A 57,671-nucleotide genomic window follows, 5' to 3' on the forward strand; every position below is an offset into this window, starting at 1 on the left:
CGCAAAGTCATCAAGATGATTTTGCCAGCATCGAAAGATGCGACGTAGAAGAACCGGTGGAGCGGTAGTTCAGTTGGTTAGAATACCTGCCTGTCACGCAGGGGGTCGCGGGTTCGAGCCCCGTCCGTTCCGCCACTTATTTAAATTATGCCTGCTAATCTTAGCAGGCATAATGTTAAGCGTCATTTAGGGGCGTAGCTCAGTTGGTAGAGCACCGGTCTCCAAAACCGGGTGTCGCGAGTTCGAGTCTCTCCGCCCCTGCCATATTAGAAACCCTTTGCGAAAGCGAAGGGTTTTTTTTGCTTTCTACTTTCTGCATATCACCCTCTCTCAAGTTGGTCTGTACAAAATTCCCGCCGAAATCGTTCCCAAATTAGGCTTTTCCAGCTGTATCTATGTACAAAATGGTTGTAATCCCGCGCTGTGATATCGCTCATCATTCTTCCCTGCATTTGAACTACACCTTATAAGCCCTATGAGGTTTTTTTGGGCAAACTCCATTACAGCGAATATACCCACAGCCATCTCTGTCTGAGCGGATCGGGCAGGGCGAGGAGAAAAACATGGTTAAGCGTTTACTGTTAGCGGCCGCCGTAAGCGGCGTGTTGATGGGAGCGGTGCAGGCTGCCCCCTTGGTTGTCGGCTTCTCTCAGATTGGTTCTGAATCAGGGTGGCGCTCGGCAGAAACCAAAGTGGCGAAGCAGGAGGCGGAAAAACGCGGTATTACGCTGAAAATCGCCGATGCGCAGCAAAAACAGGAGAATCAGATCAAGGCGGTGAGATCCTTTATTGCCCAGGGCGTTGATGCCATTTTCATTGCGCCAGTGGTCGCAACCGGTTGGACCCCGGTATTACAGGAAGCGAAAGAGGCTAAAATCCCGGTATTTCTGCTGGATCGCATGATCGAAGTAAACGATCCCTCGCTGTATACCGCAGCCGTTGCTTCTGACAGCGTTCACGAAGGGAAGGTTGCAGGGGAATGGTTGGTGAAAGAAGTCGCAGGCAAGCCCTGCAACGTGGTTGAACTGCAAGGCACCGTCGGATCCAGCGTGGCGATTAACCGTAAGAAAGGCTTTGCGGATGGTATTTCCTCTGCCGATAACGTCAAAATCATCCGTTCGCAGTCCGGCGACTTTACTCGCAGCAAGGGTAAAGAAGTGATGGAAAGCTTTATCAAGGCCGAGCAGAACGGTAAAAACATCTGTGCCGTGTATGCACATAACGATGATATGGCCATTGGCGCCATTCAGGCGATTAAAGAAGCTGGCCTCAAACCGGGCTCGCAGATCAAGATAGTCTCCATCGACGGCGTGCCGGATATCTTTAAAGCCATGATGAACGGTGAAGCCAACGCCACGGTTGAACTGACGCCAAACATGGCAGGCCCCGCATTTGATGCCCTGATTGCCTTGAAAAAAGACGGCACTCAGCCACAGAAATTTATTCAGACCGAGTCGAAACTGCTACAGCCCGATACCGCAAAGCAGGAGTTTGAGATGAAGAAAAGTATGGGCTATTGATCGTTAACGGGCGGAGCAGATGATGGCCACACCTCAGACAGCATTGTTGGCGATAAGCGGGTTATCCGTTGAGTTTCCAGGTGTAAAAGCGCTGGAGCAGGTTGATTTCACACTACAGCGCGGTGAGGTGGTGGCGCTTCTCGGGGAAAATGGCGCGGGCAAGTCCACGCTGATCAAGGCATTGACCGGCGTTTATCAGCGGTCCGCTGGTGAGATTTGGTTAGAAGGCACCGCGATTGCGCCGCAGAATACGGCCCAGGCGCAATCGCTGGGTATTGGTACCGTCTATCAGGAAGTTAACCTGCTGCCTAATATCTCGGTGGCTGCCAATCTGTTTATCGGTCGCGAGCCGACACGCTTTGGTCTTATCGATCAAAAAACCATGTTGCATAATGCCCGTAAGTTGCTGGAAGGCTATGGTTTACCGCTGGATGTCAGCCAGCCGCTGGGCAATTACTCGATCGCCATCCAGCAAATTGTCGCGATTGCTCGCGCCGTCGATCTCTCCGCCAAGGTGCTGATCCTGGATGAACCTACCGCCAGCCTGGATGCCAAGGAAGTCACCATGCTGCTGGATATTCTCAGCCAATTGCGATCGCAGGGCATGGGGATGATTTTTGTCACCCACTTTCTTGAGCAGGTTTACCGCATCAGCGATCGTATTACCGTGCTGCGCAATGGCAAGCTGGTTGGGACTCGGGTCACTGCCGAACTGCCGCGTCTGGAGTTGGTGCAGATGATGCTTGGCCACAGCTTTGATGAAACGCTGCTCAAGCGTAGCGAACATCAGGCCGTACAGGCTCCGCCATTGGTGGAGTTTAGCGGTTATGGCCGACGCGGTATGGTTGAGCCCTTTGATCTGGCGCTGCGGCCTGGGGAAATTGTCGGTCTGGCCGGTTTATTAGGTTCGGGGCGTACCGAGACTGCGCAGCTGATCTTCGGCATCAAGGCTCACGATAAAGGCACCGCCAAGGTTGAGGGCAAAGCGGTGGCGATCCCAACCCCCCGTAAAGCGGCCAGCTTGGGGTTTGGCTATTGCCCGGAAGATCGCAAAACCGACGGTATCGTCGGCGCGGCCACGGTAAGGGAAAACATCATTCTGGCATTGCAGGCACAGCGCGGTTGGTTGCGGCCAATCCCGCTGCGTGAGCAAACCCGCATTGCCGAAGAGTTTATCAAACTGCTGGGGATCCGCACGCCAGGGCCAGAGCAGCAAATCCAGTATCTGTCTGGCGGCAATCAACAGAAGGTGCTGCTTTCGCGTTGGCTGGCGACCAAACCCCGCTTCCTGATCCTGGATGAGCCAACCCGCGGCATTGACATGGGCGCCCATGCGGAGATTATCCGTTTGATTGAACGACTCTGTGATGAAGGATTGGCACTGCTGGTGATCTCCTCCGAACTGGAAGAACTGGCAGGCTATGCCGATCGTATCGTGGTATTACGCGATAGAAAACACGTGGCGCAGCTTGAACATGATGCCATTACGGTTCCCGCCATCATGCAGGCCATTGCCGTGCAGCAGGGGGCAGCATGAACCACAGGAGTTTTTCCATGACCGGTGGACCACGAAAAGTCAGGTGGGTAATGCCCGCCGGGGCGACACAGCTGGGGGCGCTGGCGGTTATTTTGCTTATCGATAGCCTGGTCGCTCCCCATTTCTTCTCCATCCATATTCAGGATGGCCGACTGTTCGGCAGCGTGATTGATATTTTTAACCGTGGTGCTCCCGTCGCATTGCTTGCTTTGGGTATGACGCTCGTTATCGCCACCGGTGGGATCGATCTCTCAGTCGGTGCGGTGATGGCGATTGCCGGGGCGACCGCCGCCACTATGACCAGCGCAGGCTACCCATTGGTTTACATATTGGGAGCTGCGTTAGCCGTGGGGGCATTGTGTGGCCTGTGGAACGGTTTCCTGGTCGCGGTGCTACAAATCCAACCTATCGTTGCCACCCTGATGTTGATGGTGGCCGGGCGGGGTATTGCGCAATTGATTACCGAGGGGCAAATCGTCACCTTTGAGAATGAAGGGCTAGCCAAGCTCGGCAGCGGCGCGCTGATGTATCTGCCGATGCCGGTGATCATTGCCGCCATCATGCTGCTGCTGATTTGGTTACTGACGCGCAAAACCGCATTGGGGCTGTTTATTGAAGCGGTCGGCATCAATTTGCGTTCGGCACGTAATGCCGGCGTCAGCACGCGCTGGGTGATCATTGCGGTGTATATCATTTGCGGCCTGTGCGCAGCGGTGGCAGGGGTTATTGTCACGGCGGATATCCGCGGTGCCGATGCCAACAATGCGGGCCTGTGGCTCGAACTGGATGCGATCCTGGCCGTGGTGATTGGCGGAGGGTCACTGCTAGGCGGGCGTTTTAATCTGCTGCTCTCCGTCGTTGGTGCGTTAATTATTCAGGGAATGAATACTGGGATCTTGCTCTCGGGCTATAAACCGGAATTTAACCTGGTACTGAAAGCGGTGGTGGTATTAGCCGTGTTGCTGGTGCAATCCCCGAGTGTTTCGATACACCGGCTGTGGCGGAGGCGCAAACCATGATGAAACGTAACCTGCCCTTGTTGATCACTATCGCGGTTTTCCTGCTGGGCTATGCCTTTTGCCTTAGCCAATTTCCCAGCTTTGCTTCTACCCGCGTCTGGTGCGATCTGCTGACCGACAACGCCTTTCTCGGTATTGTGGCGGTGGGCATGACTTTTGTGATCCTCTCCGGAGGAATCGATCTTTCTGTCGGGTCGGTGATCGCCTTTACCGGCGTACTGTTGGCCAAGCTGATTGGCACTTATGGTATTGCTCCTGGTTATGCATTTGTCATTGCCTTGTTGATGGGGGCCTCGTTTGGCGCGCTGATGGGGTGGATCATTGATGTGCTGAAATTGCCCGCATTTATCATCACTCTGGCGGGGATGTTCTTCGTGCGTGGCATGAGCTTTATCGTGTCAGAAGAGTCGCTGCCGATCGACCACCCGCTGTATGCCACGCTGGCAAACTATGCCTGGAAAGTCCCGGGTGGCGGGCGCTTTACTTTGCTGGCATTGGTGATGCTGTTGGTCGTAGCGATAGGTATGATCCTGGCGCACCGAACCCGTTTTGGCCATAACGTCTATGCCATCGGCGGCAATCCGGTCTCCGCTGCGTTGATGGGCGTGCCGGTGCGGCGCACCACCATCCAGATTTACATGCTTTCCAGCACGCTGGCGGCCCTCTCCGGTATTATTTTCTCCCTCTACACTTCCGCCGGTTACGCGCTGGCTGCCAGCGGTGTCGAACTGGATGCCATTGCGGCGGTGGTCATTGGGGGAACCTTGCTGACCGGCGGTGTCGGCACCATCTTGGGGACTCTGTTTGGCGTGCTGATCCAGGGCTTAATCCAGAGTTACATCACTTTTGATGGTTCCCTCAGCTCCTGGTGGACCAAAATCGTCATCGGCATCCTGCTGTTCTGCTTTATCGGCCTCCAGAAGGCGATGAGCGCCTTTTGGCAGACCAGACGGGACAAACCCCGCCATCCACGCCTGAAGCCGTCATAGCGGCTCAGGTTGCGGTATTTAAAGGTATTTTCAGCAGTTGGCGAATTAGCGGCTGCTGGTCGCTGTTTTGCAGCCAGACGGCGTAAAGCGGGCGAATAATCGGCTGGATGTCTGCAACGGCGATCAACTGAGGGAACTCTTTCTCCCACTGGCTTGGGAGAAAGGCACAGCCTCCGGTCGTTTCGAGCAATTGGCGAGTCAGATGGGCCGACGTAGTGGTCAGCACGGGCATGCTGTCGCCCTCGAGCATACGGGCTTCCTGTTGGTGAAAATCCGCCCCCCATTCCAGTTTGATGTAAGGCATTGGGGCTGGTTTGTCGCGTGATGCTGAGGAAAACAGGCGTAGCGAGAAGTTACCCAACAGCTGGCTGGCCAGCTCATCCATCTTTGGCGGTTCGGTGGTGATTAGCAAATCGAGCTGTCTTTCATGTAGCTGTTTCACCAACGAATGACGCAGTGCTACCCGGGCTTCGAGCTGCAATGCTTCCCGCTGTTGGTAGAGCGATTGCAGCCAGGGCGTCAGGTAAGCCTCCCACAACGAGGCGGTAGCACCGATGGAAAGTTCGCTGTGCTGTAGCGATCTCACCACCTCTTTTTTTGCCAGTTGCCAGGTGTTCATCAGGCTTTCGGCATAGGGCAGCAGCCGCTCTCCTGCGGGAGTCAGGCGGATGTTGTTGCGGTGGCGGGTGAATAAATTCGCCCCTAATTGGGTTTCCAGCTGGCGGATGCGAAAACTCACCGCAGACTGCGTTAAGTACAGGGATTCCGCTGCGCGGCCAAAGTGTCGCGTTCTACTGACCTCCAAAAAGGTTTTCAGTAATTCGGTGTCCACACCTATCTCCAAAATTTTTTATCGTTAAGATTTAAATGTTTTGTTTTACACGATGTCAAGCCTATCTAATACTCCGCGCCATAAACAGCACGGCCATGAGAGAATTAGGAGCGTGTCAGATGGCGGATAGCTTCACCACCAATAGTCGTTTTTTTGATAATAAAAACTATCCTCGCGGGTTCTCCCGTCACGGCGATTTCACCATTAAAGAAGCGCAATTGCTAGAGCGTTTCGGCTATGCCTTCAACGAGTTGGATGCCGGCAAACGCCAGCCAGCCACTGAAGAAGAACAGCTGTTCGTTGCAGTGTGCCGCGGTGAACGTGAACCGGTGACCGAGCAAGAAAAAGTATGGTCTAAATATCTGGCGCGCACCCGCCGCCCGAAAAAATTCCATACGCTGTCAGGCGGCAAGCCGCAGGCTGATGCGGTAGAAGACTACACTGAAAGCGACGATTGATCATCATGGGGCCGTTCGGCCCCATTTAGATTGCTGACAAAGTCCGCTGTGGTTAAAAGTCCCTTTTTCAGGGCTACGAAATACCAGGGATCCTGTCTTTTGGACTTACCCAAACACCCGAAAACCACGTTTTTCGGGTGTTTGTCACCGGTCTAATGGGGCCGTCCGGCCCCATTTTCTATTCCAGGCTGCGGTGTAACTGTAGCAGTAAGCGATCCATACTGCGGTAGCTGAGCGCTTCGCTGAGATGGTGTTTCCCGATCTGTTCTTCCCCTGCCAAATCGGCCAGCGTGCGTGCCACTTTCAGGATGCGATGCCAGGCTCGAACCGATAATCCCAGCTTACTCAGCGTTTTTTCCAAAAAATCCGCCTCTGCCGCAGGCAAGTGACAATCCCGATCGACTTCACGGTTACTCAACAACGCATTCACCTTGCCTGCCCGCGCTAGCTGCCGTTCACGCGCCTCCAGCACCCGTTGCCGTACCTGTTGGCTGCTTTCCCCTGCATGGTGCTGCTTGGCCAGCACGCCCGGTGGCAACAGCGGCACCTCAATCGACAAATCAAATCGATCGAGAAACGGACCGGAGAGTCTGCCGAGGTAGCGCAAGATTTGCTGAGGTGGCGTGCGGTTGTGTATTCCCTGATAGTGCCCGGTCGGGCTGGGGTTCATCGCCGCAATCAGTTGCACCCGGGCAGGAAAGCGCACCTTGGCGCTGGCGCGTGAGATGACGATTTCCCCAGACTCCAGTGGCTCACGCAGCGCATCCAACACTCGCCGTTCAAATTCGGGTAACTCATCAAGAAACAGCACACCGTTGTGCGCCATGGAGATTTCCCCTGGCCGTGGCAAGGAACCACCCCCGACCAGGGCGGCCATCGAAGCGCTGTGGTGCGGGGCGCGAAAGGGCCGCTGCCGCCAGGGCAGGGTCTCATCAGGGTGATGCAGTAAGCTGGCAACGGCGACGCTTTCCAACGCTTCTTGATCGCTCAACGGCGGCAACAAGCCATTGAGGCGGCTGGCCAGCATGGTTTTACCGGTTCCCGGCGGGCCAAGCAGCAGCAGGTTATGGCCCCCGGCTGCGGCGATCTCCAACGCGCGTTTTGCCTGCTCCTGGCCGATAACTTCCTGCAGATCGGCGGTTTCCGTTGCAGCGCCAGCAGCGGGTGGTGCTACAGCGATCGACAGCTCCCCTTTGCCCTGCAAAAAGGCACAAACCTCCAGCAAATGTTCCGCGACCCGGGTTGTGCTGTGGGGCAGCAGCCCCGCTTCCTTACCATTGGCCGCCGCCAGGATCAGCTCACGCTTGGCCTCGGCTGCCGCGATTGCCGCCGGAATGGCACCATGTACCGCTCTTAACGTGCCGGAAAGCGCCAGCTCGCCAAGAAACTCATAGTGAGCCAGCTTATCTGCGGGCAGTTGTTCCGAGGCTGCCAGAATGGCCAGTGCGATGGGTAAATCGTAGCGCCCTCCTTCTTTAGGCAGGTCGGCCGGGGCCAGATTAACGGTGATACGTTTGGCCGGAAAAGTGAAGCCGTTGTTGATCAGTGCGCTGCGTACCCGGTCACGGGCTTCTTTCACCGTCGTTTCAGGCAGGCCGACCAGCGTAAGGCCGGGTAATCCGTTGCTGATATGGACTTCAACCATGACCGAGGGTGCCTGCACGCCGATTGTGGCACGGGTATAGATTACCGCCAGTGACATATTGCTCTCCTTGCTGAAGGCCACATGATGCGGGATGTGCCTGATAACTGCGCTCGCCAGCCGCTTAACTTGCGTAGTGCTATGAAATTAAAATTAATCTATTTCATAAGGTTAAGTTCACTTTTCGAGCTGGCGCGCAATTTGTTGCAATACTCATTAACAATTACGGCAAGGTTGAAACAAATTAGCAAGCTAAGTAATTTGCATGCGCAGGGCTAATGGGTGTATTTAACAATTGTTTAAAATAAAAAATCACTTCCTTAACAAAGCCCCGACCGCTACCGCACCCGCTGCGGCCGCCGCTAAATCTTATGACCTTATACTCTACGGTAGGGATGACACTATGTTTGGTTGGACTCCGCTGCAACGCAATGCGGCAATTGCCAGTTTTTCAAGCTGGACGCTCGACGCTTTTGATTTCTTTGTGCTGGTCTTCCTGCTCAGCGATATTGCTCAGGCTTTTCAGGTGGGGATGGAAGAAGTCACCCTGGCGATCCTGCTGACTCTGGCGGTTCGCCCGATTGGCGCGCTGATCTTTGGCCGGGCGGCGGAAAAATATGGCCGTAAGCCGATCCTGATGTTGAATATCGTGTTTTTCTCGGTCTTTGAGCTGTTGTCTGCGGCGGCCCCTTCCTTGACGGTATTCCTGCTGTTGCGAGTGCTTTATGGCGTGGCGATGGGGGGCATCTGGGGCGTGGCTTCATCGCTGGCGATGGAGAGCATCCCGGACCGTTCGCGCGGTCTGATGTCCGGGATCTTCCAGGCGGGATATCCGTTTGGCTATCTGTTGGCGGCGGTGGCTTATGGCCTGCTGTTCGAAGTGGTCGGCTGGCGCGGCATGTTTGTCATCGGGGCAGCGCCGATCCTGTTACTGCCCTTTATCTACTTCTGCGTGGAAGAGTCGCCGGTGTGGCTGGCGGCGCGGGCACGTAAAGAAAGCTCGGCGCTACTGCCGGTGCTGAAGAGCCACTGGAAGCTGTGCCTCTATCTGGTGCTGCTGATGGCGGCGTTTAATTTCTTCTCCCACGGTACGCAGGATATGTACCCGGCCTTCCTGAAGATCCAGCATGGTTTCGATCCTAAAACCGTCAGTATCATCGCCATTAGCTACAATATCGCGTCCATTATCGGCGGTATCTTCTTTGGTGCTCTGTCGGAAAAAATTGGCCGCAAGAAAGCCATTATCATTGCGGCGCTGCTGGCATTGCCGGTGATCCCGCTGTGGGCCTTCGCCAGCGGCTCGCTGATGCTGGGGTTGGGGGCGTTCATGATGCAATTCATGGTGCAGGGTGCTTGGGGGGTGATCCCGACCTATCTCAACGAACTGGTGCCAGCCAATACGCGTGCAGTGTTGCCGGGGTTTGTTTATCAGTTGGGTAACCTGATTGCGTCGGTGAATGCCACTTTGCAGGCCACGATTGCTGAACATCATGGGCAAAACTACGGCCTGGCAATGGCGATTATCGCCGGGACGGTGGCGATAGTGATCGCGGTGCTGGTGTATTTTGGCAAGGATACGCGCGGTAAAACGATTGCGGTGGCAAGCAAAGCACCCAGTGCTCACGTTAATGTTTGAATTTAGTGCGATTTGTTGCAGGTATGACCAGCTGGTGACGAATAATAACGCAAAAAAAGTGTTGTCATGTCACCGGCTGCTATGGTAACTCTGTAGGCATTAGTTCGAAACGAGCACAGTGAACAACCCTATTATGAAAGCCCTAGCCCAAGTGATTAGCCTAGTCGTGATTAGCGTGGTGGTGATTATTATCCCACCGTGCGGGGCTGCACTTGGACGAAGAAAGGCTTAGAAAACAAGCCGGAATCGCAAGATAACCCCCGCACCCAAAAGGTCCGGGGGTTTTTTTATGCCAAGAAAAAGTGAACAAGGAGCAGAGAATGACCAACAGAATAAAATCCTGCACTTCCCGCAGCAAGGCGGGGAAATAAACCATGAATGGTGCTCAATGGGTGGTTCAAGCGTTACGTGCGCAGGGGGTAGATACGGTATTCGGCTATCCCGGTGGCGCGATCATGCCGGTTTACGATGCGCTGTATGACGGTGGGGTAGAACATCTGCTGTGCCGTCATGAGCAGGGTGCGGCAATTGCGGCCATTGGCTATGCCCGTTCCAGCGGCAAGGTTGGCGTCTGTATCGCCACTTCTGGCCCTGGCGCGACCAACCTGATCACCGGGTTGGCGGATGCGTTGCTGGACTCGGTGCCGGTGGTCGCGATCACCGGTCAGGTAGGCTCTGCGCTTATCGGTACCGATGCTTTTCAGGAGATCGATGTTCTGGGCCTGTCTCTGGCCTGTACCAAACACAGTTTCCTGGTGGAGTCGCTGGAAGCGCTGCCAGGGATCATGGCCGAGGCTTTTGCCATCGCCACCAGCGGCCGCCCAGGCCCGGTACTGATTGATATCCCGAAAGACATCCAACTGGCGCAAGGCGATCTACCCCCTCATCTGATGCCGGTAGAAGACCAGTTTGAACATCCTACCGCAGAGTTGGCGATGGCAGCGCAGCTGCTGGCGCAAGCGAAAAAGCCGATGCTGTACGTCGGTGGTGGCGTGGGGATGGCGCAGGCAGTCCCGGCATTACGGGAATTTGTCGAAGTGACGCAGATCCCAACCGTAGCGACCTTGAAGGGATTGGGCGCACCGGATGCCGAGCATCTGTATTATCTCGGCATGCTGGGTATGCACGGCACCAAAGCCGCCAATTACGCGGTGCAGGAGTGCGATTTGCTGATCGCCGTGGGCGCGCGTTTTGACGACCGGGTAACCGGCAAGCTGAACGCTTTTGCGCCGCAGGCCAAGGTGATCCACATGGATATCGATCCTGCGGAAATGAACAAGCTGCGTCAGACGCACGTTGCCCTGCAAGGCGATCTGAAAACGTTGCTGCCAGCGCTGCAACAGCCGATGCAGATCGCCCCTTGGCTGCAACGGGTGGCAGAGCTGAAGGAAACTCACCCTTGGCGTTACGACCATCCAGGCCAACCGATCTATGCGCCGCTGTTGCTCAAGCAACTGTCGGAACGCAAGCCGGCCAATACCGTAGTCACCACCGACGTGGGCCAGCACCAGATGTGGACCGCGCAGCACATGAGCTTTGAACGTCCGGAGAACTTCATCACCTCCAGCGGGCTGGGGACGATGGGTTTTGGTGTTCCCGCCGCGGTAGGGGCACAGATGGCGCGTCCGGAGGACATGGTGATCTGCGTATCCGGGGATGGTTCCTTCATGATGAACGTGCAGGAACTGGGCACCATCAAACGTAAACAGTTACCGCTGAAGATCGTCTTACTGGATAACCAGCGTTTAGGGATGGTTCGCCAGTGGCAACAACTGTTCTTTGACGGTCGTTACAGCGAAACCAACCTCTCCGATAACCCCGATTTCCTGATATTGGCCAGCGCCTTCGGCATCCCCGGCCAACGTATTACCCGCAAAGACCAGGTTGCAGACGCGCTCGATACCTTGCTCAACAGCGAAGGGCCTTATCTGCTGCAGGTTTCCATTGATGAACTCGAGAACGTCTGGCCGCTGGTGCCGCCGGGCGCAGGCAACGAAACCATGTTGGAGAAAGTATCATGATGCAGCATCAACTCTCGATCCAGGCCCGCTTCCGCCCTGAAATGTTAGAGCGCGTATTGCGCGTTGTCCGCCACCGTGGCTTCCAGGTCTGTGCTATGAATATGGCTTCGGGCAGCAATGCCGACGATATTAATATTGAATTGACCGTTGCCAGCCAGCGCCCTGTGGATTTACTGTCATCCCAGTTAAGCAAACTGATGGATGTCTCCAGCGTTGAGATCCAGCAACAATCATCACAACAAATCAGCGCCTGATGGCGCACAAGGATTAGCACAATGACGAAGAAAGCCGATTATATTTGGTTCAATGGTGAAATGGTTCCTTGGGCCGATGCCAAAGTTCACGTGATGTCGCATGCGCTGCACTACGGGACTTCGGTATTTGAGGGAGTTCGTTGCTATGACTCCCATAAAGGCCCGGTGGTCTTCCGCCACCGTGAACATATGCAGCGTCTGCATGACTCGGCCAAAATCTACCGCATGCCGGTGACGCAAAGCGTCGATGAGCTGATGGAAGCCTGCCGAGCCACGCTGCGTAAAAACAACCTGGTCAGCGCTTATATTCGTCCTCTGGTATTTGTTGGTGATGTTGGCATGGGCGTTAACCCACCGGCTGGCTATAAAACCGACGTGATTATCGCGGCGTTTCCTTGGGGCGCGTATCTCGGTGAAGAAGCGCTGGATCAAGGTATCGATGCGATGGTCTCTTCCTGGCACCGTGTGGCACCGAACACCATTCCTACCGCGGCGAAAGCCGGTGGTAACTATCTTTCCTCCCTGCTGGTGGGCAGCGAAGCACGCCGCCACGGCTACCAGGAAGGTATTGCACTGGACGTGCATGGCTATATCTCCGAAGGCGCAGGCGAGAACCTGTTTGAAGTGAAAGACGGCGTATTGTTCACCCCACCGTTCACCTCCTCCGCCCTGCCGGGCATCACGCGCGACGCGATCATCAAGCTGGCAAAAGACATGGGCTTCGAAGTGCGCGAGCAGGTGCTTTCCCGTGAATCGCTATACCTGGCGGACGAAGTGTTTATGTCCGGTACCGCGGCGGAAATCACGCCGGTGCGCAGCGTGGATGGCATTCAGGTGGGGATCGGCAAGTGCGGCCCAATCACCAAGCAGATCCAACAGGCATTCTTTGGCCTGTTCAGCGGCAAGACCGAAGACAAGTATGGGTGGCTGGATCCGGTTAATCCATAAATAACAGCGACAGACAAGACTAAACGGGCGGTTCGTTCGCCGTCCGTAATATGACAATTTTTGGAGTGAAGAGCATGCCTAAGTACCGTTCCGCTACCACCACCCACGGCCGTAACATGGCGGGTGCCCGCGCATTATGGCGCGCGACCGGGATGACCGACGACGATTTCGGCAAACCGATTATTGCGGTGGTCAACTCATTCACCCAGTTTGTGCCGGGCCATGTGCATCTGCGCGACCTGGGTAAGCTGGTTGCAGAACAGATCGAAGCCTCCGGCGGCGTAGCCAAAGAGTTCAACACCATCGCGGTGGATGACGGCATCGCCATGGGCCACGGCGGCATGCTCTATTCTCTGCCGTCGCGCGAACTGATCGCCGACTCGGTGGAATACATGGTGAATGCCCACTGCGCGGATGCGATGGTGTGTATCTCCAACTGCGACAAGATCACCCCAGGGATGCTGATGGCGTCCCTGCGGCTGAATATTCCGGTGATCTTCGTTTCCGGCGGCCCGATGGAAGCCGGTAAAACCAAGCTTTCCGACAAAATCATCAAGCTGGACCTGATCGACGCGATGATCCAGGGTGCCAACCCGAACGTCAGCGACGCCGACAGCGCGCAGATCGAACGTTCCGCCTGCCCAACCTGTGGTTCTTGTTCCGGGATGTTTACCGCCAACTCCATGAACTGTCTGACCGAAGCGTTGGGCCTGTCCCAGCCGGGCAACGGCTCGCTGCTGGCGACCCACGCCGATCGTAAAGACCTGTTCCTGAACGCCGGTAAGCGCATTGTCGAACTGACCAAACGTTACTATGAGCAGGATGATGAGAGCGCACTGCCACGCAGCATCGCCAACAAGGCGGCGTTCGAAAACGCCATGACGTTGGATATCGCGATGGGCGGCTCCACCAATACCGTACTGCACCTGTTGGCGGCAGCGCAGGAAGGCGAGATCGACTTCGCCATGGCAGATATCGATCGCCTGTCCCGCAAGGTGCCACATCTGTGCAAAGTGGCACCAAGCACCCAGAAATACCATATGGAAGACGTACACCGTGCCGGTGGCGTCCTGGCCATTCTTGGCGAGCTGGATCGCGCCGGGCTGATGAACCGCGATGTGGATAACATCCTGGGGATGAAGCTGCCAGAGACCCTGGAAAAATACGACATCATGCTGACCCAGGATGAAGCCGTGAAGAAAATGTTCCGCGCAGGCCCGGCAGGCATTCGCACCACGCAAGCCTTCTCGCAGGACTGCCGTTGGGACACGCTGGACAACGATCGCGCTGATGGCTGTATCCGCTCATTGGAAAACGCCTTCAGCCTGGAAGGTGGCCTGGCGGTGCTGTATGGCAACATGGCGGAAGACGGCAGCATCGTTAAAACCGCCGGTGTGGATAAAGACAACCTGACCTTCCGTGGGCCAGCCAAAGTTTATGAGAGCCAGGATACGGCGGTTGAAGCGATCCTGGGTGGCAAGGTAGTGGCAGGCGACGTCGTGGTGATCCGTTACGAAGGGCCAAAAGGCGGGCCGGGCATGCAGGAAATGCTCTACCCAACCACCTACCTGAAATCCATGGGGCTGGGTAAAGCCTGTGCGTTGATCACCGATGGTCGCTTCTCTGGCGGCACGTCTGGTTTGTCGATTGGTCACGTTTCTCCGGAAGCGGCCAGCGGTGGCCTGATTGCGCTGGTGGAAGAAGGGGACATGATCGATATCGATATCCCGCAACGCAGCATGGTGCTGGACGTACCGGAAAGCGTACTGGCAGCCCGCCGCGAAGCGGAACTGGCGCGCGGTGACGCAGCCTGGACACCGAAAGCGCGTGAGCGTCAGGTCTCTTATGCGTTACGTGCCTACGCCACGCTGGCCACCAGTGCCGACAAAGGCGCAGTGCGGGACAAGAGCAAGCTGGGAGGCTAACCACCATGGCAGTATCACAACCCCTACCCGACGCCCCCTGCGGCGCGGAATATTTGCGAGCGGTGCTCCGCTCGCCGGTTTACGAGGTGGCTCAGGTCACCCCGTTACAGGCCATGGACAAGATTTCTGCGCGCCTCGGCAATACCATTCTGGTGAAGCGTGAAGATCGCCAGCCGGTGCACAGCTTCAAGCTGCGTGGGGCTTACGCGATGATCGCCAGCCTGGATGAAGAACAGCGGGCGCGTGGCGTGGTGACGGCCTCTGCGGGCAACCATGCGCAGGGCGTCGCCTTCTCCGGCAACCGTTTGGGGATCAAAACCCTGATCGTGATGCCGGTGTCGACCGCGGATATCAAGGTTGATGCGGTGCGCGGCTTCGGCGGTGAAGTGTTACTGCACGGTGCCAACTTTGACGAAGCCAAGGTCAAGGCGATTGAGCTTTCGCAGCAGCAGGGCATGACCTTTGTGCCCCCGTTCGATCACCCGGCGGTGATTGCCGGGCAAGGCACTTTGGCGATGGAACTGTTGCAGCAGGACGCACACCTGGACCGGGTATTTGTCCCGGTTGGCGGCGGTGGTCTGGCTGCCGGTGTCGCGGTGCTGATCAAGCAGTTGATGCCACAAATCAAGGTGATTGGCGTGGAGGCTGAGGATTCAGCCTGCCTGCGTGCGGCGCTGGACGCTGGGCAACCGGTCGATCTGGCACGCGTCGGGCTGTTTGCCGAAGGCGTGGCGGTGAAGCGCATTGGTGATGAAACCTTCCGTCTGTGCCGTGAATATCTGGACGATGTGATCACCGTAGACAGCGATGCAATCTGCGCTGCGGTGAAAGATCTGTTCGAAGACGTGCGGGCGATCGCCGAACCTTCTGGTGCACTGGCGCTGGCGGGGCTGAAAAAATACGTGCAGCAGCACAATATTCAGGGCGAGCGACTGGCCCACGTGCTGTCCGGTGCCAACGTGAATTTCCACGGTCTGCGCTACGTTTCCGAACGCTGCGAACTGGGCGAACAACGCGAAGCGCTGCTGGCGGTGACCATTCCAGAGCAGAAGGGCAGCTTCCTGAAGTTTTGCCAACTGTTGGGTGGCCGTGCGGTCACCGAATTCAACTACCGCTATGCCGATGCCGACAACGCATGCATCTTCGTCGGTGTCCGCCTGACCCGAGGTCATGCCGAGCGGTTGGAAATCATCGATGAGCTGAACCGCGATGGCTATCAGGTGGTGGATCTGTCCGACGATGAGATGGCGAAGTTGCACGTACGCTACATGGTTGGCGGGCGGCCTTCGAAGCCGCTGCGTGAGCGTTTGTACAGCTTTGAGTTCCCAGAGTCACCGGGCGCACTGCTGAAGTTCCTGCAAACGCTGGGCACCCACTGGAATATTTCGCTGTTCCACTATCGCAGCCACGGCACTGACTTTGGTCGCGTACTGGCAGGGTTTGAGCTTTCACAAACCGAGCCAGAGTTCGAACAACACTTGCAGGCGTTGGGTTATGATTGTCATGACGAAACCGATAACCCGGCCTTCCGGTTCTTCCTGCAAGGCTAAGATCGACGACTAAGGACAGCGTATGACCCATGAGTTCACCGGATTCAGCCAGCAGGGGCTGGATTTCCTGCAACAGGTGCGGATCGAGAACGACAAAGAGTGGTTTGACGCCAATCGCGGCGTGTATGACCGTGAGCTGTTAACGCCGTTCCGTTCGCTGGTGGATGCGCTGAGTCCCGCGATGCTGATGATTGACCCGCAGTTCGAAACGCGCCCGGCCATTGGCAAAACGCTGTCGCGTATTCATCGCGACACGCGTTTTTCTCATGATAAATCCCGCTACCGTAGCCGCATGTGGCTGACCTTCAAGCGGCCAAGCAAAGACTGGAAGCTGGCACCGGTGTATTTCTTCGAACTGGGGCCGGACATGCTGCGTTATGGCCTGGGTTATTACAGCGCCGACAAAGCGACGATGGATCTGTTTCGCCATACCTTGCTGCGCAGGCCACAACCGTTTCTGGAAGTGGCCGAGTGTTGCCGTGCGCCGTTCGAGCTGGTGGGGGAAAGCTATAAGCGCCCGTTGGTGAAGGAGCAGGCGGCGGAGATTGCCACTTGGTACAACCGCAAATCCTTTGCGGTGATGGTCACGGACAATCAGGTAGAAAAGCTGTTCAGCGCCGATCTGGTCGCCACTCTGGCACAGGGTTTCCAGCAGTTGGAACCGCTGTACCAGTGGCTGATGCAGGTAGAAGCGATGAAGCAGATCGACCCCGCAGACCTATGACAGCAAGCGCCAGAACGCCTCAATCAGCGGTTCGTTGAGGCGTTTTTTCGGCACGCAGACGCCCAGCTCAAACGGTTCGACCATCGAGATATGGTCTAGCTGAGAAATACGGTTACGCACCGGCTCCGGGCTATTGTCCACCACCACGCTGGGGATCAACGCGATACCGCAGCCTAAGGCCACCATCGATACAATCGCCTCATGCCCGCCAACGGTGGCATAGATCAGCGGATTGGTGATGTGCTGGCGGCGGAACCACAGCTCGATACGTTTTCGCGACGGGCCATGTTCCGGCAGGATAAACGGCATATTGGCCCAGTCTGGCTGCTCGGCAAAGGCTTGCGTACGCACCGCACAAGGCAGAGCAGGAGCAATCAGGACCAGCGGGATTTCACCGATTTGGGTAAAAGCGACGCTGGTGGGCAGTGTTTCTGGCCGCCCGGCGATACCGAGATCGGCTTCGTTAGACTGCACCTTGTCCACCGCATCGGCGGCATCGCCGGTGGTCAGCTTGATTTCCACCAAGGGATGCTGAGCACGAAAGCGGTCGAGGATCGGCGGCAGATGGCTGTAAGCGGCGGTGACCGAACAGAACAACCGCAGTTCGCCACTCAGCGAAGGGCCGTGCTGGCCAAGCGCATGCTTCAACTGCTGGTATTGCAGCAGCGTTTGCTGGGCAAACACTTTTAGCTGCTCGCCGGCGTCGGTCAACTGTACGGTGCGGTTATCACGCAGAAACAGCGGCTGCCCAAGCGTTTCTTCCAGCCGCTGGATCTGGCGGGAAAGCGTGGAGGGGCTGACGTGCATCGCCTTGGCAGAGCGGCCAAAGTGATGGCTTTCAGCCAGGTGCAGGAACAGCTTGAGATCACGTAAATCCATATTCAGTACGCTCGCAGCGGGGTGTTGCAGAAATTGCAACGTCACGTTCGTAATATATCAATTTAAGCAATGCAATTCCTGTTATACATTGGTTTCAACGGATCCCGTACCGACAGGGCGGGGATGAAAATAATAGTGCAACACAACATCTGACTGGAGTACCACCATGGCTAACTATTTCAACACATTGAACCTGCGTCAGCAGTTGGCGCAATTGGGTAAGTGCCGTTTCATGGCGCGTGACGAATTTGCCGATGAAGCTGGCTACCTGAAAGGGAAAAAAGTGGTGATTGTCGGCTGTGGTGCTCAGGGCCTGAACCAGGGTCTGAACATGCGCGATTCCGGCCTGGACGTGGCTTATGCGCTGCGTAAAGAAGCGATTGCAGAGAAGCGTGCTTCATGGCGTAAAGCCACCGAGAACGGCTTCAAGGTAGGCACCTACGAAGATCTGATCCCACAAGCGGATCTGGTGGTTAACCTGACTCCAGACAAGCAACACACCTCCGTAGTGCGCGCAGTACAGCCGCTGATGAAAGACGGTGCAGCACTGGGCTACTCCCACGGCTTCAACATCGTTGAAGTGGGCGAGCAGGTGCGTAAAGACATCACCGTAGTCATGGTTGCACCTAAGTGCCCAGGTACCGAAGTCCGCGAAGAATACAAACGTGGTTTCGGTGTGCCAACGCTGATCGCGGTTCACCCGGAAAACGATCCAAAAGGCGAAGGCATGGCGATTGCCAAGGCATGGGCGGCAGCGACCGGCGGCCACCGTGCAGGCGTGCTGGAATCTTCCTTCGTAGCAGAAGTGAAATCCGACCTGATGGGCGAGCAGACTATCCTGTGTGGGATGTTGCAGGCGGGCTCTCTGCTGTGCTTCGACAAGCTGGTGTCTGAAGGTACCGACGCGGCTTACGCAGAAAAACTGATCCAGTTCGGCTGGGAAACCATCACCGAAGCACTGAAGCAGGGCGGCATCACCCTGATGATGGATCGTCTGTCCAACCCGGCGAAACTGCGTGCCTATGCGCTGTCTGAGCAGTTGAAAGGCATCATGGCTCCACTGTTCCAGAAACACATGGACGACATCATCTCTGGCGAATTCTCCAGCGGCATGATGGCCGACTGGGCCGCCGACGATGTGAAACTGCTGACCTGGCGTGAAGAGACCGGCAAAACCGCTTTCGAAACCGCTCCGCAGTTTGAAGGTAAAATCAGCGAGCAGGAATACTTCGACAATGGCGTACTGATGGTCGCGATGGTGAAAGCGGGCGTTGAGCTGGCCTTCGAAACCATGGTGGATTCAGGCATCATCGAAGAGTCTGCCTACTACGAATCTCTGCACGAGCTGCCACTGATCGCCAACACCATCGCCCGTAAGCGTCTGTATGAAATGAACGTGGTGATCTCGGATACGGCGGAATACGGTAACTACCTGTTCTCCTATGCGGCAGTGCCATTGCTGAAAGAGTTCATGACCACTCTGCAGGCGGGCGATTTGGGTAAATCCGTTGCTGGCACCACCGTTGATAACGCGCAGCTGCGTGACGTAAACGAAGCGGTGCGCAACCACCCGATCGAATCCGTTGGCCGCAAACTGCGTGGCTATATGACCGATATGAAACGTATCGCGGTAGCAGGCTAAATACCCATAGTCTTGAAGGGGCGCTGCACGCTGCGCCCGATCCGTACCCATTAAAAAGGCCAGCTTCGTTGCTGGCCTTTCGCATTTCTGGCGATCAGGAATTACTGTGGCATTGCCTCGCGTGGAATAATGGCCCCGCGATACTGGATTACCGTGCTGGCGGTCAGGTGACCACGCTTGGCCGCGCTAACCGCATCACCACCGGTCAGGCGCACTGCCAGATAGCCCGCACTGAAGGAATCCCCGGCGGCGGTGGTATCAATCACTTTCTCTTTTGGCAGTTTGACCGCCGGTACGTCGTGGGTTTCCCCATCGGCGCTGAACACCAGGCAGGAGTCTGCGCCACGCTTGATCACAATCTCGTTCACGCCAAAGTCACGCGTGCGGCTTACCACCTGCTCAACCGGCTGTTTACCCCACAGTAAGTCTTCATCATCCAGCGTCAGGAAGGCGATATCGGTACAGGCCAGGACCTCGCGATAGGCCTGCTGGGTTTCTTGCTGGCTTTGCCACAGCCGTGGCCGGTAGTTGTTATCGAAGATCACTTTGCCGCCGTTGGCCCGGCATTGACGCAGCAAGGCTAGCAATTTTTCGCGGCTGGCCGGATTGAGGATCGCCACGCTGATGCCGCTAAGATACAGATAATCAAACTGTGCCAACTGCACACACAGGCTTTCTGCCTGCGGGCCATCCAGCCAGTAGCGGGCTGCCGCATCGTTACGCCAGTAATAGAAGGTACGCTCGCCGCTATCGTCGGTTTCGATCACGTACAGCCCCGGCAGCTTGTTGTCCAATTGCTGGATCAGGTCGGTCTTCACCTGTTCCTGCTGCCAGGTTTGCAGCATTTCCCGGCTGAAGCTGTCGGTGCCCAGTGCGGTGACATAATGCACGTTCAGTGCCTGCTGCGGCACCTGACGGGCGATATAGACGGCGGTGTTGAGGGTGTCGCCGCCAAATCCACGGCTGAGATCTGCGCCTTTCTGCGACAGTTCGATCATGCATTCGCCGATCACGGCGAGATTTTTGCTGTTCATGAGGATCCCTGGCTTGATATTGAGTCTGGTTGCTGCGAATAGGTCCAGTCTCAACGCAAGGGCCAAGCGAGTCAATAGGAATAAAACAGCGTTTTAATTAGTTTATGATCGCGATCGGGAAACGCGAGGTTTCCCGTCGTTGAGGAAGGAAAACTACTTGGCTGCTGCGCGCAGATCGGTGACGCTTTGGCCGCCAATCCCCCAGTTGTCTGTCTCCACTTCATCGATCACCACCACGGTGGTGGCCGGATTTTTGCCGAGCGTATCGACCAACAGTTGAGTCACACCGGCGATGAGCTGTTTTTTCTGTTCAGCGGTTGCCCCCTCGCGGGTAATTTTGATATTTACATAAGGCAATTTATTTTCCTCTTGTTAAGGATCCGTTGCAGGTAGGTACGGGTTTAATGTAGAGCGCTTTGGCAAAGGCTTAAAGTTTTATTGTGCGCCGCCGATAACAAAATGGATGAATTACCGGCAACGTGATCGTTCCCATTCCCTAATGGCGAAAGTACCGATGATAATCAACATGATCTCTGGTCTACTGGCGCCATTGTTGGCCGCCTGGCAGCGTGCCAAGGTATTCCGTTACTGGCGGCAGTGTCGGCGTTTGTATACTTTCCAGCCCATTTACCGCACCAGTGGCAAACTGCTGGCGGTAGAACTGCTTACGGCGGTGCATCATCCGGCTGCACCAGGCAAGCCTGTGTCTCCAGAACACTATTTTGCCGCGCTTGGGCTACGCCAGCGCCTGGCGGTCATTCAGGAACAGCTCAATTTACTGCAACAATGGCAGGCCATGTTTACCCGCCATGCGCTGATGGTTTCCATCAATATTGACGGTAAGGCCTTACAGGCACTACAACGGAACTCGGCGATGCAGCGGCAAATCAGTATCATGCCTTACCTGCGCTTTGAGCTGGTGGAACAGGCGGACAGGGCGATGAATGGTCCGCTGCAGCAGATCTCCGGGGCGGAGCGCCTGTGGCTGGATGACTTTGGCAGCGGCCTGGCGAATTTCTCTGCGGTCAGCAGTTGGCGTTATCAGCATATCAAGGTGGCGCGCGAGCTGTTTATGCTGCTCAAGCAAAGCGACGAGGGTATCCAGCTGTTTTTCACGCTGGTGCGCCTGATGAGCCAGCACAGCGACGGGGTGATTGTCGAAGGGGTTGAAACCGAGCAGGAATGGCTGCTGGTAAAGCGCTCTGGCGCGCTGGCGGCCCAAGGGTATTACCTTAGCCGCCCTGCACATTTTGACCAGCTGAAAACGCTGCCTACGCGGTTTATTGCCCCCACAACCTGATCCATTAACCCGAAAGCGTGAACTCTGGCTTATCCTCGACTAGGCTTTTAGCAAGGCTGCTTATCAATTTGGTCAGCCAGCTATCGCTACAAGGGAGCCGTAATGACGAGAACAGGCAAAGCTTTCAGCTGGGTTGGCGGCATCGTGCTGCTCATCATCGTGGTGTTGGTGGTATTTATTACTACCTTCGATTGGAACCGTCTCAAGCCCACCATCAATAGCAAAGTCTCTGCCGAACTGCAGCGGCCTTTTGCTATTCGTGGCGATCTGGGAGTTAACTGGGAACGCCACAAAGAGGAGGGTGGCTGGCGCGCCTGGGTGCCGTGGCCGCATATCCACGCCGAAGATATCATGCTGGGCAACCCAGCCAAGATACCGGGTGACGAGATGGTCACGCTGCAACGTGTCGATGCCTCGATCGCGCCGTTGGCGCTGCTGGGCAAAGAAGTGCTGATCCCACGCATCTGGTTGAAACAGCCGAATGCTTCGCTACAGCGTCTGGCTAACGGCGACAATAACTGGACCTTCAACCTGGCCAACAGCGCCGAGAAAGACCCCAACCAACCGCAGTCAGACTGGTCGGTCAGCATTCACGATATCGTGTTTGATCGCGGTCAGATTGCTTTTAAAGACGCCACGCTCAAGGCCGATTTCCAGGCGTTGATCGACCCACTCGGCAAACCTCTGCCCTTTAGTGAAGTTGCCGGTAAGCAACCGGGGGATAAAGCGGCGACGCCGGATTATGTCTTCGGCTGGAAGGTTAAAGGAAAATACAACGGCGAAGCGCTGTCCGGCAGCGGCAAGATTGGCGGCATGCTGTCTCTGCAAAGCGCGGATATTCCGTTCCCGTTGCAGGCCGATGTGCGCTCTGGCAATACCCGAGTACAGGTGGCGGGGACGCTCTCGGATCCGCTGAACCTTGGCGGTCTGGACTTGCGGCTGAAATTCTCCGGTGACAGCTTGGGCAACCTGTATGCGCTCACCGGGGTGCTGTTACCCAACACGCCACCCTATTCCACCGATGGTCATCTTACCGCCAGACTGCATCAGGCAGGCGGTGCGGTATTCCAGTACCAGGGTTTTGACGGCAAGATCGGTGACAGCGATATTCACGGTGATTTGAAATACGTCGCGAGCCACCCTCGGCCCAAGTTGACCGGGGAAGTCCTCTCCAAACAGCTGCGCTTTGCCGATCTCGCGCCATTAATTGGCGCGGACTCCAACCAGCAGAAGGCCAATCGCGGTGAGAAAACCCGCCAGCCGAGCGAAAAAGTGTTGCCGGTTGAGAAATTTGAAACCAAAAGCTGGGGAGTCATGGATGCCGACGTCAAATTTACCGCCAAACGTATTGAGCACGGCAGTTCGCTGCCGCTGAGCGATCTGAATACCCATCTCAAGCTGGATAATGCGGTGCTGCTGATGGATCCGCTACGCTTCGGTGTAGCTGGGGGTAACCTGAATGCCACCTTACGCCTCGACGGTAGTAAGAGCCCGATGAAGGGCCGGGTGGATATGCATGCGCGCAAGTTCCAACTTAAACAACTGCTGCCCAACGTAGAGTCGATGAAGCGTAGTTTGGGCGAATTGAACGGCGATGCCAAACTGAGCGGCAGCGGTAACTCGGTGGCTGATTTGCTGGCGACCAGCAGCGGCGATCTGCGCCTGCTGATCAATGACGGTGTGATCAGCCGCAGCCTGATGGAAATCCTGGGCCTGAACGTGGGTAACTACCTGGTTGCCCAACTGTTTGGCGATGATGAGGTGGGGATCAACTGCGCGGCGGCGGATGTCGGCATTCGCAGCGGGCTGGCGACACCACGGCTGTTCGTCTTTGATACGGAAAACGCCATCATCAACATCACCGGCAACATCAATTTCGCCACCGAGCGGCTGGATCTGTCCATCGATCCGGAAAGCAAAGGGATGCGGGTGTTGACCCTGCGTTCGCCACTGTATGTCAAAGGGACGTTTAAACATCCAGATGCGGGCGTGAAAGCTGGGCCGCTGATTGCACGTGGGGTGGCGGCGGTGGCATTGGGTGTGGTCGTGGCTCCGGCAGCGGCGTTGCTGGCTCTGGTTTCACCCAGTGACGGCGGCGAAGAGAACCAATGTGGGGCGATCCTGCAACGGATGAAGAATAAGAAGTAACGGATAAATCCCCTCACCCTGTGGGTGAGGGGGCGGTTTACTGCAACACTTGGCAGCTGTGATCCTGGATCTCTTCGGCTGAGGCCAGATTCAACTGCCACACATTACGTTTCACGGCCAGCAGTAGGAAATCCTCGCCGGGCATGGCCGTCATCGCCATGCCGTAGCTACCCATATTTTCATCTGCGCCCTCAACCCCCTGGGCCAGCAAACGGAATGCCCCAAGCTGCTTGAGTTCAGTGGCGCTGGCGCGACGGACCAAATAATCATGCCCCAGCAATCCCCCTGGCAACGGCTGCCAACTTTCACTGAAGTCTCTTTGTAACTGTGCCAACCGGGCTTTTACCGCCGGTTGCAGGCAGGAGATATGAATATGCAGCTGATTTTGCGTACGGCCATATTCGGAGTTGATCGCCAGCGAGATGGCGGCATCGTCAATCGGTTTACCGAGTTTGTCCGCCATAAAATGCCGGGCCTGCCAGGCTAAGGCGAAAAAGTTGGCGGTGTCGGGTTGCAACACCTGTGGGCTTTCGATACCGGTGATTTTGGCACTTGGCATTAATAAATACTGTAGCGGCCCGTTGCGGTCTTTCAGCACCACGAACCCTGCCTGCTCATCCACCTGAGCGCAGGGAGCCGGATTATGGTTTTGCTGCTGATTAGGCAGGCATTGCTGGCTGACGATATGCCACAGCGCATCGGGATGGGCCGGTTTCAGCCAGCAATAGGCGGCAACGGCGATAATGACCAACAGCGCAACAGATAAACAGAGCCAACGGCGCAACGACATGAGCGGGTTTCCTCACTGATTGGCGGGATAGCATAGCCGGGTTTGATGACAACAAACAGACGGCCCCCATAGAGTGGGGGCCGGAAGAGGGTTACAGCGACGTGTGGCGGGTTTCTTTCATCAGCAGCAGGGCGATCAGCGTGAGGCTGGCCATGGCCGCCAGGTACATGCCCACGTAGAACAGCCCATAGTTGTTGGCCAACCAGGTTGCAATGTAAGGCGCTACCGAAGCACCCAGAATAGAAGCTACGTTGTACGAGAACGAGGCCCCGGTGTAGCGTACTTCAGTCGGGAACAGTTCTGGCAGCAGTGCGCCCATCGGGCCAAAGGTCAGGCCCATGATGCTCAGCCCCAACAGCAGGAAGGCCATCACCAACACCTGATTGCCGGAACCCAGCATGCTTGGGAACAGGAAGGCAAAGCCAATCATCAACAGGGTAATGACAATCATGGTCTTGCGGCGGCCAAAGGCATCGGCCAGCAAACCGGCGATCGGCACCATCACGCCAAAACCAATTACCGCTACCATCAGCATCCACAGGAAACTGTTGCGCGAATAGCCCAGCCCCAACGGCTCTGCGGCCGTGCCGTAGGTCATGGAGTAAACGGTCATCAGGTAGAACAGCGTATAGGTGGCCAGCATGATAAAGGTGCCCAGGATGGTGGCTTTTTTATGCTTGCTCAGCAGCGTACCGAGCGGCACCTTCACCTGTTTGCCCGCTTTAGCCACTTTGGCAAATACCGGGGTCTCATGCAGCGAAATACGCACATACAGACCCACCAGCACCAGCGCGGCAGAGAGGATAAACGGTACGCGCCAGCCCCAGGTCATGAACTGTTCATCCGTCAGCAGCCAGGAGAGCAGCAGGAAGGTGCCGTTGGCAAAGAAGAAGCCGATCGGCGCGCCCAACTGTGGGAAAGAGCCGTATAGCGCACGTTTGTTGGCAGGCGCATTCTCGGTAGCCAGCAGCGCGGCACCGCCCCATTCGCCACCCAGCCCCAGGCCTTGGCCAAAGCGCGCCAGCGCCAGCAGGATCGGTGCAAAGATGCCGATGGTGGCATAGCTTGGCAGCAGGCCGATCAGCACGGTGGAAACCCCCATGGTGAGCAGTGAGGCAACCAGGGTAACCTTACGCCCGACGCGATCGCCGAAGTGGCCGAACAGGGCAGAGCCGATTGGCCGCGCCACAAAGGCGATGGCAAAGGTGGCGAGCGATTGCAGCGTTGCGGCGGCAGGATCGCCCTGCGGGAAAAAGATATGCGGGAATACGATGACAGCAGCGGTAGCGTAAATATAGAAGTCAAAGAACTCGATGGCAGTACCGACCAGAGAGGCGACAATGACTTTTCCCCGGGAGTTAACCGGAGTGGGCGCGGGTTCGGCGTCCAGAGTGGGTGCGATGGTGGCTTGCATAGTTATTTCTTATATTTTGACTAGGGAAAAATTCATCTTAGTCATAGCAAAATGGCTTTTCAACGGGGAGTCTTTGTACTATCCGGCAAATAAACTGTTAAAAAGACTAATGTTTTAACCCATTCATGTTCTTTGGTCGTAAACGTGGTGAAGTCAGCATTATGCAGAGAAAATGACTGGAAAAGGCGTAAAGAAAAGTTATGCGAAAGATTGTTATGCTGGTTTTTGCCGGTTGGGTATGATGTTTTTAGAGTTATTAACTGCTTTTAAGCCTTGTTTTTGAAATAAAAAGCCAGTCGCAACCTTGCGACTGGCATGAATGCCATGCTTGTGGCGAAGATTCATTTGCCCTGTGGCAGGGTTTTATCTTCTTTGTACTGTGCCGTGGCGATCCAGGCGGCGCAAAACAGCGTCAGGCGGGCAAAGAAGTAGAAGAACGCCATCAGTCCGATCACCGAACCAAAGGCGGCACCGGAAGGCGATTTGGCGACCTGCGGCAGCGTCATGGTCATCACAAACTTGATCGCTTCAAAGCCAATTGCCGCGATTAGCGTGCCGCGCAGCAGTGCCTTCTTTTTCGGCTTATGGCGCGGCAACATCCAGAAGATCCACAGAAACAGCAGGTAGTTGGCAAAGATGGAAATCGACAGTGCGATCAGCGTCATCGCCGGCCGCAGCCATTCAATGTCATCCAGCCCCAGCGCATGCACGATGGCCGCCTGGGCAGACCCCGCAATCGAAGTTAACGACAGCGTGACGATCAGCGCCACCACCAGACCGGTTAATGAAATGAAATCGCGGGTGTAGCGGAAATAGATTTTCTCCTGATCCTGCGGATTGCGCTCCCAAACGTCACGGGACTGGGCGCGGATCGCTTCACGCAGGTTACCCATCCAGCTGATGCCGGAATACAGCGCCAGTGCCAGACCGGTCAGACCCACGGTAGTGCGCTGCTGGATGGCGGTATTCACCGTATTTTTCAAGGTGCTGGCCAGCGTAGGATCGCTGATGCTGTTGACGATCTTATTGATCAGTTCGGCCAGCAGATCCGGGTTGGACGCCAGCACAAAGCCCACGGCGGCAAACGACACCATCAGGATCGGGATCAATGAGAGAAACGAGAAGTAGGTAATGGCGGCGCCAAACTGGCTGCCAAGGCGGTCGTTGAAGCGTTCGGTGGCTCGCAGCAGGTGAGCGACGCTGGGCCAGGCTTTAACGCGCTCTATCAGGCGAGCGAACCCTGAAAGGCCTTCATCCAGTTTGTGGTTGCCGGTTTTGATGGCGATCGTCGGTTTCTCAATGGCCTCAGGCTGCTCTGGAGCGGCTTTGTTATGCATTACGTCACGGTATCCTTCAGATAAACAATGGGCATGTGCTTGATTATAGCCAAATATGCCTGCGATTTGGCCGTTATGGGTGAGATTGGGTTAATTCTGATGATGGCCTCTACCTCCTGCGGGCAATGCGATCGTGCGATTTTGTCCCTTTCACCACACGTCTGATTTTCAGCCGTTTCCCGCAATTTTTATCTATCTGAGCGCCAGGAAGGCTTTTACTCATCTTATGGCGCGCGCTTTTTCACCGGGCATGCGCCTACTGCAGCCGTAGGGGCTGGAACGGTTACCACCTGAATCAATAGATAAAATGGAAGGTCTTATGAAATTATTCAATCATCCCACCTGCCGCCCATTCACCGAAGCGGGCAACCTGTCGCAACTTTCCGCCTATTACGAGGAAGATCGCCACATCATGTGGATGCTGCTGCGTGCAGAGCCGCGCCCTTGTTTCAATCAGGCGCTGATCGAAGACATCATGACGCTGGCGCAGGCGGCAAAAGAGTCGACGTTACAGTTCGATTTTTGGGTTACCGGATCGCTGGTGCAAAACATGTTTAACGTCGGCGGGGATCTGAGCTTTTTTGCCGAAGCGATCAAAAACCGCAAACGTGAGGCGATGATGGCCTATGCCCGGGCCTGTATCGACTGTGTACATGCGGCGGCACGAGGTTTTGATACTGGGGCCATTAGCATCGCCATGGTGGAGGGTAGCGCGTTAGGGGGCGGTTTTGAGGCGGCATTGGCGCACCATTTTGTGTTGGCACAGAACAACGCGCGGATGGGATTCCCGGAAATTGCTTTCAACCTGTTTCCCGGTATGGGGGGTTACTCATTGGTGGCCCGCAAGGCAGGAATGCGTTTGGCAGAAGAGCTGATCTGGAGCGGAGAGTCTCACACCGCCGAATGGTTCGAAAGCTACGGGCTGGTGGATCGGCTGTTTCAACCGGGTGACGCCTATATGGCGACGCGCACCTTCATTGATACCATCAGGCCCAAACTGAACGGGATGCGTGCCATGTTGCGTGCGCGGCAGCGGGTATTGCAGTTGACCCGTTCCGAGCTGATGGATATTACCGAGGATTGGGTACACTCGGCCTTTACCATCGAGGAGAAGGATCGTCTGTATATTGAGCGGCTGGTAATGTTGCAGGATCGGCATACGGTTAACCAGCGCCGTGCCAGCTAAGCGTTAATTCCCGCCCGCATCACTGCGTGATTGCGGGCTATAGGTTTGCAGCCAGTTTTCCAACTGCTCGGGCAGCATTGGCCGGGCGAACAGGAATCCCTGTTTCTCATCGACCCCTACGCAGTCCAGGAAGCGATCCTCACTGTCCGTCTCGACCCCTTCGGCAATCACCTTGAACTGTAGCGCTGCGGCGACCGCGACGATGGCGCGTATCAGTGATTGTGAGACCGGGGCCAGATTGACGCCGCGCACAAAGCTTTGATCCAGCTTGATGGCGTCCAGCGGGATACGTGCCAGCTGCGCCAGAGAGGAGTAGCCGGTACCAAAATCATCCAGATGAACCTGGGCGCCCAAGGCCCGTAGCCGGGCGATCACCTCACGTGCGCGGTTTTCATCTTCTATCAGGCAACTCTCGGTCAGCTCAAAGTCCAGCATGCAGGGATAAAGCTGATTTTCCCGCAGCACCTCAGCCAGATCGTTAACCACGCTGTCATCAATCAACTGCCTGGCGGAAAGGTTAATCGCGACGCGTAAGTTCAGCCCCTGCCGTTGCCAAATGGCTGCCTGTTTAGCGGCGGTTTGCAGCACCCAGCGGCCAAGTGGAGCAATCAGCCCGGATTCTTCGGCATAGGAGATAAACTGTAGCGGCGGGATCAGCCCGCGCTCCGGTGAATCCCAGCGCACTAAAGCCTCTACGCTGTGGACGGCGCCGTTAAGCGCAGCTATCTTGGGTTGGTAATACACCACCAGTTGCTCCTGCTCCAGCCCCTTGCGCAGGTTGGTGTCCAGCCACATATATTCGGCAACGCGGCGGTTCATTTCCGGCGAGAAGACGATAAAGGTGCGTTTGCCATGCTCCTTGGCGACGTACATGGCGGTATCGGCGCTGCGGATCAGGCTGTCCAGATCGTGACCATGCTGCGGGCACAGCGCAATGCCGATCGAACAGCCGGTGTAGACCTCGATCAGGCCGATACGAAAGGGCGTTTGCAGGCGTTCGATAATGCGCTGCGCCAGCTCTTGCAGCATGATCCGATCGGCCTGGGTGACCAGCACCAGAAATTCATCGCCCCCCAGACGGGCTAGCTTTTCCCCGTGATCCAGACAACTGAGAATGGTGCGTGATACCTCGATCAACAAGCGATCGCCAAACATATGGCCATAGGCGTCGTTCACTTTTTTAAAGTTATCCAGATCGAGATAGACCAGTCCGACGTGGCTGTCCCCGCGTTCGCTAATCGCCCGGTTGATATCTTCCTGGATGGCATTGCGGTTGGGCAGACCGGTGATGGTATCGGTATTGGCCAGTAGCCGCAGGCGTTCCTGAGCACGCCGCTCTTCGGTGATATCCGTGCCGGAACAGATCAGAAACAACTCTTTTTTACCGCTGCCGCTGTGGACGAACTTGTTGCGGAACAGGAATAACCGCTCGCCTTTGACCGTTTTGATCCAGCGCTCGACTTCGTACGAGGCACCGTTACGAAAGAATTGGGCAATATTGCGCCGTGATGCCGCCGCCTCTTCGGGGCTCATAAACAGCTTGAAGACGTTTTTGCCAATCACGTCCTGTTCCTGCAGGCCGGTGTACTCTTCGCACAGGCGGTTAAAACGCTGGACGCGTCCGTGCTGGTCAACGATGACGATGACGGAATTGGCCTCCGACACCACCTGTTCGGCAAACGACAGGCCGTGTACCAAATCACGCGCCACGGCCTCGGTATCCGTATAGGCAGAGGCCGTGCCTGCCCACTCAAATTTATTGACCCGGCGGCCGACCAAATGCAGATGGATGGGCTGGCCGCTGAGTGGAATGGTCAGATCCAGGCTGGCGGTGACCCCGCTCAGACGACGGATTTTCGCCGCCTGCATTTCGTCCAGCGCCACGGCAAGGTGGGTTTTGCCTTTGATGGCCGTCAACTCCAGAGCGTTGCTGTCAAACGCCAGATGCCAGTAAGGGCTGCTGGTGCCAAAGTGGGTGGTAAGGAGCATTGGGCCTAGGTCTGCGAACATGATCATTCCTCAAATTAGACTGCCGGACCCTACGCTGCAGCTTGAAAGACGATGGGGATCGCGTGAACGACGTCTGTATAGAGTGTAAAAGAGAACCGCGTACTGCGCGAAAATCAGTTTTTAGCCTCGTTAAGTCATGGTTGCGGCTAGGGGGGCTAAATTATTTCACAACCGGAGCTGGACAAAAGTCACACTGATAATTACGCTTGGGCAATGTAACCTTCCAATTATCAGACGCCTTCTCCATAATTTATTCATAATTGGTGGATATTGCCATTTTTGATTTTAAAAAATTTACACTCCCTCTCATTACTATATATTCAGGCGCATACTATTATTTCCGACGACGAGATAGTGAGCCTGTTAACGTACAGCGCTCCTGATGAAGAATAACTTTTAAGGAAATGATCATGCGTAAACTGACTGCTTTATTTGTCGCTTCAACTTTAGCCCTGGGTTCTGCCTCCGCCGCTTTTGCTGCCGACGCAACCGCCACCCCGGCGACCGCATCGGCCACTACCGCAGCACCGGCGAAAATGATGCACCATAAAGGCCCAGGCAGAGAAGGCCCGTTTGCCGGACTCAACCTGACCAAAGAACAGCGCCAGCAGATGCGCGATATCATGAAAGAGTCGCATCAAAAACGCGGCCCGGGTGCCAAAGACGAGCGCCAGGCACTGCACAGCATGGTCGCTTCAGACAGCTTCGATGAGGCCAAGGCCAAAGCACAGATCGATGCGATCAGCAAAGCACAGTCCGAACATATGCTGGAACGCGCCAAAGCGGAAAACAAAATGTATAACCTGCTAACGCCAGAGCAGAAAAAACAATACAATGAGAATTATCAGAAACGCGAGCAGAAAATGATGGAGCATATGGAAAAAATGCGTAATCAACAGCCTGCTGCTGAATAATTAACATCGTTAGCATAATAAAAAATGCCGGGCTAATTGCCCGGCATTTTTATATTCTGAGACCGCTTATTTAGCCGTCGCGGCAATAGCATTAAATTGTTCGATAATAACCGCGGCGAACCGGGGATCGTTGATATGATAGGGCACTTTGAGCAGCCGGCGTTTTTCAGTCTGTATCAGCGTACGTTCCAGAGAGTGGACAAAGGCGCTCAGCGCTTGTGGATCCCAAAAGGGCTGTCCTGGCGCATCCAGGGCCGAAAAACCGCCCAGCGGTACCACAAAGCAGACCTCCCCGGCACAGGCATTCAGTTTGCCGCCAATCCAGCGCCCTAACTGGGTATTCTCCTGCGCCGTGGTGCGCATTAACGTCACCTGGCTGTTGTGGCTATAAAACTGGCGATTAGCATAGCGGGCCGGAATGGTTTTCGGGTGACCGAAGTTGATCATATCCAAACCTCCGCACGACATCACGCTTGGGATCTCGGTGCGGGCAATCGCCCCAAAGCGATCTTCGTTGCAGGCCAACACGCCATCAAACAGATAGTCACACACCTCGGTAGTGGTCAGATCCAATACGGCGTTGAGCAAACGGCTGTCAATCAGCTTTTCCATGGCCTGCCCGCCGCTGCCGGTAGCGTGAAAGACCAGGCAATCCCAGTCGGACTCAATGGCGCTGGTCACGGCCTTGATACAAGGCGTGGTAACGCCAAACATGGTCAGGCCAGTGGCGGGTTTACTGTCGGCGTCATCATCGATATGAAAGCGGATGGCCCCGGCGATCTGGTTGGCCGCGTTGCTCAACACCTTGCGTGAAATGCGGTTTAATCCGGCGATATCGGTGACGGAATAGAGCATGGCGATATCGCTCGAGCCGACATAGCCTGCAACATCACCTGCGGCCATACTTGATACCATCAGTTTCGGCAGGCCGATGGGCAACTGTTGCATGGCGGGTGTGATGATCGCGGTGCCACCAGACCCGCCTAAACCGAGCAGTGCAGCTACGTCACGGCGTGAGAGTATGAAGCGCTCAAACGCGATGGCCATGGCCGCAATCGCCTGCCCACGGTTGGCACAGAAAACGGCCTGTTCACCTTCCGGGTGGTAACCCGCGATCTCTTGCGCAGCAACGTCGGCGCGATATGTAGCAGGCTGACCGGAAGTGGAGAGATCGAGGGTGATGGCGGGTAAAGCGAGACTGACGATCAGATGACGGACATATTCCAGTTCTTGTCCTTTAGTATCTGCTGTGGTAGCAATATAGACAAAACTCGGGGTGCTGCTCATCATCTGTTCCTGGAAAAGGTTCAGACAAACGTCTGAACAAATTGATTCTAAAGCTAATTATTGTTTTAGGTTGGGAACCCTGGTGTCGGACAATCAACGACTATCGTTTATTTCTTGGCCATAATGAGACTGCCGTATCAATTTTGCAAGTATTAATTTGCTTAAAGTGAGACTTGTGTCCCGTTTTTGGCTATCTTAGCAGTGATTTTTAACGCTGCCGATGGGCCAGGATCTGTCGGTGAGGTTGGCTATCGTATTGATTCCAGGGCTGGAAGGTACGAAGAAGTTCGAGGAAAACGTGCCAATATCCGCATTTCCCGCTCCGCGGGATGAATCTTTGACACATACCCGGGCCAAGACCCGCAGCTTGCTGCTGGCTAGTGCGATGGAACTTTACGATGGCGGCATTTTCCCTTCGATTACCGAGTTGGCGGTGCATGCGCAGGTCTCCCGTGCGACCGCTTATCGCTATTTTCCTACCCAAAGTGCCCTGATTTCCGCCGTTGTGGCGCAAAGCCTGGGGCCGATCCTTGAATGGCAGCCACAGGATAACGATGCGCTTAAGCGTATTCATCAGCTGTTGGCGTTTGCCTATCCGCAGATGGAACGGCATGAAGGGGCGCTGCGTGCGGCGCTACAGCTCTCGCTCCAGCAATGGGCCAATGCGACGCCGGGCGAAAAGTTTGTGCGAGGCAACCGCAAGCGATTGTTGAAGCTGGCGGTGGAACCCTTGCAGGACAAGCTGCCTGCGCCGGCTCTGCAACGCGTGATCCACGCTTTCTCGTTGATCTATGGCTCCGAAGTCTTTCTGGTACTGAAAGACATTTGGGGCTTAGAGTTGAATGACATCCAGGATGTGACCCAGTGGATGGCCAAAGCCATTATTCGTCAGGCCGAAGAAGATGCCCGCACCGGGGAATGAGTGCCAAATAAAAAGCCGGAACCCTTACGGGCTCCGGCTTAACGAGGGGTGAAGCCATTAACTCTGCGGTTAAACTTGCTCAGCTTGCAACTACCGATGATCAGGTGTTGGGCCGGCTTAAAATTTCCCTGGTGTCGTTATGGTCATTACTGGCTTAACGTTTTACTATTATTTTTATAATTTATCACTTCTGATACCATGTTTGACTATAAAAGATGGTATGTCAAGCCAGCTATTAGGCTAAGATTGTATAGTATGCGAGATTTCGATAACGTTTTTGTACGGGGTAGGTGTCAAAGCGACTGAAAAATCAGCGAAAAATATCGAAGGATAAAATGCATAACAATCATCAAAAATTCGATTCGCAGTCGATTGCAGGCAAAGTCAGGGAACTCTTTTTGCAACATGGGATCGGCAAGCGACAACATGCCAAGGAGCTCAGCCGTATTCTGGATCTGAGTTTCTCTCATGCCCATCGCAAGCTGAAAGGCCAGAGTCCATGGACGCTGGAACAAATCAACAGCGTGGCACTGGCCTTGGGAGAAACGCCTGCGGCCATCGTCGATATTCTCCCCGACAGTGAACCGGTTAGCACCACTATGGCACAGGATGCCATCTTTTTACTGGCGGGCGTGGCGTTACCTTGTGTGGCACACATTGGCTGCGAACTGATGGGTGGCAAGCTGGTTGAGTATGTTGGCTTGCAACTGGATGGACAGTGGTCGGTTTATCGCGCCGTCGACGCCCCGCTGGGCAAGCGTTTTGCTGTCGAATTGATCGAGATCCGTCCGGGTCATATCGAAGACGACCGCCTGAGCATCGCGGTATTGGACGATGCCCACCAGGCAGCCGATGAGTTGACCAAGTATCTCAATAGCCAAGGATTTAACGCCGTGGCCTTCTATGACGTCGGTAGTTTCTGTCAGGCGCTGAGTAAGAACCCATTCGATGGCTACGTGTTGGATTGGTTGATCGGCCAGGAGACGGCGCAGAGTTGTATCGAAACCATTCGTACTTCCGATCACGCGGATGCGCCGATCCTGGTACTGACCGGCCAGTTGGGCACCGATCAGCGAGAGTCAGAGATTGCCAGAGCGATGCGTGATCATGACGTACTCGGCCCGTACGAAAAGCCAGTGCGGCTCCATGTTATCGAAGCCGCACTGCAACGGTGCTTTAATCTGTAGCGACAAACAGCGACGTCAGTGAGGTGGACAGCACCTCCATACGCACCGGTTTCATCAGATAATCGTCAAACATGGCGCGTTGCTCGCTGGGCAGCAGTTCAGGCGTGTAGGCGCTGATGCCGATAATCGGGATATTACGGTTCGGGCCGCGCTGCTCACGCAACTGTTGTGCTACCGTCACACCATCGATGCCGGGCATTTGCAGATCGAGCAGCAAGGCATCGTAAGGCCGCCGCAACAGCTTTTGTAACGCACGTTCCGACGAGTCACACAGCTCATGTTGATAGCCCAACTTGTCGAGCAGGGCAATAAAGGCCATCCCTGCGGCAGGGTTGTCGTCTACCACCAGGATTTGCTGCTCTTTTTTCAACCTTGTCGTCTCAACGCGTGGGGCTTGAGACGGCAAAGGTTCCTCACCGATCTCAACGGGAATGCTAACGATAAAGGTGCTGCCTTCCCCCACTTCGCTGTACACCGTGATGGTACCGTCGAGCAATTCAACCAGGCCGTGAACGATCGCCAACCCCATGCCAACCCCGCTGTACTGACGGGTGTTTGACTGATCGAGCTGGGTAAACGGTTCAAATATCTGCGGCAGCAGCGCATTGTCGATTCCGATACCGGTATCCGTCACCTCGATGATCAACGAGCTACCCGCCGGTTGACTGCGCAGACAACTGTGCAGCGTGATGGTACCGCTTTCGGTATATTTAAAGGCGTTGGTCAGCAGGTTAACCACGATTTGCCGTAGCCGCTGTGGGTCGGAATAGACCAGCGCATGGGTAAACTCCACTTCGCGCACCAGTTTGATCCCAGGTTTATGGGTCAGCATGGCGATTTCATCCGTGGTTTCGTCAATCACCTGCTGGGCATTAAAGGGAACGATGCGCAGCTCCATCATGCCGCTGTCCAGGCGAGCATAATCGGTAAGATCCTTCATCTGGCTTTCTATCTGCTCGGCGGCGGTTTCCAGCCGGTGGAAGGTATCTTTGTGCTCATGGGAGACGCGCGTATTGGTCAGCACATCGATGGCGGACATAATGCTTTGCAACGAGGTGCGCAGTTCATGACCAATAGCGCCAAGGAAGGCGTTTTTGGTGCGGATAGCCTTTTGTTCCGCCCGGATGGCCTTCGACTGCTGGCTGATGGTTTGGCGCTGCTGGCGAATGACAATCAGCGTGATGGCAATCAGCGCGATCACCGAGAACATGATGATCACCAGGCCATAAAAGATGATGTGCCTTTTCTCGATAAAATCTTCGTAGGCCCCGGTGCGCTGCTTCACCTCAGCGTGGTCCGCCAGGTTGGCCATCATGATGGCAGAGGGTTTGATTTGTTGCATGGCTTGCGAAATCAGCCCCAGATCCACCTGAGGGCTGTTGACCAACTGATCCAACTGGGTGATTTCAAGGCGCATCTGTTCAACCAGCTCGGGATAACCAGGTTCGTGATACAGCGGCAAGGTTGATTCTGACGGACGGGCTAGCACCGAATAGCGTGAATAGAGAATATCGAACCGCAGCCGCAGGTTATCGATATCCACCTGATTGGCACTTTTTTGCTGTTCCACCAGAGTTTCAAATTCCGCCAGCTTGATGGCGAACTTGGCGATCGACCAGGAATAGTTCTCCTGGGTACCGGCAACGGCATACAGCCCTTTTTTCGACAGGGTAGCGCTGTAATAATACAGCGTCACCGTCGAGGCGAGCAGAAACAACGCGGCAAAAATGGCTGGAATAGCCAATCTGCCGCTGTCTTTGAAGCGGACTGACTTCATTTAATTACTATCCTGTTGATCTGCCAGATAAAGCGCGAGTTATACAGCGGAGAATTGAGCTCCGCACCCCCGGCATCGCGGGGATAAATCAGAAACAGCGGCCCGAAATCGCGCACCTTTAACATCTCCCCGCCCATTTTATAGGCCAGGATCATATTGTATTTAGCCACGTCCGAGATGGGCACATCAATAGAATAATCGTTAAGCGCGTACAGCGTCATCATGGTGCCTTCGGCACCGGCTCTCGCCAGAATATCGCCCAGCAAAACGCCATCGAATTTTACCCTGGGCGTCCAGGATGTGGTGGTGGTGATGCTGTGAACCGGCATGGCAAACAATTCCTTATCGCTAAAGACGTAGGTCTTGTTCTCGGCGTCGGTGGTGTTTTTAATCTTGCCGCCGATTTCCAGGGTAAAGCTGAGTGCACTGGTTTGGGTGATCGCCAAAGCCAGCAGGGCAAAAATGGTATTTCTCATTGCGGTCAACAGCATCGGAAGTTCTCCAGACCGTGGATCACGCCCACGGCAATTCGTTTAGCTTCAGGGTAGTAAAGGCTAGTTCGACCCGTTCCAGGTCAAGTTTTCTTGCGCTGGCCTGCAGGTTATCCAGCTCGGGGATGGCAAAATACACAGACTGACATAAAGGATAGTCTCGTACCCGTAATTTGGGAGCGATCGAGGTAAAGAAGGCGGTGGTCGGGACATCGTAGCCTGCGGCAATATGCACCGCCGCGGTATCCGATGTCAGCACGTAGCGGGCATGTTTCACCCAAGCCAGGAAATCTGCGGTAGCGGTGGAAAGAGGTTGAATATCCACGTAATGCGGATGATCCACCGCGCCGAACCCCAGCACTGGGCAGCCAAACTTCTCCCACAGAGTATTCACCAGTGGCACATGAGCACCGGCCGGGATACTGCGTAACGGTGTGCTGGCGGTGGGGCAAAACAGCACGTAGGGCCTCTCCTGCCAGCGCTCAGGCAATGGCGGCAGACACAGTTTTTGCATCCAGCGGTTGGTTTTCGCCGCAGCGGGAATCGCGGCAGGCTCAACGCCCAGCGCCTGCAAGAAGAAATCAATCATTGGCAACGTGCTGAAGGCTGGCCAGAACAGCTGATTACCGGCATCGATACACAGCTCTTGCTGCGGGATATGTTCCGCTTTCCAGGGTAACCAACGCAGATCCGCCACCACGCCTGCCGCCAGATGGTAAAGCTGATCGACATAATTGGGGGCGCGCCCTGGCCGGTAAATAATACTTTTCAGGCAGGGATTAAACTCACGCAGCGCCTCGATTGCGGTCAGGCCAATAATGGAGTCGCCCAGCGTTACGCCCATGCCATTAATGATGTGCACGACCGGCTCGTGACCATAATCCACGCTGAAAGGGGAAGCGGCGGCGTTGCGAATACCTCGATGGCCCGCCAGGCTAAAATAGTTTCCGGAAAAGCTCTCCTGCTGCTCAAGATCCCATGACGCGACCATGACGCCGTCCTGAGTCAGCAAACTTCCCTGGTGATATAACACTTCATCCTTTGTTAACACTTCCATGATATGTCCTATCTGCGAAGGCGCGGCTAAGGCTCAGGGGAATAAGCAAAAGAATGGCAGAAAATGCCGCGCTTTGCAGGTGAGAATAAGTTAAATCGCATTAAAAAGACTGGAGTTTGTGCCTTGGCCGCAGAGCAACAGGAAGGCTGCTCGAATAGACAAGATGCCATCAGCGTTAATTTTCGCTAGATTGAGGTGATTTTGTCGTCAATGGATAGCGGTATCGGCAGGATAATGAGATGAAAAAAAGCGTACCGGTATTGGTTTTGGCGATGATTGCGCCCCCTGACGTTAAAGCCGAAGAGGTTGCCGGGGTTGACGAAACGCCAGCCATGTTGCGGCTTTATGGGGGGAGATCCCGGTACCTGCTGTCTGAAATCCATAAATTAGCAATCTGAAGACTGTCTGCTGCCTGCATGTGTCGCTCCTGTCATTGGTGGGATTTGTCAGCAGCGTCGTCTGGCAGGACATCCCGCTAACGTTCAACAAGGTATCAACGCCAGTACATTATTTCGCTTGTTCCTCACCAGCAGATATCTCGTTTTGCTGGTTATCGAAGTAAAGCGTGCTGCTCGGGAATGCAAAGTCCGCCCCATGCTGATGGACGATATCAATGATCTTTAGGTAAACCGCCTGCTGGACCGCCAGCCACTCACCCCAGGCGGTTGTCTTGGTAAAGCAGTAAACCATGATGTTTAACGAGGAATCACCAAATAAGTTAAAGTTGACCAACAGGGTTTTGCTCTTATCGATATTATCGTTCGACTTTAGCATCGCCAATATATCTTGGGTGATGCCAGCTATCTTGTCCGCATCTTCATAGCGCAGGCCGATAGAGGTCTCGATACGGCGATTTGTCATTCTGCTCGGGTTTTCAACGCTGATCGATGAAAATACCGAGTTTGGGACATATAATGGCCGCTGATCGAAGGTGGTTATCTTGGTCATTCGCCAACCCACCTCGACAACCGTGCCCTCGATATTTCTATCCGGTGAGCGTATCCAGTCACCGATTGAAAAGGGACGATCAAAATACAGCATGATGCCAGAGAAAAAGTTACTCAGGATGTCCTTCCCGGCCATGCCGATGGCGATACCGCCAATACCGCCGAAGGTTACCAACCCTGACACGCTCATGCCAAAATGCTCGCCATACAGCAGTATCATGATCACAACAATCGTTGCTTTTAATATGCGGGAAATGATGTGGGTAGTTGTGATATCTCGCCCTTTTTGGATCTGATTCTTTTCCAGGCGATTGATCATCAAAAACAGTTTTCTAAGCAAAATAACCGAAATAAGGGTGGTACAGAAAAAATTGATGGTACGAGATGAGATAAAGGAGATTTTATACGTCGCAACGGCAATTTCCGCGTAGCCACCGAGTATGGTAATAATACAAACCCAAATAATAAATTGAGAGATATGTACGATAACGCCAAATTTTCCTTTTTCTCTTTCCCGGTCATAGATAGTTAATCCAATAATAGCGACAATACACACGGCCAATATGCTAACGCTGGCTATATTATTAGAAACAAATTCACTATCCATATCATTACCCCTAAATTCTTTTTATATGCCAGGCTTATGTTCTCTCAATAGCTTGCCATAATTGTAGATCACTTAAAAAAACTCAATCTGGTTTGAGCGATCTGATCAACTGCTGACCCTGATTGCCGGGTTGAGCTAAGCCGATCATAGCACCGGTACTCAGAAATCAAAGATGCCAGATGCAGAAGATTGTTCAAAACACGCTGCATGGTGCATCAAACCTAGATGGCCGGGTAAGCTGACCAGGCAGACTCCTGCCCCTGATTTTTTTAACGGGCAAAAAATGAGCCTTGAATCAGCCAGCATTTGGCCTTGATGGTGGCAGCGTCGGCATTGTTTGATAGAGGGGTAAAGTAAACCAGGGGCCAGATTATGAAATCCAACTTTAAAAACGAAATACAGACGTTTGGGCGTTCCCTATTATTACCGATTGCTGTTTTAGCCCCGGTGGGGATGCTAATGGGGATCTGCAGCGCGCTGGGCCAGGCGTATATGATCGACAAGCTGCCGTTTCTGGGCAATGCCTACTGCAAGGCGATCCTGTCCTCGGTGGGATTAATCAGCAGCGTGGTGTTCCAGAATATCCCATTGCTGTTTGCCATGGGGGTCGCTTATGGGATGTCGAAGAAGGAAAAGGGGATTGCGGTTTTCGCTTCGGTGATTGCCTATCTCACCCTATTGATCTCAATGCATGTGCATCTGAAGGTGATGGATCAACTGGTGACAGAGAATATGGCGCTGGTCGGGCAGGGCATGGTGCTCGGCATCCACACGCTGAAAATCGAAGCGTTGGGAGGGATCATCGCCGGTTTGCTTGCCGCAAAAGTGACGGACAGGTTCTATCGGCTACAACTGCCGCTGGCATTTGCCTTCTTCAGCGGTAAGAAATCGGTCGCCATCCTGTCGATTGCCTTCACCATTCCGGTCGGGCTGCTTATTCCCTTCGTGTGGGATGTGTTCACCTATGGGATGAGGAGCATCTCCACCGTGATGATGGCGCCAAATATCGGTGCCGGGATTTACATGACGCTAAACCGTTTGCTGATCCCGTTTGGCTTGCACCATGTGCTGAGCTCAACGGTGCGCTTTACCGCAGCGGGCGGCACCTATCTGATTGATGGGCAGACCTACGTTGGCATTCTGCCTGCCATGAACAAGATCCTGTTTGAACTGGGGCCAAACCATCCAGCCTGGAATGAGTTCATGCCTACGCTGTCCAGTTACCTGGCGTCGTCGCAGATGCTGACCACCCTGTTCCGCGTCCCGGCTATCGGGCTGGCGATGTATCACATGGCCTATTTCAAAAACAAGAAGTTTGCCAAAGGGATGATCCTGACCGTGGTGCTGACGGCGGTCCTCGGTAATATTACGGAACCGCTCGAGTTCTCCTTCCTGTTTATTGCACCGCAGCTGTTTGTTATCTACGCGATATTGTGTGGTCTGCTGACCATTCCTCTGCAAATGCTGGAGGTTTCGATTGGCTATATTCGTGGCACGATATTTGATTTCGGCATCTTCGGGCTGATGTACGAAAACACCCACTGGGTAAACCTGTTGTTGCTGGGCGCGATTAACTTTGTGGTGTTCTATGGCGTGTTCCGCTATGCCATTGGCAAATTCGATATCAAAACCCCAGGCCGTGAAAACGAGATGGCGGACAGTGCGCTACTGAATAACAAAGAGTACGACAAGGTTGCGGAACTGGTTGTCGAGGGGCTGGGTGGCAGGCAGAACATCAAGCGGGTGGAAAACTGTGTGTCGCGGCTGCGTATCGACCTGGGCGATCAGAAATTGATGAACATGGAGTTGCTGAAAGAGGCGGGGTCGTTGGGGACGTTTATTGCCTCCAACAATCATATTCACGTTGTTTTCGGGCCACACGTCGAGTTTGTCCGTAACGCGGTAGACGACAATCTTGCTGGCATCCAGCAACGTTAACAGGAGAACGGCATGCGCGCACTTTATGATTCCAAGAGTAAAACCATCGATCATCAGGGCATGAAAGACCTGTTCACCCACGAGGCCAGAGTGCAATCGTGGCTCGATGTAGAGGGGGCTTTGGCGATGGCGCAGGCCAAGGTCGGTATGATCCCCGCTGGGGCGGCGGAAAACATCGCGGCCAACTGCCGGTTGGAGCGGATCGATCTGGCGGAGATCGATCGCTTGATGCGCCAGATTGGCCACGGGTTTGTGCCCGTGATCAAGGTGTTGGTCAAAGCTTGTGATACGGAAAGTGGCAAGTATGTGCACTACGGCGTGACCACCCAAAACATTCAGCAAACGGCCCACCTGCTGATCGTGCAGAAATTCCACCGCCATCTGATGAAGTTTGTCGATGCCACCCTGGTCAACCTGGCCCGCTTGGCCAAGACCCATAAAAATACCCTGATGGCGGGTCGTACCCACGGTAAACATGCCTTGCCCATCACCTACGGCTATAAGGTTTCCGTGTGGATTTATGAACTGCTGGCGGCGGTGGAACGTATGCAGGAGGCAGAAAAACGCGTCTTTACCGTGATGATGGGCGGTGCGGTGGGGGCATTTCACGCCACGGGGGAAGAGGGCAGAACGGTGCAGGATCTGGTCGCCGAACAGCTTGGCATGCACTCGATGCTGGTGCCTTCGCGCAGTGCCAGAGTGTTTCGCGCCGAGTACATCAGCAACCTGTGTTTGCTGGCGACCACCCTGCATAAAATTGCTGAAGAGGTCTATCAGACGTCCAGCGAGGAGTTTGGCGAGGTCTCCGAGGCCTTCACCAAAGGCACCGTGGGCAGCAGTACTATGCCGCAGAAGGTCAATCCCAAGCTGGCGAAGGGCATCATTGCCAACGCCCAGAAGCTGTATTCGGTGATGACGGCGGTGCTTTACGTGTGCCCCAGGCCGTTTGAGGCGGACAGTTCGGCCTACTTTATCTTTGATGCCAGCCTGCAGGAAAGCATTGAGCTGATGGCCGAGATCATCCTGCGTGCCGAGGAGTTGACGCGCACGCTGGTGATTAACCCTGAGCGGATGCACGACAACGTGTTGCTGACGCACGGGCTGATCAACAGCGAAAAAATCATGATGAAGCTGGTGGATAAACTGGGCAAGGATCCGGCTCATGAGCTGGTGTACAACATGGCGATGCGCAGTACTCATGAACATCTAGAATACGGTCAAATCTTAAGCCAGGATCCGGTCATCGCCGATAACTTCACGGCACAAGAGATTGCGGAGTTGCTGGATCCCGGTGCCTATACCGGCCTGTGTGCCGTATTGGCCGATGAACTGGCGGAGCGGGTATTGGAGAGGAGCCATGAATGACCAGTGCTCTGGGGTCATAAAATCCAACCGGATTGTTTTCCCCGACGGTATCAAGGCCGGTTATCTGCTGGTGCAACAAGGAAAAATCAGCGGGTTTGCCAGCCAGTTTTCCGGCAACTGTATCGACCATAGCGAGCGGATCATTATGCCCGGCTTTGTCGATATTCACGTGCATGGCTGGGGGCGTGGATCGTTCGGCTACAAGGGCAATAAGGAATCGCTAAAGTGGATGAGCCACGATTTGGTCAAGGTTGGCGTTACCTCGTATCTGCCCACCTCCGGAACCATGCCCAATGATTTCCTTGAGGCATCGTTGGTGGAGGCTGCCGAGTATATTGCCACAGCCACGCCAGCGAACGGGGCCGAAGCCATCGGTATTCATATGGAAGGCCCCTACATCAGCGAAAAACACCTCGGTATGCAGCGAGCCGATTGCCTGCAACGGCCTGGCGTTGAGGGCTTCAAGCGCTTTAATCGGCTGGCGGGTCATAACATCCGCCTGATGACGCTAGCGCCAGAGTTGGAAGGGGCGTTGGAGTTGATTCGTTATCTGCGGGCGCAGGGGATCACCGCGTCTGCGGGGCACACCGATGCCACCTTCGCAGAAGTGACAGCAGCGATAGAAGCGGGGTTAAACCACTTCACCCACGCCTATAGCGGGATGCGTGGCTTCCATCACCGTGAGCTTGGGGTGGTTGGGGCATTGATGTACTACCAGGATACTTACGCGGAGGTCGCGAAACAGAGTGGTATCACCATCAAGCCAGAGGCATTTGATCTGCTCTACCGCCTGAAACGCGATCGGCGCATGGTGTTGATGAGCGACTGTATGGGCTATGTGGATTTCCCGGAAGGGTATGAGTTTCACCATTACCTGCGCAAAGAGACCTTCCGTATCAAACAGGGGCAGTTAGAGATTACCTCTGACGGTGGCGACACGCGGCACGTTTGCCCCTGTGACTATGGCGAGGTGCAGCAGTTGGAGATGAATTTCCTCGATTCAGTGAAGAACATCGTCGATCGTCTGGATAATGGCCTGGTGTCGGTCGCCAGCATTGCTTGCGAAAATCCGGCGTTTCTGGCGGGTGCTCAAGACCGCAAAGGCTCACTGTGCCCGGGTAAAGACGCCGATATTCTGGTGCTGGATGAAGGACTGGAGCTGGTGGAAGTCTACTGCCGTGGCCTGCGTCAGCTCCAACTCAACGGTTAACCTCAAAGACGGGCGCTGCTGCGCCCGTTCGCGCCCCCGCTGTCAGATGAAATAATCCGGATATTCCCGCTCTAACAGGGCACGCAGTTGCTGGCGATCCAATCCTTCAATCTCCTGAATAAACTGCTCTGCCGGGATCTTCTTCTTCGCCCGAGACAGCCCGTGCCGGCTGAGTAGCGAGATATCATCGCGGCTGAGATAGAAATTCACCTTGATGTAATCCCACTGATAATACTTCAGGTAGCTGGAGATCTTGTTGGTGAAGGTAATCAGCAAATCAAACGGGATCTGCTCAAGCGTGTGGATCTCATTGATATTAACGTAGCCGACAATCTCAATATGGAAATGTGATTTCAGCACCTCCTTGAAATAGCCCACCTTACTTTCCGAAGAGTTGGTCACGATAATCACGCGTTTTTTCTGCTCGCTGTAGGCGCGGTTTTGCAGTTCGTATTTCTTCAGGATCAGCACCAGCGTGGACAAATGAACCGTTGAAAAAGTGGTCTGATAGTACTGCGCGATGGGCGCGGTGGCCTGGGTGACCCCCTGATAGAGCAGCGCGTGCCGCGTCTGCACCTGATGCAGCTTTTTATCGTCAAAATAGAGGTTGAACTTGTTTTGTACGATGCTCGCATAGATGAACTGGTAGATCTCGGCAAAGAAGGGCGAGCGGTTGTGTATTTTTGATCGCAGCAAGGGGGTGAGGCATTCACACAGCTGGCCAACGAGCGTGATCAATGTCGGGTCATAGATATCGAATGGCCGCCAGGTATAAGTCAGGGATGAAATCAGCAGGTCGAGAAAGCGATTCTCGTGCTCGTTTTCCAGCAAACCAAAGTCGGAGGACTGAATAAAGCTCAGGTTATCGCTGTGGGTGATCAAATGCCCGCGCCGCATGCGATGCAGCGCAATGCTCATATACACCAGAAAGTATTTTTTGCTGTTATATCCCAGTGTGATCTGGTGACTGAGCCGTTGTTGATACAGCTCGGCGGCAGCGCTGATTTCCTGCTGGCACACCGTTAAGAACTGCGTGGCAATGGAGCGATTGATCGGTTCGTTGGCTTTGTGTGGTACCAGCAGATGATCCTCGCCGATCTCAATCGTTTTCAGGATCGTCAGGCAGATAGCGATGCGCAGCAGAATTTCGTCGCCATCCAGCCGCGATCCTTGCTTGGGAATGGGGGTAACGGAGAGATGATTGGCCTGTAAGAATGCCGACAGCGCCTGGTTATCGTTTTTGAGCGTGGTCGGACTCACGTTGAACTTGCGGTAATACTCGCTTTTGTTCACCACGTTTTGCAGACACAGTGCCACGCTGAGATCTTTGACACGCTCTTCGGCGGTGGTGATGTAGCGGTTGAACGGGATCTGTTCCAGAAAGGCGATATATTCCCGGTAGCCGATCGCCGTAACGATCGCCTGTCCATCGAGGTGCAGGTGGCAGTCTGGCTCCAGGAATTCGTTGATCTCCTTCATGGAGCGCTTCAGCGTCGACATGGTTTTGCCAAACCTGGAGGTGACATCCACGATCGCGACCGGGCTGTGTTCCTGGAGATATTTTAACAATGACAGGTCAAAGCTGTTCACTAGGCGTCTCAACGTTTGGTGTGGAGTTCGTAGAGTTAACAGTATAGAAAATGGCGATTTTTGTCTGTGAGCTATGCAGCGTAGTCAGGCCCGGCACGCTGGTTATCTGCGGGGAAAGCGTGTCGACCCGCTGTCAGCAACAGTGTGCCATTGGCCGTTAATTTGCGGCACCTCACAAATATTTATCAACAGCCCTTGCAATGCTGTTTTCCTGGTTTTAGTTCGTTGACAGAAAAATAAACAGGGAGTAGCCTTGTTTTCATGGTACCGCTCCCACAGAAAATGAGAAATGCAAAAAATTAACAGTTTGTTGGCTGCTATCTATGACGACGGATTAGATGAGTCAGTGGTTAAGTCGGTTATTTCCAGGGTTGAACAGGGCAAGCAAGCCGTTACCCGGATCAGAAAACCGCAGTGGGATGAAAGCGATGTGGTATTGATTACTTATGCCGATCAATTTCATAACAACAACGAAAAAACGCTGAAAACCTTAAGCGATTTTTATAACCGCGGGTTGGCTGATACGTTTTCACATATTCATTTGTTGCCCTTTTATCCCTGGTCGTCAGATGATGGTTTCTCCGTGGTTGATTATCATCAGGTCGACCCGGTTGCCGGTGATTGGCAGGATATTTCCCGCCTTAATCAATCAGCAAAGCTGATGTTTGATTTTGTTTGCAACCATATTTCTGCCAAAAGTGATTGGTTTCAGGGATATTTAAGCGGGCAGGAGAAATATCACAACTTCTTTATTTCAGTTGATCCCGCAACCGATTTGTCTGCGGTAACGCGCCCCCGTGCTTTACCGCTGTTGTCGCCATTCACCCTGGCCGACGGCACGCAACAACACCTTTGGACCACCTTCAGCGACGACCAGATAGATCTCAACTTTGCCAATCCGCAGGTGTTGCTGGCGATGATCGACGTGCTGCTGCATTACTTGCAGCAAGGGGCCGACTATGTGCGTCTGGATGCCGTAGGCTACATGTGGAAAACGCCAGGTACCCGCTGTATTCATCTGGAAAAAACGCACCAGTTGGTGAAACTTTTCCGCGCCGTGGTAGACGAAGTTGCCCCGGGTACCGTGCTGATCACCGAGACTAACGTCCCGCACCTGGACAACATCTCCTATCTGGGTAATGGCCATGATGAAGCGCAGATGGTCTATCAGTTCCCGTTGCCACCGTTGGTGCTACACGCCATTCACAGCGGGTCGGCCAAGGTGCTGAGCCAATGGGCCAGCTCTTTGGGCGATGCTGGCAATGGCAACACTACCTGGTTCAACTTCCTTGCCTCTCACGATGGTATCGGCCTGAATCCTCTGCGCGGCATTCTGCCCGAAGAAGAAATCCTGCAGCTGGTTGCCCATCTGCAGGAAGAAGGGGCGTTGGTTAACTGGAAAAACAATCCGGACGGGACCCGCAGCCCTTACGAAATTAACGTCACCTATATGGATGCGTTAAATCAACGTGATAGCAGCGATCGGCAACGGCTGAGCCGGTTTGTGCTCGCTCATGCCATCCTGCTGGCATTTCCTGGCGTACCGGCGATTTATATTCAAAGTATTTTAGGCTCGCGTAATGACTATGCTGGCGTAGAGCGCCTGGGTTATAACCGTGCTATTAACCGCAGAAAATATGATTTGCAGGAAATTGAAAGCGAACTTGGTGATGAAAATACATTGCGTCATCAGGTATTTGAACAATTATCCCATCTTGTGGGTGTGCGTAAAAAACACCGTGTTTTCCACCCGGCCAGTTCTTTCTGTGCAGAAGAATACTGCGAGAAGATATTAGTGATTAAACGCACTTCTGCTGTTGGGGGTCATCTTCTGGCGCTGTTTAATCTGAGCGATAACGTTCAGCCATTCCCACTGCCGGATAATAATTTCCATGAGTTAATCACCGGCAGCGCGATTAAGGGAAACCAATCTTACGACATGCAGCCTTATCAGGTGTTATGGCTTAGCTATTAATAAAAGGGAATCACCATGAAAACTGCAAAACCAGTGCTGATAACAGCACTGATAGCCGCTGCTTTGCTCTCGGGCTGTAAAGAAGATGATGCGCAGCAGGTCACGATTGAATTTATGCACTCTTCCGTTGAGCAGGAACGTCAGGCGGTGATCGGCAAACTGATTGAGCGTTTCAGCCAGGAAAACCCGCAAATCATCGTCAAACAGGTGCCGGTTGAAGAGGATGCTTATAACACCAAAGTGATCACCCTGGCCCGTTCCGGCGCACTGCCTGAAGTGATCGAAGTCAGCCACGATTACGCCAAGGTGATGGATAAAGAGCAGCTTATCGATCGCGATGCGGTGAAAACGGTGATTGCGACGGTCGGGGAAAACAGCTTCTTCGACGGGGTGTTACGCGTAGTGCGCACTGAAGATGGCAGTGCCTATACCGGTGCACCGATCAGTGCGTGGCTTGGCGGGGTTTGGTATCGCAAATCGGCGCTGGAAAAGGCGGGTCTTGGCGAGCCTAAAGACTGGAGCGAACTGCTGAATGCGGCACGCATAATGACGGATAGCGCCAAGAAAAAGTACGGTATAGCGCTGCCAACCGCAGAAAGCGTCATGACCGAACAAACCTTCTCACAGTTTGCCCTTTCCAATGGCGGTAACGTGTTCAATGCGGCCGGAGAGGTGACGGTCAATTCCCCGGAGATGCTTGCTTCGCTGAACTATTACCGCGAGCTGGCGCAGTACACCATGCCTGGTTCTAATGATGTGATGGAGATAAAAGACGCCTTTATGAACGGCACCGCGCCGATGGCCGTCTACTCCACTTATATCCTGCCAGCCTTCTACAAAGACGGTTCACCTCAGGATCTTGGCTTTGTCGTGCCAACGGAAAAATCTCCGGCGGTCTACGGCATGATCACCTCGCTCACCATCACCGCAGGCCAGACCAAAGCGGAAACGGCCGCCGCCGAGAAATTTGTCACTTTCCTTGAGCAGGCACAGAACTCGGCCGACTGGGTATTGATGTCACCTGGGGCGGCTCTGCCGGTAACCAAGGCGGTGACGGAAACCGCCAGCTATCAGGATAACCCGGTGATAAAAGCCTTTGGTGCCTTACCGGCCGAGCTGATTGCCCAGTTCCCGAACGTGCAGGTCTTTGGTTCCGTCGGGGATAAAAACTTTACCCGCATGGGAGACATCACCGGCTCGGCGGTACTGAGTGAGATGGTCAATCAGGTCACGGTCGGTAAACAGGCCACTGCGCCAGCGCTTGAGCGCAGCCAGCAGCGCATTGTCGAGCTAATGAAACAACACTGAACCACAGGATAACTCACTATGAAGAAGTGGTTCTCTGGCCGCTCCGACATGCCCTTCGCCATGATGCTGCTTGCCCCCAGCCTGTTGTTGCTGGGGGGATTGGTGGCCTGGCCGATGCTGTCGAACATCGAAATCAGTTTTTTGCGTTTACCGCTCAACCCGAACATTGATGCCAAGTTTGTCGGGTTGCAAAACTACATCAATATCCTGACGGATGCCGCGTTCTGGCATTCGCTCTGGACGACCTTCTGGTACACCGCGTTGGTGGTTGTGGGCAGCACTGGCCTGGGGCTGGGAGTGGCGCTGTTTTTCAACCGTGAATTCCGGTTGCGTAAAACCGCGCGTTCCCTGGTGATCCTCTCCTATGTCACACCCTCTATTTCGCTGGTGTTCTCCTGGAAATACATGTTCAACAGCGGCTATGGCATCGTGAACTTTCTGGGGGTGGATATCCTGGGCCTGTTCGATGAGGCTCCGTTGTGGTTCGACAACCCCGGCAGCAGCTTTTTCCTGGTGGTGCTGTTCGCCATCTGGCGCTACTTCCCCTATGCGTTTATCTCGTTTTTGGCCATTTTGCAGACCATCGACAAATCGCTGTATGAGGCGGCCGAAATGGATGGAGCCAACGCCTGGCAGCGTTTCAAGATCGTGACGCTGCCGGCGATTATGCCGGTGCTGGCCACCGTCATCACGTTGCGCACCATCTGGATGTTCTACATGTTTGCCGATGTCTGGCTGTTGACCACCAAAGTGAACATTCTTGGGGTGTATCTGTATAAAACCGCCTTTGCCTTTAACGACCTGGGTAAAGCGGCTGCGATCTCGGTGGTGCTGTTTGTCATCATCTTCGCCGTTATCCTGCTAACCAGAAATCGGGTGAATCTCCATGGCAACAAATAAACGCAAACTTGCCGGTCGCGTGGGCTTTTATCTGGGGCTGGCGCTGTTTCTTGGCATTACGTTGTTCCCGTTTTTCGTGATGCTGATGACCTCGTTCAAAAGCCCGAAAGAGGCGATCTCGCTGCATCCGACCATTTTCCCGCAGGAATGGACGCTGCAGCACTATATCGACATTTTTAACCCCACCATCTTCCCGTTTTTGACCTACTTCAAAAACAGCCTGGTGGTGTCGTTGACCTCTTCGGCCATCGCGGTATTTATCGGCATTCTGGGGGCCTATGCGCTCTCCAAGCTGCGCTTTAAAGGGCGCATGACCATCAACGCCAGCTTTTACGCGGTGTATATGTTCTCCGGCATCCTGCTGGTGGTGCCGCTGTTCAAAATCATCACCGCGCTGGGGATTTACGACACCGAACTGGCGCTGATTATCACCATGGTGACGCAAACGCTGCCCACGGCGGTGTTCATGCTGAAAAGCTATTTCGACACCATCCCGGACGAAATTGAAGAGGCAGCCATGATGGATGGCCTCAACCGGTTGCAGATTATCTTTTACATCACCGTTCCGCTGGCGGTTTCCGGCCTGGTATCGGTGTTCGTCTACTGCTTTATGGTGGCGTGGAACGACTATCTGTTTGCCTCTATTTTCCTCTCCAGTTCGGCGAACTTTACGCTGCCAGTGGGGCTGAGCACGCTGTTCAGCACGCCGGATTATGTCTGGGGCAGGATGATGGCGGCCTCGTTGGTGACGGCATTGCCGGTGGTGGTGATGTACGCACTTTCCGAACGTTTTATCAAAAGTGGCCTGACTGCCGGTGGCGTCAAGGGCTAAGGCCGTTCCCTTTTTGGAGTCAATAAATGAAAAAGTTAGTGGCAAGCGCGCCGCGTGTTGCGGCATTGATTGAGTATGAAGATCGCCCGGTGTTGGCAAACGAAGTGAAAATCAAGGTGGCCTTCGGTGCACCAAAGCATGGTACCGAGGTAGTGGATTTCCGCGCGGCCAGCCCGTTTATCGATGAAGAGTTTTCCAGCGAGTGGAACCTGTTTGTGCCACGGGCCGCTGGTGCCGCTCGGGGGATCGAGTTTGGTAAATTCCAGCTCGGCAACATGGTGGTGGGGCAAGTGATCGAGCGTGGCGCTGACGTGACGGAATACCAACTTGGTGACCAGGTGTGCAGCTATGGGCCGCTGCAGGAAACCGTCATCGTCAACGCGGTCAACAACTACAAGCTGCGCAAAATGCCAGCCGGTGCCAGCTGGAAAAATGCCGTATGTTACGACCCGGCGCAGTTTGCCATGAGCGGCGTACGTGATGGCAACGTGCGGGTTGGCGATTTTGTGGTGGTAGTGGGGCTGGGTGCCATTGGCCAGATTGCTATCCAACTGGCGAAGAAGGCCGGTGCGTCAGTGGTGATCGGCGTCGATCCGATTGAGCACCGCTGTACCATTGCCAAGCGCCACGGCGCGGACTGCTGTTTCAACCCGATCGGTACCGACATCGGCCTGGAAATCAAAAAGCTGACCGGTAAACAAGGTGCAGATGTGATCATCGAAACCAGCGGTAATGATGACGCGCTGCAGGCTGCTCTGCGCGGTATTGCCTATGGCGGCACCATCTCATACGTCGCGTTTGCCAAGCCTTTCCATGAAGGTTTCAACCTGGGGCGCGAAGCTCACTTCAACAACGCCAAGATCGTTTTCTCCCGTGCCTGTAGCGAACCAAACCCGGATTACCCGCGCTGGAGCCGCAAACGCATCGAGGAAACCTGCTGGCAACTGCTCATGAACGGTTATCTCAACTGTGAAGACCTGATCGATCCGGTGGTCACCTTCCACGACAGCGCAGAGAGCTATATGAAGTATGTCGACCGGCAGCCGGAACTGAGCATCAAAATGGGCGTTACCTTCTAATTTAACACGGATTGCACAATGAAAATTGGTACTCAAAATCAGGCGTTTTTCCCTACGGATCTCGTTGAGAAATTCCAGTATGTCAAGGCGATGGGCTTCGACGGTTTCGAAATCGACGGCAAGCTGCTGGTCGACAACCTGCCCGCCGTCAAGGCGGCCATAGCGGCTACCGGGCTGCCGGTCACCACCGCCTGCGGCGGGTACGATGGCTGGATCGGTGATTTTATTGAAGAGCGCCGTTTGAACGGCCTGCAACAAATCGCCCGCATTCTGGCTGCGTTGGCCGAAGTGGGTGGCAAAGGCATCGTGGTCCCTGCGGCCTGGGGCATGTTTACCTACCGTCTGCCGCCAATGACCTCGCCACGTAGCCAGGCGGGCGATCGCAAAGCGGTGAGCGATTCTTTGCGCTTCCTGGATGAGGTAGCGGGGCGTAATGGGACCACCGTGTTCCTCGAGCCGCTGAACCGTTATCAGGATCATATGATCAATACCCTGGCAGACGCCCGTGGCTATATCGAACAAAACCAGCTCAAGCACACGCAGATCATCGGCGATTTCTATCACATGAATATTGAAGAAGATGATATCAGCGCCGCGTTTCACGCCAATCGTGATCTGCTGGGGCATGTGCACATTGCCGATAACCATCGCTATCAGCCAGGCAGCGGCAGCATCGATTTTAAACGGCATTTCGACCAGTTGCGTGCCGACGGCTATGACGGCTATATCGTCTACGAAGGCCGCGTCCGCGCCGAGGATCCGGCGGCGGCCTACCGGCAATCACTGCAATTTTTGCGTACCTGCTAAGAGGCGATGGCGAAATGAGTCGAAAACTCAGGGTGGCGATTATCGGCGGCGGCCAGGTGGCGGAAACGGTACATGCGTCGTATTACCTGACGAGAGAAGATCTTGAGCTGGTGGCGGTGGTGGACAGCCAGCCCGAGCGGGCAAAGGCGTTCGCTGAACGGTTGGGGATCCCACATGCCTTTACCGATACCGGTGAGATGTATCAGCAGTGTCAGCCGGATGTGGTGAGCGTTTGCACGCCGAACCGTTTTCATCACCAACATGTGTTGCAGGCGCTGGCACAGGGCTGCCATGTGATGTGTGAAAAACCTCCGGCGATGACACCGCAGCAGGCCGCCGAGATGCGTGATGCGGCCCGTAAGGCTGGCAAAGTGCTGGCCTATGATTTTCATCATCGTTTCGCCAGCGATACGCAGCTACTGCGTGAGCAGGTGGTTGCCGGCACGCTGGGTGAAGTTTATGTCACCACGGCAAAAGCGTTGCGCCGCTGTGGTGTCCCCGGCTGGGGCGTGTTTACCAACAAGGAGTTGCAGGGCGGCGGGCCATTGATCGATATCGGCATTCATATGTTGGATGCGGCGATGTATGTGCTTGGTTTTCCTGCCGTGCGCCGCGTGTCGGCACATTCTTTCCAAAAGCTCGGCAAGCGTAAACATAGCGGGCAGTTTGGGGAGTGGGATCCGCAGGCCTACAGCGTGGAAGATGCGCTGTTTGCCACCCTGGAGTTCCATAACGGCGGCATTCTGCGTCTGGAAACGTCATTCATCCTGAATATTTCGCAGCAGTCGGTAATGAACGTGGAATTCTGTGGGGATAATGCCGGTGCCACGCTTTTCCCTGCACATATCTACCAGGATCAGGGTGGGGAACTGGTGACGTTGATGCAGCGGGAAACGGCGGACAATAACCGTCATTGCAAAAGCATGCAGGCTTTTGTGGATCACGTACTGGGTGCGCCGGTCAGCATTGCAGATGCCGAGCAAGGCTACATCATTCAGCAGCTTGTCGCAGCTATCTACCTCGCGGCCGAACAAGGAACGAGCATCGACCTATGAGCAACCTGACGTCGTTGGTTGAGCCACAGTTCAGCCCACATACCCTGAACAAGTTTGCCACCCTGATGGCGGCTGGAAACGGCTATCTAGGCCTGAGAGCCTGCCATGAAGAGGCATACACCGAACAAACACGCGGCATGTATCTGGCCGGGTTTTACCATCGCGCTTCGGCCACGGAAACCACCGAGCTGGTTAACCTGCCGGATGTGTTGCAAATGCGTATTGAACTGGACGGGGAGATTTTCACGTTACTGTCCGGCACGATGCTTTACTACCGGCGTGAGCTGGATTTTGCCAAGGGCGAATTGCGCCGTCAGGTGACCTGGCTGGCGCCCAACGGCAAGCGCTATCAGATTGACTGCCAGCGCTTTCTCTCTGCGGCACGGCATTCGCTGCTGTGCTCGCGTATCTCAATCACGCCGTTGGATGGCGATGCGCTGGTGACGATTAGCACCGGCATCGACGCCACCCAGACCAACAGCGGCCGTCAGCACCTGGATGAAACCAGCGTCCGCGTTTTCGACCAACTTTACCTGCAAGGCTGCTACCGCACTTTGGATGGCAGTAACGAAGCGCTGATCAGCAGTTTCTGTGCGGTGCCGTCACAGGCCTGCACCAGCTTTTCCGCCAAGAACCGCCGTTTGACCCAACACTGCACGGCCAACGTTACTCAGGGATCGCCGCTGGTGCTGGTGAAAACCAACTGGATAACAAGCTCATTGGCGGCCGACTATCAGCCGGAAACCGCCGGCGAGCAGGCACTGACCAACCTGATGGCCTGTGTTGCGCAAGGTTACGACCAGTTGCTGGCCGAATCTGAGCAGGCGTGGCATAACTGGTGGCTGCGCAGCCGTATCAAGGTCGATAGCCAAAACGGGCAGGATCAGCGCACCTTGGATTTTGCGCTCTATCACCTGTTCGCCATGACCCCGACCCACAGCGAGCGTTGCAGCATTGCGGCCAAAGGACTGACCGGCGAAGGATACAAAGGCCATATTTTCTGGGATACCGAAGTGTTCCTGCTGCCGTTCCATCTGATGACTCAGCCGGAAATCGCCCGTCAGCTGTTGAGCTATCGTTGGCATAACCTGCCGGGGGCGCAGGCCAAAGCAAAGAAAAACGATTGGCAGGGCGCGCTGTTCCCCTGGGAAAGCGCCTGGTCTGGCGAGGAAGAAACGCCAGAATTTGCCGCCATCAATATCCGAACCGGGTTACGCCAGAAAGTGGCATCGGCACTGGCAGAGCATCATCTGGTGGCCGATATTGCCTGGGCGGTGGACGCATATTTCCAGGCGACCGGCGACGAAACCTTTATGCGCCAACGTGGCACCACTTTGCTGATGGAAACGGCCCGATTCTGGATCAGCCGGGCGGTGGAGGTGAATGGTCGGCTGGAACTGCATGACGTGATTGGCCCGGATGAATATACCGAACACGTCGATAATAACGCCTACACCAACTATCTGGCCTATCACAACGTGGAATGCGCGTTGCGCTATCAACAGCGGTTTGCCGTGCCAGATCGGGAGTTTGTCGAGTCTGCCAACGATTTCCTGCAACGGTTGTGGTTACCCCCGGTTAACGAACAGCAATTGATCCCACAGGACGATACCTTCTTCAGCAAGCCCAGCATCGATCTGGCCAAGTACAAGGCACAGCAGGGAACACAGGCGATTTTGCTCGACTATTCCCGCGCCGAAGTCAATGAGATGCAGATCCTGAAGCAGGCCGATGTGGTCATGCTGACCTATATGTTGCCGTGGCTGTTTACGCCAGGCCAGATTGCGGCAAATCTCGATTACTACGAGCCACGTACCATCCACGATTCTTCGCTCAGCAAGGCGATCCATGGGGTGGTCGCGGCAAGGTGTGGCCGCGTAGAGCAGGCCTATCAGTTCTGGCAGCAGGCCAGCCGTATCGATCTGGGCGACGAACCTCACAGCTGTGATGACGGCATTCATGCGGCGGCGACAGGAGCCATCTGGCTTGGCGCGGTGCAGGGATTTATCGGGCTGACGGTTGAGCAGGGCGAACTGCACCTTAATCCGCGGCTGCCCGCAGCATGGCGTTCTGTTTCATTACCGTTCAATTGGCAGGGAACCAAGGTGCAACTGACGTTGACCCCGCATCAACTGAGTATGACTACGGATACTGACCAACCGTTGACGCTGTGGCTCGGGCAAAAACGCTTATCGATCCGTCGAGCGCAAAGCCTCTCGCTGACAGATTTTTTTACCGTTGAATCTGGGAGCGGTACCATGAAGGAGGCCGAGTCATGAAACTACAGGCAGTGATTTTCGACCTGGATGGCGTGGTGACTGATACCGCCCATCTGCACTTTCTCGCCTGGCAACGTATCGCCAGCGAAATCGGCATCGTTATCGATGAGCAGATTAACGAACAGTTAAAAGGCATCAGCCGCATGGATTCCCTGGAGCGGATCCTGCGTCATGGCGGCATGGAACAGCGCATCGGCCAACAGCAGCGCCTGCAACTGGCTGCACAAAAAAATGCGTTCTACGTCGAGCTGTTGCAGCAGTTACATCCCGGCTCGGTATTGCCGGGCATTGCGCCGCTGCTGGCAGAACTGCATGCCAAACATATCCGCGTAGGATTGGCTTCGGTGTCGTTGAATGCACCGCGCATCCTGAATGCGTTGGGCTTGGCGGGGCAGTTCGATTTTTGCGCCGATGCCAATACCATCAGCCGCTCCAAACCCGACCCGGAGATCTTTCTTGCCGCCTGTGAAGGGTTGGGCTGTGCACCGGCCAACTGTATCGGTATCGAAGACGCACAGGCGGGGATTGATGCCATCAACGCCAGCCACATGCTTTCCGTGGGGATCGGCAGTCAGCTCAAACATGCCGATCTGCTGCTGGCATCCACTGCAGAGCTAAGTGAGTTGTGCCTGCAATCATTCTGGTTAACCAAACACGGCGAGCTTAGCGGCCGTGTGAAAGAAGGGAAATAGCGATGGCACAGCTTTCATTACGGCATATTGAGAAGATTTATAACAATCAGGTTCATGTGGTGAAGGATTTCAATCTGGAGATTGAAGACAAGGAGTTTATCGTCTTTGTTGGCCCTTCGGGCTGCGGCAAATCCACCACGTTGCGCATGATTGCCGGGCTGGAAGAGATCAGCGGTGGCGAACTGCTGATCGACGGCGTTTGCATGAATGACGTTCCTGCCAAGTCCCGTGGTATCGCCATGGTGTTCCAGAACTATGCGCTGTATCCCCACATGTCCGTCTACGACAACATGGCGTTCGGTTTAAAGATGCAGAAGCTGGACGCGAAAATTATCGACGAGCGGGTACAGTGGGCAGCGCAAATACTTGGCCTGAAAAGCTATCTGGATCGTCGGCCTGCTGCACTCTCTGGTGGCCAGCGTCAGCGTGTCGCTCTGGGGCGAGCCATCGTACGGGAAGCTGGGGTATTCCTGATGGATGAACCCTTGTCCAATCTGGATGCCAAGCTGCGGGTGCAGATGCGGGCGGAAATCAGCCGTCTGCATCAAAAGCTTAATACGACGATGATTTACGTCACGCACGACCAGACCGAAGCGATGACCATGGCCACGCGCATCGTGATCATGAAAGACGGCATTATCCAGCAGGTTGGCGCGC

At 54.8% G+C, this 57,671-nt stretch carries 49 protein-coding genes and 2 tRNA genes (1 of these 51 running past the window's edge); 36 read left to right on the top strand and 15 right to left on the bottom strand.

Annotation, left to right across the window (positions count from 1 at the left end):
- Positions 1-58 precede the first annotated feature (58 nt).
- The 6 genes from ACRDCA_RS03665 (at position 59) to yjfF (ending at position 5,065) form a co-directional block, all read left to right on the top strand.
- Positions 59-135 (top strand) — tRNA-Asp (locus ACRDCA_RS03665).
- A gap of 53 nt (positions 136-188) precedes the next feature.
- Positions 189-264, top strand: a tRNA-Trp gene (locus tag ACRDCA_RS03670).
- 299 nt (positions 265-563) lie between these two features.
- The gene (gene ytfQ, locus ACRDCA_RS03675; protein ID WP_438688338.1) at positions 564-1,520 is read left to right on the top strand and encodes a galactofuranose ABC transporter, galactofuranose-binding protein YtfQ; all 957 of its coding nucleotides are present in this window, start codon (positions 564-566) and stop codon (positions 1,518-1,520) included.
- Positions 1,521-1,542: 22 nt separating this feature from the next.
- Entirely contained in the window at positions 1,543-3,057 is a 1,515-nt protein-coding gene (gene ytfR, locus ACRDCA_RS03680; RefSeq protein WP_438688492.1) for a galactofuranose ABC transporter, ATP-binding protein YtfR, read from the top strand.
- Positions 3,054-4,076, top strand: a complete 1,023-nt coding sequence (ytfT, locus tag ACRDCA_RS03685; RefSeq protein ID WP_438688339.1) for a galactofuranose ABC transporter, ATP-binding protein YtfT — start codon at positions 3,054-3,056, stop codon at positions 4,074-4,076. The genes ytfR and ytfT overlap by 4 nt, the downstream gene beginning before the upstream one ends.
- A complete protein-coding gene (gene yjfF, locus ACRDCA_RS03690; protein WP_438688340.1) occupies positions 4,073-5,065 on the top strand; it encodes a galactofuranose ABC transporter, permease protein YjfF in 993 nt (330 codons plus the stop codon). The genes ytfT and yjfF overlap by 4 nt, the downstream gene beginning before the upstream one ends.
- Positions 5,066-5,069: 4 nt before the next feature.
- Here yjfF and hdfR read toward each other — a convergent pair whose 3' ends face one another.
- Positions 5,070-5,897, bottom strand: a complete 828-nt coding sequence (gene hdfR, locus ACRDCA_RS03695) for an HTH-type transcriptional regulator HdfR (RefSeq protein WP_438688341.1) — start codon at positions 5,895-5,897, stop codon at positions 5,070-5,072.
- Positions 5,898-6,016: 119 nt separating this feature from the next.
- On the opposite strand from hdfR, the gene ACRDCA_RS03700 reads away from it, so the two are divergent.
- The gene (locus ACRDCA_RS03700; protein ID WP_021181829.1) at positions 6,017-6,355 is read left to right on the top strand and encodes a DUF413 domain-containing protein; all 339 of its coding nucleotides are present in this window, start codon (positions 6,017-6,019) and stop codon (positions 6,353-6,355) included.
- A gap of 178 nt (positions 6,356-6,533) precedes the next feature.
- On the opposite strand, the gene ACRDCA_RS03705 is transcribed toward ACRDCA_RS03700, so the two are convergent.
- Positions 6,534-8,057, bottom strand: a complete 1,524-nt coding sequence (locus ACRDCA_RS03705) for a YifB family Mg chelatase-like AAA ATPase (RefSeq protein ID WP_438688342.1) — start codon at positions 8,055-8,057, stop codon at positions 6,534-6,536.
- Between the two features lie 343 nt (positions 8,058-8,400).
- On the opposite strand from ACRDCA_RS03705, the gene ACRDCA_RS03710 reads away from it, so the two are divergent.
- From ACRDCA_RS03710 to ACRDCA_RS03745, 8 genes are all read left to right on the top strand, one after another.
- On the top strand, positions 8,401-9,633 hold the full coding sequence (locus ACRDCA_RS03710; RefSeq protein WP_438688343.1) for an MFS transporter: 1,233 nt from the start codon (positions 8,401-8,403) through the stop codon (positions 9,631-9,633).
- A 133-nt stretch (positions 9,634-9,766) separates the two neighbouring features.
- On the top strand, positions 9,767-9,865 hold the full coding sequence (gene ilvL / locus ACRDCA_RS03715; RefSeq protein WP_071681478.1) for an ilv operon leader peptide: 99 nt from the start codon (positions 9,767-9,769) through the stop codon (positions 9,863-9,865).
- 142 nt (positions 9,866-10,007) lie between these two features.
- On the top strand, positions 10,008-11,654 hold the full coding sequence (gene ilvG, locus ACRDCA_RS03720) for an acetolactate synthase 2 catalytic subunit (RefSeq protein ID WP_438688344.1): 1,647 nt from the start codon (positions 10,008-10,010) through the stop codon (positions 11,652-11,654).
- The gene (ilvM, locus tag ACRDCA_RS03725; RefSeq protein WP_438688345.1) at positions 11,651-11,908 is read left to right on the top strand and encodes an acetolactate synthase 2 small subunit; all 258 of its coding nucleotides are present in this window, start codon (positions 11,651-11,653) and stop codon (positions 11,906-11,908) included. The genes ilvG and ilvM overlap by 4 nt, the downstream gene beginning before the upstream one ends.
- 21 nt (positions 11,909-11,929) lie before the next feature.
- The gene (gene ilvE / locus ACRDCA_RS03730) at positions 11,930-12,856 is read left to right on the top strand and encodes a branched-chain-amino-acid transaminase (protein WP_024482841.1); all 927 of its coding nucleotides are present in this window, start codon (positions 11,930-11,932) and stop codon (positions 12,854-12,856) included.
- Positions 12,857-12,930: 74 nt separating this feature from the next.
- Positions 12,931-14,781, top strand: a complete 1,851-nt coding sequence (ilvD, locus tag ACRDCA_RS03735) for a dihydroxy-acid dehydratase (RefSeq protein ID WP_025123245.1) — start codon at positions 12,931-12,933, stop codon at positions 14,779-14,781.
- Positions 14,782-14,786: 5 nt separating this feature from the next.
- Positions 14,787-16,331 (top strand): threonine ammonia-lyase, biosynthetic, encoded by a 1,545-nt coding sequence (ilvA, locus tag ACRDCA_RS03740; protein ID WP_438688346.1) that lies wholly within the window; start codon positions 14,787-14,789, stop codon positions 16,329-16,331.
- A 22-nt stretch (positions 16,332-16,353) separates the two neighbouring features.
- Positions 16,354-17,055 carry a DUF2461 domain-containing protein gene (locus tag ACRDCA_RS03745; protein ID WP_438688347.1) on the top strand — a complete coding sequence of 234 codons (702 nt, stop codon included), beginning with the start codon at positions 16,354-16,356 and terminating at the stop codon, positions 17,053-17,055.
- Here the strand turns inward: ACRDCA_RS03745 and ilvY are convergent.
- Positions 17,050-17,934, bottom strand: a complete 885-nt coding sequence (ilvY, locus tag ACRDCA_RS03750; protein WP_438688348.1) for an HTH-type transcriptional activator IlvY — start codon at positions 17,932-17,934, stop codon at positions 17,050-17,052. The two genes, ACRDCA_RS03745 and ilvY, sit on opposite strands and share 6 nt — an antisense overlap.
- Before the next feature lie 166 nt (positions 17,935-18,100).
- On the opposite strand from ilvY, the gene ilvC reads away from it, so the two are divergent.
- The gene (gene ilvC / locus ACRDCA_RS03755; RefSeq protein ID WP_438688349.1) at positions 18,101-19,576 is read left to right on the top strand and encodes a ketol-acid reductoisomerase; all 1,476 of its coding nucleotides are present in this window, start codon (positions 18,101-18,103) and stop codon (positions 19,574-19,576) included.
- 101 nt (positions 19,577-19,677) lie between these two features.
- Here the strand turns inward: ilvC and ACRDCA_RS03760 are convergent, their stop codons facing one another.
- Together ACRDCA_RS03760 and ACRDCA_RS03765 are read right to left on the bottom strand one after the other, a co-directional pair.
- On the bottom strand, positions 19,678-20,610 hold the full coding sequence (locus ACRDCA_RS03760; protein WP_438688350.1) for a sugar kinase: 933 nt from the start codon (positions 20,608-20,610) through the stop codon (positions 19,678-19,680).
- A 153-nt stretch (positions 20,611-20,763) separates the two neighbouring features.
- On the bottom strand, positions 20,764-20,967 hold the full coding sequence (locus ACRDCA_RS03765; RefSeq protein ID WP_025123239.1) for a 2-hydroxymuconate tautomerase family protein: 204 nt from the start codon (positions 20,965-20,967) through the stop codon (positions 20,764-20,766).
- A gap of 142 nt (positions 20,968-21,109) precedes the next feature.
- On the opposite strand from ACRDCA_RS03765, the gene pdeH reads away from it, so the two are divergent.
- Both pdeH and ACRDCA_RS03775 read left to right on the top strand, forming a co-directional pair.
- Positions 21,110-21,910 (top strand): cyclic-guanylate-specific phosphodiesterase, encoded by an 801-nt coding sequence (gene pdeH / locus ACRDCA_RS03770; RefSeq protein WP_438688351.1) that lies wholly within the window; start codon positions 21,110-21,112, stop codon positions 21,908-21,910.
- Positions 21,911-22,012: 102 nt separating this feature from the next.
- Positions 22,013-24,058: an AsmA family protein gene (locus tag ACRDCA_RS03775; RefSeq protein ID WP_438688352.1), complete on the top strand. Its 2,046-nt coding sequence runs from the start codon at positions 22,013-22,015 to the stop codon at positions 24,056-24,058.
- 37 nt (positions 24,059-24,095) lie between these two features.
- Here the strand turns inward: ACRDCA_RS03775 and ACRDCA_RS03780 are convergent, their stop codons facing one another.
- The 3 genes from ACRDCA_RS03780 to yhjD all read right to left on the bottom strand — a co-directional run bounded on the left by ACRDCA_RS03780 (position 24,096) and on the right by yhjD (position 27,599).
- A complete protein-coding gene (locus ACRDCA_RS03780; RefSeq protein ID WP_438688353.1) occupies positions 24,096-24,848 on the bottom strand; it encodes a CDP-diacylglycerol diphosphatase in 753 nt (250 codons plus the stop codon).
- A gap of 91 nt (positions 24,849-24,939) precedes the next feature.
- A complete protein-coding gene (locus ACRDCA_RS03785; RefSeq protein WP_438688354.1) occupies positions 24,940-26,262 on the bottom strand; it encodes an MFS transporter in 1,323 nt (440 codons plus the stop codon).
- Between the two features lie 341 nt (positions 26,263-26,603).
- Positions 26,604-27,599 carry an inner membrane protein YhjD gene (yhjD, locus tag ACRDCA_RS03790; RefSeq protein ID WP_438688355.1) on the bottom strand — a complete coding sequence of 332 codons (996 nt, stop codon included), beginning with the start codon at positions 27,597-27,599 and terminating at the stop codon, positions 26,604-26,606.
- A 319-nt stretch (positions 27,600-27,918) separates the two neighbouring features.
- Between yhjD and ACRDCA_RS03795 the strand changes: the two genes are divergently transcribed.
- Positions 27,919-28,785: a crotonase/enoyl-CoA hydratase family protein gene (locus ACRDCA_RS03795; protein ID WP_438688356.1), complete on the top strand. Its 867-nt coding sequence runs from the start codon at positions 27,919-27,921 to the stop codon at positions 28,783-28,785.
- Positions 28,786-28,788: 3 nt separating this feature from the next.
- Here ACRDCA_RS03795 and pdeR read toward each other — a convergent pair whose 3' ends face one another.
- Positions 28,789-30,795, bottom strand: coding sequence for a cyclic di-GMP phosphodiesterase (pdeR, locus tag ACRDCA_RS03800; protein ID WP_438688357.1), 2,007 nt, complete (start codon positions 30,793-30,795; stop codon positions 28,789-28,791).
- 410 nt (positions 30,796-31,205) lie between these two features.
- Between pdeR and spy the strand changes: the two genes are divergently transcribed.
- On the top strand, positions 31,206-31,709 hold the full coding sequence (spy, locus tag ACRDCA_RS03805) for an ATP-independent periplasmic protein-refolding chaperone Spy (protein WP_438688358.1): 504 nt from the start codon (positions 31,206-31,208) through the stop codon (positions 31,707-31,709).
- 66 nt (positions 31,710-31,775) lie between these two features.
- On the opposite strand, the gene ACRDCA_RS03810 is transcribed toward spy, so the two are convergent.
- Entirely contained in the window at positions 31,776-32,996 is a 1,221-nt protein-coding gene (locus ACRDCA_RS03810; protein WP_438688493.1) for a Tm-1-like ATP-binding domain-containing protein, read from the bottom strand.
- 385 nt (positions 32,997-33,381) lie between these two features.
- Between ACRDCA_RS03810 and ACRDCA_RS03815 the strand changes: the two genes are divergently transcribed.
- Together ACRDCA_RS03815 and ACRDCA_RS03820 are read left to right on the top strand one after the other, a co-directional pair.
- Positions 33,382-33,918, top strand: coding sequence for a TetR/AcrR family transcriptional regulator (locus tag ACRDCA_RS03815; RefSeq protein WP_438688494.1), 537 nt, complete (start codon positions 33,382-33,384; stop codon positions 33,916-33,918).
- A 335-nt stretch (positions 33,919-34,253) separates the two neighbouring features.
- Positions 34,254-35,105 carry a helix-turn-helix domain-containing protein gene (locus tag ACRDCA_RS03820; protein WP_438688359.1) on the top strand — a complete coding sequence of 284 codons (852 nt, stop codon included), beginning with the start codon at positions 34,254-34,256 and terminating at the stop codon, positions 35,103-35,105.
- Here ACRDCA_RS03820 and ACRDCA_RS03825 read toward each other — a convergent pair.
- Genes ACRDCA_RS03825 through ACRDCA_RS03835 form a run of 3 tightly spaced genes read right to left on the bottom strand, consistent with a single transcriptional unit; the run spans position 35,095 to position 38,430 of the window.
- Positions 35,095-36,882 carry an ATP-binding response regulator gene (locus ACRDCA_RS03825; RefSeq protein WP_438688360.1) on the bottom strand — a complete coding sequence of 596 codons (1,788 nt, stop codon included), beginning with the start codon at positions 36,880-36,882 and terminating at the stop codon, positions 35,095-35,097. The two genes, ACRDCA_RS03820 and ACRDCA_RS03825, sit on opposite strands and share 11 nt — an antisense overlap.
- Positions 36,879-37,373 carry a molybdopterin-dependent oxidoreductase gene (locus ACRDCA_RS03830; protein ID WP_438688361.1) on the bottom strand — a complete coding sequence of 165 codons (495 nt, stop codon included), beginning with the start codon at positions 37,371-37,373 and terminating at the stop codon, positions 36,879-36,881. The genes ACRDCA_RS03825 and ACRDCA_RS03830 overlap by 4 nt, the downstream gene beginning before the upstream one ends.
- A 22-nt stretch (positions 37,374-37,395) precedes the next feature.
- Positions 37,396-38,430 carry a glycosyltransferase family 9 protein gene (locus ACRDCA_RS03835; RefSeq protein ID WP_438688362.1) on the bottom strand — a complete coding sequence of 345 codons (1,035 nt, stop codon included), beginning with the start codon at positions 38,428-38,430 and terminating at the stop codon, positions 37,396-37,398.
- A gap of 239 nt (positions 38,431-38,669) precedes the next feature.
- Here ACRDCA_RS03835 and ACRDCA_RS03840 point away from each other — a divergent pair, with 239 nt between their 5' ends.
- Complete coding sequence (locus ACRDCA_RS03840; RefSeq protein ID WP_438688363.1) at positions 38,670-38,828, top strand: hypothetical protein; 159 nt, start codon at positions 38,670-38,672, stop codon at positions 38,826-38,828.
- A 109-nt stretch (positions 38,829-38,937) separates the two neighbouring features.
- Here the strand turns inward: ACRDCA_RS03840 and ACRDCA_RS03845 are convergent, their stop codons facing one another.
- Positions 38,938-39,984, bottom strand: coding sequence for a mechanosensitive ion channel family protein (locus tag ACRDCA_RS03845; protein ID WP_438688364.1), 1,047 nt, complete (start codon positions 39,982-39,984; stop codon positions 38,938-38,940).
- Positions 39,985-40,356: 372 nt separating this feature from the next.
- Between ACRDCA_RS03845 and ACRDCA_RS03850 the strand changes: the two genes are divergently transcribed.
- The 3 genes from ACRDCA_RS03850 to ACRDCA_RS03860 are packed head-to-tail and all read left to right on the top strand — an operon-like array spanning position 40,357 to position 44,497.
- Positions 40,357-41,922 carry a PTS transporter subunit EIIC gene (locus tag ACRDCA_RS03850; RefSeq protein ID WP_438688365.1) on the top strand — a complete coding sequence of 522 codons (1,566 nt, stop codon included), beginning with the start codon at positions 40,357-40,359 and terminating at the stop codon, positions 41,920-41,922.
- A gap of 12 nt (positions 41,923-41,934) precedes the next feature.
- Complete coding sequence (locus ACRDCA_RS03855) at positions 41,935-43,287, top strand: class-II fumarase/aspartase family protein (protein ID WP_438688366.1); 1,353 nt, start codon at positions 41,935-41,937, stop codon at positions 43,285-43,287.
- Positions 43,280-44,497, top strand: coding sequence for an N-acetylglucosamine-6-phosphate deacetylase (locus tag ACRDCA_RS03860; RefSeq protein ID WP_438688367.1), 1,218 nt, complete (start codon positions 43,280-43,282; stop codon positions 44,495-44,497). Before ACRDCA_RS03855 ends, ACRDCA_RS03860 begins: the two co-directional genes overlap by 8 nt.
- A 42-nt stretch (positions 44,498-44,539) precedes the next feature.
- On the opposite strand, the gene ACRDCA_RS03865 is transcribed toward ACRDCA_RS03860, so the two are convergent.
- On the bottom strand, positions 44,540-46,087 hold the full coding sequence (locus ACRDCA_RS03865; RefSeq protein ID WP_438688368.1) for a hypothetical protein: 1,548 nt from the start codon (positions 46,085-46,087) through the stop codon (positions 44,540-44,542).
- Between the two features lie 289 nt (positions 46,088-46,376).
- Here ACRDCA_RS03865 and ACRDCA_RS03870 point away from each other — a divergent pair, with 289 nt between their 5' ends.
- The 10 genes in view from ACRDCA_RS03870 to ACRDCA_RS03915 are tightly spaced (at most 26 nt apart) and all read left to right on the top strand, a layout consistent with a single transcriptional unit that may run on beyond the window.
- Entirely contained in the window at positions 46,377-48,062 is a 1,686-nt protein-coding gene (locus ACRDCA_RS03870; RefSeq protein ID WP_438688369.1) for a sugar phosphorylase, read from the top strand.
- Positions 48,063-48,077: 15 nt separating this feature from the next.
- Positions 48,078-49,370, top strand: a complete 1,293-nt coding sequence (locus tag ACRDCA_RS03875) for an ABC transporter substrate-binding protein (RefSeq protein ID WP_438688370.1) — start codon at positions 48,078-48,080, stop codon at positions 49,368-49,370.
- A gap of 18 nt (positions 49,371-49,388) precedes the next feature.
- A complete protein-coding gene (locus ACRDCA_RS03880) occupies positions 49,389-50,270 on the top strand; it encodes a carbohydrate ABC transporter permease (RefSeq protein WP_438688371.1) in 882 nt (293 codons plus the stop codon).
- Entirely contained in the window at positions 50,257-51,102 is an 846-nt protein-coding gene (locus tag ACRDCA_RS03885; RefSeq protein ID WP_438688372.1) for a carbohydrate ABC transporter permease, read from the top strand. The genes ACRDCA_RS03880 and ACRDCA_RS03885 overlap by 14 nt, the downstream gene beginning before the upstream one ends.
- A 26-nt stretch (positions 51,103-51,128) precedes the next feature.
- Complete coding sequence (locus tag ACRDCA_RS03890) at positions 51,129-52,181, top strand: zinc-dependent alcohol dehydrogenase (RefSeq protein WP_438688373.1); 1,053 nt, start codon at positions 51,129-51,131, stop codon at positions 52,179-52,181.
- Positions 52,182-52,199: 18 nt separating this feature from the next.
- Complete coding sequence (locus ACRDCA_RS03895; protein WP_438688374.1) at positions 52,200-52,988, top strand: sugar phosphate isomerase/epimerase family protein; 789 nt, start codon at positions 52,200-52,202, stop codon at positions 52,986-52,988.
- 14 nt (positions 52,989-53,002) lie between these two features.
- On the top strand, positions 53,003-54,043 hold the full coding sequence (locus tag ACRDCA_RS03900; RefSeq protein ID WP_438688375.1) for a Gfo/Idh/MocA family protein: 1,041 nt from the start codon (positions 53,003-53,005) through the stop codon (positions 54,041-54,043).
- Entirely contained in the window at positions 54,040-56,322 is a 2,283-nt protein-coding gene (locus tag ACRDCA_RS03905) for a glycoside hydrolase family 65 protein (RefSeq protein ID WP_438688376.1), read from the top strand. The genes ACRDCA_RS03900 and ACRDCA_RS03905 overlap by 4 nt, the downstream gene beginning before the upstream one ends.
- A complete protein-coding gene (pgmB, locus tag ACRDCA_RS03910) occupies positions 56,319-57,014 on the top strand; it encodes a beta-phosphoglucomutase (RefSeq protein ID WP_438688377.1) in 696 nt (231 codons plus the stop codon). Before ACRDCA_RS03905 ends, pgmB begins: the two co-directional genes overlap by 4 nt.
- Positions 57,015-57,016: 2 nt before the next feature.
- On the top strand, positions 57,017-57,671 hold the 5' portion of the coding sequence (locus ACRDCA_RS03915; protein WP_438688378.1) for an ABC transporter ATP-binding protein. Its footprint extends 425 nt past the window's final position; 655 of the gene's 1,080 nt are visible here — the first part of the coding sequence; its start codon is at positions 57,017-57,019; its stop codon lies beyond the right edge, outside the window.

The organism is Serratia sp. (in: enterobacteria), assembly GCF_051654945.1.
In the GTDB taxonomy this organism is placed as follows: Bacteria; Pseudomonadota; Gammaproteobacteria; order Enterobacterales; family Enterobacteriaceae; genus Chania.

Coding starts and splice junctions, on each gene's coding strand:
- ytfQ (WP_438688338.1), top strand. CDS start 564: ATGGTTAAGCGTTTACTGTTAGCGGCCGCCGTAAGCGGCGTGTTGATG.
- ytfR (WP_438688492.1), top strand. CDS start 1,543: ATGGCCACACCTCAGACAGCATTGTTGGCGATAAGCGGGTTATCCGTT.
- ytfT (WP_438688339.1), top strand. CDS start 3,054: ATGAACCACAGGAGTTTTTCCATGACCGGTGGACCACGAAAAGTCAGG.
- yjfF (WP_438688340.1), top strand. CDS start 4,073: ATGATGAAACGTAACCTGCCCTTGTTGATCACTATCGCGGTTTTCCTG.
- ACRDCA_RS03700 (WP_021181829.1), top strand. CDS start 6,017: ATGGCGGATAGCTTCACCACCAATAGTCGTTTTTTTGATAATAAAAAC.
- ACRDCA_RS03705 (WP_438688342.1), bottom strand. CDS start 8,057: ATGTCACTGGCGGTAATCTATACCCGTGCCACAATCGGCGTGCAGGCA.
- ACRDCA_RS03710 (WP_438688343.1), top strand. CDS start 8,401: ATGTTTGGTTGGACTCCGCTGCAACGCAATGCGGCAATTGCCAGTTTT.
- ilvL (WP_071681478.1), top strand. CDS start 9,767: ATGAAAGCCCTAGCCCAAGTGATTAGCCTAGTCGTGATTAGCGTGGTG.
- ilvG (WP_438688344.1), top strand. CDS start 10,008: ATGAATGGTGCTCAATGGGTGGTTCAAGCGTTACGTGCGCAGGGGGTA.
- ilvM (WP_438688345.1), top strand. CDS start 11,651: ATGATGCAGCATCAACTCTCGATCCAGGCCCGCTTCCGCCCTGAAATG.
- ilvE (WP_024482841.1), top strand. CDS start 11,930: ATGACGAAGAAAGCCGATTATATTTGGTTCAATGGTGAAATGGTTCCT.
- ilvD (WP_025123245.1), top strand. CDS start 12,931: ATGCCTAAGTACCGTTCCGCTACCACCACCCACGGCCGTAACATGGCG.
- ilvA (WP_438688346.1), top strand. CDS start 14,787: ATGGCAGTATCACAACCCCTACCCGACGCCCCCTGCGGCGCGGAATAT.
- ACRDCA_RS03745 (WP_438688347.1), top strand. CDS start 16,354: ATGACCCATGAGTTCACCGGATTCAGCCAGCAGGGGCTGGATTTCCTG.
- ilvY (WP_438688348.1), bottom strand. CDS start 17,934: ATGGATTTACGTGATCTCAAGCTGTTCCTGCACCTGGCTGAAAGCCAT.
- ilvC (WP_438688349.1), top strand. CDS start 18,101: ATGGCTAACTATTTCAACACATTGAACCTGCGTCAGCAGTTGGCGCAA.
- ACRDCA_RS03760 (WP_438688350.1), bottom strand. CDS start 20,610: ATGAACAGCAAAAATCTCGCCGTGATCGGCGAATGCATGATCGAACTG.
- pdeH (WP_438688351.1), top strand. CDS start 21,110: ATGGCGAAAGTACCGATGATAATCAACATGATCTCTGGTCTACTGGCG.
- ACRDCA_RS03775 (WP_438688352.1), top strand. CDS start 22,013: ATGACGAGAACAGGCAAAGCTTTCAGCTGGGTTGGCGGCATCGTGCTG.
- ACRDCA_RS03780 (WP_438688353.1), bottom strand. CDS start 24,848: ATGTCGTTGCGCCGTTGGCTCTGTTTATCTGTTGCGCTGTTGGTCATT.
- ACRDCA_RS03785 (WP_438688354.1), bottom strand. CDS start 26,262: ATGCAAGCCACCATCGCACCCACTCTGGACGCCGAACCCGCGCCCACT.
- yhjD (WP_438688355.1), bottom strand. CDS start 27,599: ATGCATAACAAAGCCGCTCCAGAGCAGCCTGAGGCCATTGAGAAACCG.
- ACRDCA_RS03795 (WP_438688356.1), top strand. CDS start 27,919: ATGAAATTATTCAATCATCCCACCTGCCGCCCATTCACCGAAGCGGGC.
- pdeR (WP_438688357.1), bottom strand. CDS start 30,795: ATGTTCGCAGACCTAGGCCCAATGCTCCTTACCACCCACTTTGGCACC.
- spy (WP_438688358.1), top strand. CDS start 31,206: ATGCGTAAACTGACTGCTTTATTTGTCGCTTCAACTTTAGCCCTGGGT.
- ACRDCA_RS03810 (WP_438688493.1), bottom strand. CDS start 32,996: ATGAGCAGCACCCCGAGTTTTGTCTATATTGCTACCACAGCAGATACT.
- ACRDCA_RS03815 (WP_438688494.1), top strand. CDS start 33,382: ATGGAACTTTACGATGGCGGCATTTTCCCTTCGATTACCGAGTTGGCG.
- ACRDCA_RS03820 (WP_438688359.1), top strand. CDS start 34,254: ATGCATAACAATCATCAAAAATTCGATTCGCAGTCGATTGCAGGCAAA.
- ACRDCA_RS03825 (WP_438688360.1), bottom strand. CDS start 36,882: ATGAAGTCAGTCCGCTTCAAAGACAGCGGCAGATTGGCTATTCCAGCC.
- ACRDCA_RS03830 (WP_438688361.1), bottom strand. CDS start 37,373: ATGCTGTTGACCGCAATGAGAAATACCATTTTTGCCCTGCTGGCTTTG.
- ACRDCA_RS03835 (WP_438688362.1), bottom strand. CDS start 38,430: ATGGAAGTGTTAACAAAGGATGAAGTGTTATATCACCAGGGAAGTTTG.
- ACRDCA_RS03840 (WP_438688363.1), top strand. CDS start 38,670: ATGAAAAAAAGCGTACCGGTATTGGTTTTGGCGATGATTGCGCCCCCT.
- ACRDCA_RS03845 (WP_438688364.1), bottom strand. CDS start 39,984: ATGGATAGTGAATTTGTTTCTAATAATATAGCCAGCGTTAGCATATTG.
- ACRDCA_RS03850 (WP_438688365.1), top strand. CDS start 40,357: ATGAAATCCAACTTTAAAAACGAAATACAGACGTTTGGGCGTTCCCTA.
- ACRDCA_RS03855 (WP_438688366.1), top strand. CDS start 41,935: ATGCGCGCACTTTATGATTCCAAGAGTAAAACCATCGATCATCAGGGC.
- ACRDCA_RS03860 (WP_438688367.1), top strand. CDS start 43,280: ATGAATGACCAGTGCTCTGGGGTCATAAAATCCAACCGGATTGTTTTC.
- ACRDCA_RS03870 (WP_438688369.1), top strand. CDS start 46,377: ATGCAAAAAATTAACAGTTTGTTGGCTGCTATCTATGACGACGGATTA.
- ACRDCA_RS03875 (WP_438688370.1), top strand. CDS start 48,078: ATGAAAACTGCAAAACCAGTGCTGATAACAGCACTGATAGCCGCTGCT.
- ACRDCA_RS03880 (WP_438688371.1), top strand. CDS start 49,389: ATGAAGAAGTGGTTCTCTGGCCGCTCCGACATGCCCTTCGCCATGATG.
- ACRDCA_RS03885 (WP_438688372.1), top strand. CDS start 50,257: ATGGCAACAAATAAACGCAAACTTGCCGGTCGCGTGGGCTTTTATCTG.
- ACRDCA_RS03890 (WP_438688373.1), top strand. CDS start 51,129: ATGAAAAAGTTAGTGGCAAGCGCGCCGCGTGTTGCGGCATTGATTGAG.
- ACRDCA_RS03895 (WP_438688374.1), top strand. CDS start 52,200: ATGAAAATTGGTACTCAAAATCAGGCGTTTTTCCCTACGGATCTCGTT.
- ACRDCA_RS03900 (WP_438688375.1), top strand. CDS start 53,003: ATGAGTCGAAAACTCAGGGTGGCGATTATCGGCGGCGGCCAGGTGGCG.
- ACRDCA_RS03905 (WP_438688376.1), top strand. CDS start 54,040: ATGAGCAACCTGACGTCGTTGGTTGAGCCACAGTTCAGCCCACATACC.
- pgmB (WP_438688377.1), top strand. CDS start 56,319: ATGAAACTACAGGCAGTGATTTTCGACCTGGATGGCGTGGTGACTGAT.